Consider the following 53,323-nt stretch of genomic DNA (forward strand, 5'->3'; position numbering starts at 1 on the left):
GGCGCGCGACGCGGCGCTGGCCGAGCTCGGCCGGCGCTATGGCGCGCCGGACGCGGGCGCCGCGGCGGCGCAGGAGACGAGGCGCGCCGAGCTCCGCTCGGTCGAGCGGCTGACGCGCGAGGCCGACGCCCTCGCCGACCGGCGCTCGGGCGAAGCCGAACGCCTCGCCGCCCTGAGCCTCGCCGAACGCGAGCGCGCCGAGACTCGGGCCGTGCTCGGCGAGCATGAGCGCGCGCTCGAGACGCTCGCGGCGCTGGCCGCCGAGAAAGCCGCCGCCTGGGAGACCGTCTGGCCCGACGCCGCGCGCCACGGCGATCTCGCGCGCCTGAGGCGCGTCGTCGGCGCGCGGGCCGAGCTTCTGCGCGACCATGCGGCGTTTCGCGCCGAAGCCGACGCGCTCGCCGCCGAGGAGGCTGCGCTCGAGGCGCGGCTCGAGGCCCTGCGTCTCGCCGAAGCGCGGCTCGGGCTCGACGGCTCCGCCGCGCTTTCCGCCCGCGCCGAGGCCGCGAGCGCGGCGGCGCGTCGTCATGCGTCGGACCATGGCGATTTCCGCGCCGACCAGCGCCAGCTCGACGATCTCGCCCAGACGATCGAGTCCGTGGGCGTGCGTCTGCGGGCGCGTCTCGCCGACGAGGCGCGCTGGCGCCTGCGCTTCGCCCCCGCGCTCGCCGCGCTCGGCGCGCCGCCGGACACGAGCCCGCAGGAGGCCGACGCGCTCGCCAATCTCTGGGCCGAAGCGCGCGAGAGCTTCAAGGCCATCGACCTCACCCGCCGGCGGCTCGACGGCATGGACCGCGACGCCGCCGAACTCGCGGCGGACGTGGCCGACATAGCGGCGCGGGTGTCTTTCGAGCTGCCGGCCGATCCCGTCGCCGCCGCCCGCCTCCTTGAGGGGCGCGCCGCCGCGGCGCGCGAGACGACGGCGGCGCGCAAGAGCCTCGAAGGCGAACGCCCCGAACGGCTCGCCGAGAAGGCGGCGGCGGAGAAGCTCGCGGCCGCCGCACGGGCCGGCGTCGCGGAGCTTTGCGCCCACGCCGGATGCGCCGAGGCCGAGCTTGCGCCGCTCGCGGCGCGCTGCGCCGAACGGCTGGCGCTGACGCGCGGCCGGCGCGACCATGAAGCGCTGCTCGCCAGCGCCGGAGACGGCTTCGCGCCCGCCGAACTGCGCGCCGAGCTTGCGGGACGCTCCGACGAAGAGATCGCCGAAGCCGCGTCGGCGCTCGACGCGGAAAAGGCGCGATGCGCCACGGAGCTCGAGGAGGCGCGCGCGGCGTTGCAGGATTGCGAGCGCGAGCTGCGCGCGCTCGAGGCCGGCGGCGGCGTCAATGACGCGACCGCCGCGCGCGAGGCCGCCGCCGCCGAGATGCATGGCGCGCTGGAGCTGCATCTTGAGGCCGCGCTCGCCGAAGACCTGTTGCGCGAGGCGATGTCGCGGCTGCGCGAGCGGCGCAAGGATCCGATGCTGGCGCGCGCCGGCGAATTGTTCGCGGCGGCGACCCGCGGCGCCTTCTCGGGCGTCGCAAGCGACGTCAATGAGGCGGGGGAGCCGAGCGTCGTCGGACGGCGCGCGGACGGGCGCGTCACGCCGGTCGGACAGATGAGCGACGGCGCGCTCGACCAGCTCTATCTCGCCTTCCGCATCGCCAGCGTCGAGCGCCATGCGGCGGCGGCCGAGCCCATTCCCTTCATCGCCGACGATCTTCTGGTGCATTTCGACGACGCGCGTGGCGCGGCGACGCTCGACCTTCTGGCGCGGCTCGGCGAGACAACGCAGACGCTTCTGTTCACGCACCACAACAGCGTGCGCGAGCGGGCGGCGGCGCTCGAAGCCGAAGGGCGGGCGGCGCTCGTCGAACTGGCCCGTTAGCTTGAAAGCCGACGCATATCGTTGAAGGTATGTTGTCGTTTCGCTGTGGTCCGGGTCGCCTGTCGCAGTCTTCCACAGGCGGGGGCATGGCGAACAGCCCGTTCCGGCGTCCTGCATGTTTTGAGGCCGGGGCGCCGGCGCGACGGTCCCGACGGGCTGTCCGTCAACCCGGGCCAGGTCAAGGCGCTTCGCCCGGCGAGCAGGGCAAAAAAGGGGCGTGCGCCGAATGGCTGGAGACATCCGCTCGCGTCAGCATGGCCGCAAACCCGCCTGGCCGGCGCCCACAGCCGGTCCGCGCGACGACATGGCGCGCCGAGGAACTCCATCACGCCAGCTCGCCTCGCCGGGCCATCTGTCCGATCCTTTCCGCAGTCCGCATCGCGATGGCCGTGATGGTCAACGAAGGGTTCACACCCCCGACGGTTGGAAACACGGAGCCGTCGCACACGAACAGGTTAGGAATGTCCCAGCTTCGACAATCCGCATTCACGACGCTGTCCGCCGGCGCAAATCCCATGCGCGCCGTTCCGGCCAAATGGTTCATGTCGTTTTCCTGACGCCAGACATCTTTGGCGCCGACCAGTTGAAGACTGGCGCTCATCTGCTGGAGCGCGTGCCGGATCAGGGCTTTATCGTTTTCGCCCCATGAATACGAAATCCGCGGGATTCTCAGTCCATACTGATCTGTGTCGTCGGCGAGCGTCACGCAATTGTTCTCGTTGGGGAGTTGCTCGCCCACCATCTTCAACCCGACAAGGTGATTGTAGCGCAGCATTTCTTCGTGCAACGCGGCGCCCCAAAGGCCTTTGGAGCCGGTGATGATCGTCATCGCTTCGATCGGCAAAGGACCTTGGGCCATCCAGCAATAACCGCCGTGGAAATCCTTGCGGTCTTCGTAATTCCAATGTTCCGTGATGGTCGTCGAGGGCGGGCCCTTATAGGCGCGCACCGCCTCGTCCATATAACCCCATGCCGCCTGATTGGCCTGGCTCATCAGATAACGTCCGACGAGGCCGCTGCTATTCGCGAGGCCGTCCGGGAATTGGGCGGTGGCCGAGTTCAGCAAGAGCCTGGGCGTTTCGATGGCGTAACCCGCGACGACGAGGGCGCGCGCCTTCTGAAAACGCCAGCGGCCGTCGCGATGGTAATGCACGCCCGTGACCCGGCCGTGGGGCCCGGTCTCGATCCGTCCCACCATGGCGAGGTCGCGGATTTCCGCGCCGGCGGCCAGGGCGCGAGGAATGAACGTGACGAGCTGGCTCTGTTTGGCGTTGGTGGTGCAGCCGAACCGGCAGAAACCACGATAGACGCAAGGGGAACTGTCGCCGTGGGGCGTCGAGACGGTGGCCAGCGGCGTTTCCGTCCAGGCGTAACCCATCGCCTCGGCGCCGCGCGCGAGCAATTGCGCCGCGCCGTTGATGGGATGGGCCCGAAGGGGATAGCGCGGCCGCTTCGGCCCCCAGGGATAGGTGATCGGCCCGGAGATCGAGAGCGCCTGCTCCGCTCGGCGATACCAATCCCACATCTCCCGCCAGTCCAGCGGCCAGTCCACGCCGTAGCCCAGCTGCGAACGCGACTTGAACCATTCAGGACGGAAACGCAGCGACACCATGGCGAAATGCACAGTCGAGCCGCCCACTGCCTTGCCGCTGTTCTTGCCGCCCATCACCAGCGGATTTGCGCCCTCCGAAATGCGGTCGTCATTCCAGTACAGCTTCTCCTGTTCGCTTTCGTCCGAGGCGAAATCTTCAAGCGGGCGAAAGTAGGGGCCGGCGTCGAAGCCGACGACCGTGAAGCCCTGCGCGGCCAAGCCCGCGATCACGGGGCCGCCGCCCGCGCCGGTGCCGACCACGGCGAAGTCGACTTCCTCCGCATCGGAGAATTGGCGCATCGGAACCCAGGCGCCGCGTCGGAAGACGTTGGGCGCCCGTCCTTCGACGGCGCGCGGCGCCGCGAAGGGATCAGCGGACACGGCTGTTCTCCCGCCGCGCTTTGTCTTCACCGCCCGCTGCGGCTTCGACCGGCTCCCAGGAATCCCGCGCATCGAGATCCAAGCGGACATAGCCGCGCGGCGAAGCGGGGCCTCCCCATCCCATCTCGTTCCAGGCTTCCGGATGGGCGTAGTAGCTGCCGATGACGTCGTGGATGACGTGCGAGGTCCAGAACGTGGCCGCCGGCATCCCTTTCAGCGCCTCCGCGACGAACGAGCCGGTCGCCATCCGATGCAACATCGCATCCTGGTCGCCCTGCGTGAGGTGTGCGAAGGGTCGGCCTTTCTCTCGCGTCGCGACCTCGTCCAGCGCGGCCAGCGCCCGCTTCCAGGCTTCCGCCGGCTGCGGCATATCGGCGAAGCGATAGCCCTTGGTTTTGCCTGCCAGCAACTGACGGTCGACATAAGCCGCCAACGGCGCGCGCGGCCGCCCCTCAGGCTGAGGCATCACCCGGTCGCACAGCGCCACGAGTGTCAGCCATTCCTCGGCGGACAAAAACGCCGGGCGCGACGCGACGTCCAGTCGCGCGTCGATCACCTCCCGCGTCTTGTCGTTCCAGGAGGGGGTATTGCGCTTGGACGTCACGTCGTAGCCGGGATATCGCCCGGTCGTGAGCCGATCAGTCATCGGGATTGTCCTGTAGCAGCCCGAGAGCGGCGAGCCCGGCCAGCGCCAGGCCGAAAAACGCGGGAGGGGCAGGCAGCGGCGGCCCGGCCTGAATGTTCTGTCTCCAGTTGCTCCAGCCCCCCATATTGCGCGCCACCCCGATCGCATGAAATCCGACGCCGGCCACACCCAGAAAAGCCGTGAAGCGCAGCCACCAACGCGTCAGCGGCCGTGGTCGATCCGCCTCGCCGACGGCGGCGGCTCCGAGCAAAGCGGCGGCGACAGGCGGCGCCGTGACCGGCAGGAGCATCGCCGGATTGTGAAAGGCGCCTCGGAAATGCAGCAATCCAGCTTCGGCCGTCGTTCCGATGAGACCCGCCCCGGTCAACGCCGCGACCATGCGTCCCGCGGGCGCCCCGAAGACCGACGGCACAGTCCCCGCCGGGTTATCGCGAACGCGCTCCGCCAGAAACCCCGTTATCCCCGAAAGGGCGATCGCCATCGGCGCGCCGAGCGGCGCGCCGTAGAAGATATTCTGCCAGCGAAAGCCTCCCACCCGCTTGCCCACGTTATAGACGTGGAAGGCGGAGCCGACCGCCCCCGTCAATCCAGCCAGGCCATAGATCGAATCCCGCGCCGGATGCGCGCGGCGCGCACGGTCCCGATGGCCGTGAAACGAAGCGAGGATGGTGAGCGCCGAGACGATCAAAGGCGTGTACATCGCCTTGTTCTCGAAGCGGCCGCGATAATGCTCCATCGCGCTGTCGATCAGCACCGAGGCGGCGATCGTGCCCGCGGCGCGGTTCAGCCTCCGAGCGGCGCGGTCGGCCCCGCGTTTATCGGCGACGGGCGAAGCGGGCAACAGCGACGGTCCCCGCGACGGCGGCGTCGGCAAATCGCGCGAGGGCGGCGGAGAAGCCCTGCTGGCGAGCAGCGCAGCGCCCGTCGCCGTTGCGGCGCCCATCAGCGCCAGCGCAGCGAAAATCCCTCCCGTCGGCTGCGCATTGACCGCGGAAACCCGGCGCCGAAGCTCTATCGACTGTTGCTTCATGTCGCATATCGCTCCGCATCTTGCTGCTTGAATTCGAGACCCAAACCTGGACGGCTGAGATCGGGCCGGATCGTTCCATTGTTCGCTATGGGGGCGCCGTCGAACAGCATCTGCTCGATGCGCACATGGTCGTGAAACCATTCGAGGTGGCGCAACCGCGGCACGGCGCAGGCACAGTGCAAATGCAGCGCCGGCGCACAATGGCCCGACAGATCGATGTGATGAGCGTCGCACAGCACGCCGGCCTGCACGAAGCCGGTGACGCCCACACAGCGGGACGCGTCCGCCTGCTGCACATCCACCGCCTGGCGCGTCAGCATGCGGCGCACGTCGTCGGTGTTATAGGAATATTCGCCGGCGGCGATGTCCATGCAGGACGGCGCCCCGGCCCGCACCTGCGCCAGTCCGTCCAGATCGTCGGACGAGACGGGCTCCTCGAACCAGGCGACGCCGGCCTCGGCCGCAAAAATGTCGGCGAACCGCAGCGCCTTCTTCACAGACAGCGCGCCATTGGCGTCGACAAACAGGGCGGCGTCGCCAATGGCGCTCCTGGCCACCCTCACGCGGCGCGGATCGTCTTCCGGGTCAGCGCCGATCTTCATCTTGACGGCCCGACAACCATCCCGCTCGACCCATCCGGCGAGTTGCCGCGTCAGCTGCGCGTCGTCGTAGGAGGTGAATCCGCCACTGCCGTAGATCGGAACCTCCTCGCGCGCGCGCCCTAGCAGATCGACGAGCGGCAGGCCAAGCAGTTTTGCCTTGAGATCCCAGAGCGCCGCATCGACGGCGGAGATGGCTGTCGCCGCGAGGCCGGAGCGGCCCATGTTCCGCACGGCGTTCAACATCAGGCGATGACAATGGGGAATGTCGAACACGTCCCGTCCATGCAGCGCCGCCGCGAGCGTATCCTTCACCAAACCGACGCTCGCTTCCGCGCTATAGGTGTAGCCAAGACCACGGACGCCGCCCGCCTCGACGGTCACGACGACCAGAGTCGTTTTCCGCCAAGCAAAAGTGCCGTCCGCCTCGGGCGCGTCCGTCGGCAGCGTGTAGGCACGAGCGGTGATGGCTCCGACCGGCGCGTTCGATCTCATGAGCGTCTACCGGTGCGGGAGGATGGTGGAGATCAGCTCCTTTGCCGAGTTCTTCAGCACGCTGCCCAGCTCCGGCTCGCTTGGCATCATCGTCATGAAGTGTTCAGCGTCCTTCAGCGTGATGTGGGGCGGCAGCGGCGGCACATTGGGATCGGTGTAAAACTCGAGGATCACCGGGCGGTCCGAGGCCAGCGCCTCGTCCCAGCTCGCGCCGACCTTATCGGGGTCGTTGCAGAAAATTCCCTTCAGTCCGAGCAGCTCCGCATATTTGGCGTAGGGGAAATCGGGGATCGATTGTGTGCTTTCCGTCTTCCCGTCGCCCAGCTGCACGCGCTCCTCCCAGGTAACCTGGCTGAGATCGCGGTTATTCAGCACCATCAGGATGAAATGCGGGTTTGGCCACGTCTTCCAGTATTTGGAAACCGTGATCATGACGTTCATGCCGTTCATCTGCATCGCTCCGTCGCCGATCGTGCCGATCACGACCCGGTCCGGATAGGCCATCTTCGCGGCCACCGCATAAGGCGTCGCAGCGCCCAACGACGCGAGCGAGCCCGAGAGCGAGCCCTTCATGCCCCGCCGAAACTTCAGGTCGCGCCCATACCAGTTGGCGACCGACCCGCTATCCGCGGTGACGATGCAGTTTTCAGGCAGGCGCGGCGACAGCTCCCAGAACACGCGTTGGGGATTGATCGGGTCGGCCGAATCCATCGCGCGGCTTTCCAGCACCTTCCACCATGCGTCGAGATTCTCCTTGATCTTGCCGCGCCAGGTCGCGTCGGCCTTTTGCTCAAGCATCGGCAGCAGCGCCTTCAGCGTCTCCGCGCTGTCGCCGACAAGGTTGACCTCCATCGGATAGCGAAGGCTGAGCTTGTCGCCCTTGATGTCGATCTGCACGCCGCGGGCCTGTCCGGGCTTGGGCAGGAACTCGCTGTAGGGAAAAGCCGAGCCGACCATCAGCAACGTGTCGCAATCCTGCATCAGATCCCAGGACGGCTTTGTGCCAAGCAGGCCAAGCCCGCCGGTGACGAAGGGAAGATCATCGGGCACCGCCGCCTTGCCCAGCAGCGCCTTCGCCACGCCCGCGCCCAACCTGTCTGCTACGGCGATCACTTCATCGGTAGCTTCAAGGCACCCCGCCCCGACCAGCATGGCGACCTTCTTGCCTGCGTTCAGAACCTCGGCGGCGGCGCGAAGGCCGCTGACATCGGGCGCCCTGCTCTCCGCCGGAAATCCGACCCCCGTGTGCGTCGCGCCATGTGCGAGCGGCGGATCCTCATACGGCATCAATTGCAGATCGTTGGGCAGGATGACGCATGTGACGGACCGCTTGTTCTGCGCGATACGCACGGCGCGGTCCACCATGTGCCGCACCTGGCTCGGCACAGTTCCAATGGCGACATAATCGCTCGCCACATCCTTGAACAACGAGACTAGGTCGACTTCCTGCTGGTAATCCGCGCCGAGCGCGCTGCGAGCCTGTTGTCCGACAATGGCGACCACGGGCTGGTTGTCCATCTTCGCGTCGTAGAGGCCGTTCAGCAGGTGGATCGCGCCCGGACCCGACGTGGCATAGCAGAGGCCTACCCCGCCGGTGAACTTGGCGTGAGCGGAGGCCATGAAGGCGGCCATTTCCTCATGCCTTACCTGGACATATTCCATGTCGGGCAGCGCCTTCTGGAGCGCGACGTCGAGGCCGCCGACGCCGTCGCCCGGATAACCGTAGACGCGCTTCAGGCCCCATTCCCGCAGGCGCTTCCAGACAAACTCGCTGACGTTGATCGACATCATGTTCCTCCATGAAAGCGGAGCGCAACGCAATCTGCTCCCCCTCAGGTCCGGACAAGGGCACGGCGGCTGCGACGGTTAAGGGCCTTGCAGCGTGCAGGGACGAGCCACGCCCCGAACGCCGGGCCGAAGTCGGAACAGCCCGCCCGCATGGGGCTCTCGCGCGAGCTGTTCGGGGGTTAGATTCTGCCGCGCGCTGGTCACCACCATCTCGTCAAGGTCGCGTCCGACGAAGGCGCACATCGTCGGCTGGCTCACCGGCAACGCCACACGCAATATGAGACGCCCGGCGGCGTCGTAACGATGCAGCGCGCCGCCGCCATGAACGGCGCACCAGTAGCAGCCTTCCTCGTCCATCGCCGCGCCGTCAGGGACGCCAGCGTCCGACGAGATGTCGACGAAACGCTCCGGCTCTCCGACCGTGCCTGACCCGAGATCGTATGGAGCGCGAAACACGGCGCCCGCGCGCGAGTGCGACCAGTAGAAAGCGGCGCCGTCTATGCTCCAGGCGAAGCCATTGTGCAGATCGCTCCGGTCCTGACCCGCCGTGAGACCATGCGCGAAAGTAAAGCAATGCATAGCCGCCGCCCGCTTGGCGACGGCCGCGCCGGACGATGGATCGAACATGACGCCGATCCAGAATCGACCGCAACCGTCGCAAATCCCTTCATTGAATCGGAACTCCGCAGGATCAAAGGGAGGCGTGGCGAGCGGGAACGCTTCGCCCGTCGCAAAATCCAGCTGGAACAGGCCATCCCGTAGCGCCACGACCGCAGCCGCTTGATCCTCCAGCAGCGCGAACGCGCCAATATCGGATTGGACATGCCAATGGCTGTGCGCGCCGTCCGCGCTGACGCAATGCAAGGCCGGCTCCTTCACGTCGATCCAGTAGATTGCGTTCGTGGCGCCGAACCAGGTCGGACACTCCCCGATGGAAGCTTGACAATCCAGCCACAGGTCCACGTCCGGCAAGACAGACTCCTCAGTCACACAACCGGAACGACTCAGATGCACGGACATAACGCCCACTCAAAAGCGAGGTTCCGGAACTGAACGCCCAGCGGCGAATAATGATGAGCGCACTGGTTTCGCTTAACGGCCTAACTTGCAAGGCGCTTGGTAATCCCGCGCAGCGCGGCGCCCGCCACCAACGTCAATGTCACGACCACAGCCGCGCGGTGCCGGTTAGTAAACATCTCCCAGCTTACATTGCGCGCCCGCGCGTCAAACCGTCCATGTGCGCCATAAGGTCCCGGCACAGGCTTGAACAGGTTAGCCGGCGCATCTGCGGATTTCTTCTCGTCGGTGAGCTGGCCGGAATACCCGGCCGTGGCGAGGTAGCGATCAAGGAGACCGGGCGCGATCATGTTCGCGAGAATCGCCTTGACAGTCGGCCAGCCAACCCACACGTCACGGCGCTTGTGCGTGGCTGCGAAATAAATAGCGCGCGCCGCGACTTCGGGTTGATAAATCGGCGGCACGGGCTGCGGCCGGCGGTCGGTCTTGTTCATCGCCCAATCGAATTGCGGCGTATTTACCGCGGGCAGGTCCACGATGGTGAGCTGGACATCAAGGTTGTCGTGGATGATCTCGGACCGCAGACTATCCGTGAAACCACGGATCGCCGCCTTCGCGCCGCAATAGATCGCCTGTAGTGGAACAGAACGATAGGCGAGCGCCGAGCCTATATTGACGATGACGCCCCTGTTTCGAGTTCGCATCCGTTTCAACGCGGACATCATGCCATGCGCCTGGCCGAGATATGTGACGCGGGTGCCGCGTTCGACCTCGGCAGCCGAAACTTCGCTCACCGCCCCAAAGACAGTCGCCATGGCGACGTTGACCCAGGTGTGGATCGGCCCCAGCTCACGCTCCACCTCATCTGCCGCAGCCTCTACCGCCGTGGCGTCCGCGACGTCGGTGGGAATGGCGAGGGCACGCACGCCATAGCGCTCGGCGAGTTCAGCCGCAGCCGTCTTCAGCCTGGCGACGTCGCGGCTGAGCAAGGCTACCGACCAGCCGTGGTTGGCGAACTCCTCGGCGACAGCGCGCCCCACCCCCGCGCCCGCGCCCGTAATAACGACGATTTGCGGCATGCGCGCAGCTCCTTTGATGACAATGACGCAGCGCGCCGCGTCGACGCGATGCGCAGACGGCGCGAGGGCCGGGCCGCACCACGACACACATAAGCGGCAAAGATGCCGGAGGGCGCCGCATTTTGATGCAACTACATATTCAACAGGTAGACCGTTCCCCTGTTCCCAACCTGAGAAAGATCGACGGATAACATATTGTTTAACGACTTCTTTAATTGTTCTGGAGCGTCAGCGCGGAACCTGGGCAGTCGGCCGGCGTTCAACGTGGCGTCTCTCCGAATTTCGATCGGTTAGAACGCTTGGCGCTCCCAATGGCTCGTCCCTGCCGCGATGACGCAAAGGATTTCTGCCACATTGCTTGTCGATTGAAATTGAAGGATCGATCTCGTGACATCGCCCATCCAGGACTACGCGATCATTGGCGACGGTCGTACATGCGCGCTGGTGTCCGCGAGTGGATCCATCGATTTTCTGTGTTGGCCCCGTTTCGACAGCGACGCCTGCTTTGCCGCGCTATTAGGCAACGAACGTCACGGCCATTGGCTCCTTTCGCCATCGGATTATGTTCGCGACACGACACGGCGATATCGCGGAGAAACATCAATTCTTGAAACCGACCATCGCGCGGATACGGGCCATGTGCGCGTGACGGAGTTCATGTCATGGGATGAACGCCCTTCGTCAATCATCCGGATCGTGGAAGGCCTCGCGGGCAAAGTGCACATGGCGATGTCGTTGAGGCTGCGGTTCGGCTATGGCCAGATTCCCCCTTGGACGCAGCATCACGAACGTGGCGCCATGTTTGAGATTGGACCCGATCGTGTCGTCCTCGATTCTCCCGTCGAGCTCATAATCAATGAGGATGCAGTCAGCGCCCGCTTCACAGTCGATGAAGGTGTGAAGATCGCTTTCGTCCTAACTTATTCGCCGGCGACGGCGCGACTGCCGGAGCCCTTGACGGTTGACGCCGCGATCGAGACCACCGAGCAGGAGTGGAATGGTTGGATAAGCCGCTTTGGCCAGAGGGGCCGGTGGGATACGGCTATCAAACGCTCGTTGATCACCTTGCGTATGCTGATCGATCGGGAGAGCGGGGGGATGGTCGCCGCCGCCACGCTTGGACTGCCGGAAATTCCAGGCGGATCGGCAAACTGGGATTACCGCTATTGCTGGCTCCGGGACTCGACATTCACGCTGACCGCGTTGCTCAACGCCGGCTTCCATCACGAAGCGACGCGCTGGCGGGACTGGATCCTGCGCGCAGTCGGAGGCCAGCCCGCGGCGATGCAGATCGTCTATCGGATCGATGGCGGACGGAGGCTGCCGGAACGGGACCTGGCGGCGCTGCCTGGCTATCAGGGCGCCACCCCGGTCCGTATCGGAAACGCTGCCGCCGGCCAGACGCAGCTCGACGTGTTTGGCGAACTGATGGACAGTTTCGACGTGCTGGCTAAGGCCGGAATAGAACGCACGCCCCGCGTCGTGCAGGTGGAGACCGCGATCGTCAGCCATCTCGCGAACATCTGGGACCAGCCAGGCGCCGATATCTGGGAACATCGGGCCGACCCGCAATGCTATACCTACTCGCAGGTGATGGCCTGGGTGGGCGTCACTCGCTTCCTCGCAGCGCATGCCGGCGATAATCAAGTCGATCGCGCTTTGTTCGCCCGCCTGGAAGATCTGAGCAGGGTAATCCACCACACCCTGTGCGAACGTGGCTTCAACGCCGACCTTGGGCATTTCGTGCAGCACTATGGCGGAACCAGCCTCGACGCATCGCTCTTGCTGCTACCGCTCGTTGGCTTCCTTCCTGTTGATGATCCGCGTATAGCCGGCACGATCGCGGCGATCGAGCGAGATCTGATGGACGGCGGCCTCGTGCGCCGAAAGCCAAAGACCCCCGAAGGCCGAGACGAAGGCGTCTTCCTCGCCTGTTCGTGCTGGCTTGCAGACTGCTACAAGATGCAAGGACGCGACGACGAGGCGGCGGCATTGCTCGATCGTGTGATCGACGTCGCAAACGATGTCGGTTTGCTCAGCGAAGAATATGACGTTCACAACCGTAGCCTGATCGGCAATATCCCTCAGGCGTTGACGCATCTGGGGCTGGTCAACACCGCGTTGTTCCTTTCAGGACCCGTGATCCAGCGAGCTGGCGGATGATGACATCGCGCGTCTTGCGTGTCTTTTGCCTTATGCCGCTGCTGGTTCTCCTTAGCGGATGCGACGTGCTGGAGCGCGGCGTTATGAACCACGCCGGTCCGATCGCCGCGAGCCAGTGGCGTCTCTGTGTCATCGTGGGAATTGTGCTTGTCTTCGTCGCCGGACCGGTTTTTCTGCTGACGCCGCTGATGGCCTGGCACTATCGGCTGTCCAACAAGCATCACGCATTCCGGCCGAATTGGAATTTTTCCTGGACGCTCGAAGGTTTCATCTGGATACCGCCGACTGGAATCGTCATCGGCCTCGGCATATTGCTGTGGAATTATACCCACATGCTCGATCCGTATAGGCCGATCGAATCAGACCGGCCGGCGCTTCACGTGCAGGCGGTGGCGTTCGACTGGAAATGGCTGTTCATCTACCCCGACGAGGGCGTTGCGACCATTAACCGATTGGCGCTGCCCGTCGACCGGCCGATCCACATCAGCCTGACGAGCGGCACGGTGATGCAGGCGCTGCTGATCCCGCAGCTTGCCGGCCAGATCTATGCGATGGCCGGGATGACGACCCAACTCAATCTTGCTGTTGATCAACCGGGCGCCTATCGCGGGGGGAACACCCAGTTCAACGGCGAGGGCTTTCAGAACCAGAAATTCATCGTGACCGCGCTTTCTCCCGCCGATTTCGACCACTGGGCGGCCAGCGTGCGTGCATCCTCGCATCCGCTCGATCCCAATGCCTATGCCGGGCTGTTCCAAAAATCGTCGCCGTCAGGGCCGGTCGAGTTTTCGTCGGTCCCGCAACATCTATTCCAGACGATCCTCGCCAAATCCACGGAGCCCGGGCGATGACACAAGGCGTCTGGCCCGCGGTGCTGGGCCGCTTTGTGTGGAACGAACTGCCATTCGTGCGCGCGTGGGAACACCCGGCCGCCAGCGAGGTCATCGGCGCAGGCGCGGGGTCGATCGTTATCATCGGAGCCGTCTTCGTCATTGTGCTGATCACGGGCCTCGGCAAATGGCGCTATCTCTGGGCCGAATGGCTCACCAGCGTGGATCACAAGAAAATCGGCGTCATGTACATCCTGCTGGCTTTCGTGATGCTCAGCCGTGCGCTAATCGAGGCGGTGCTGATGCGAATGCAGCAGGCGGCGGCCATCCAGTCTCCCGGCTTCCTGTCGCCTGAACATTTCGCGCAACTGTTCAGCACGCACGGCAGCATCATGATCTTCTTCATGGCGATGCCTTTCCTTGTCGGCCTGATCAATTACGTCATGCCCCTTCAAATAGGCAGCCGTGATGTCGCTTTCCCGTTGCTGAACTCCATCAGCCTGTGGCTGACGGGCGGCGCCGCCGGCTTGATGATGGGGTCGCTCGTCATCGGCGAGTTCTCCACCGGCGGCTGGAGCGGCTATCCACCTTATACCGAGATGGCCTTCAGCCCCGGCGTGGGGACCGACTACTGGATCTGGGCCGTGACGCTGGGCTCGATCGGATCAACGCTCACAGGGATTAATTTCGTCGTCACAATTTACAAGATGCGCTGCCCCGGCATGCGCCTGATGCGGATGCCGCTGTTTGTGTGGACGGCGCTGTGCGCCAGCGTCCTGATGATCTTCGCGATGCCGCCGCTAACCGTCGCAACCGCGCTGCTCGCCCTGGATCGCTATCTGGGATTCCATTTTTTCACGAACGACCTCGGCGGCAACATGATGAACTACGCCAATCTGTTCTGGCTGTTTGGCCACCCGGAGGTCTACATCCTGATCCTGCCCGCGTTTGGCGTCTATTCAGAGGTCGTCTCCACCTTCTCCAGCAAGGAGCTCTATGGCTACACCTCGCTTGTCATTGCGACCGCGGTCATCGCTGTGTTGTCGTTCACGGTGTGGGTCCACCATTTCTTCACCATGGGCCAGAATGCCGACATCAACGCCGCGTTCGGCATCGCGACGATGACGATTGGCGTACCGACGGGCGTCAAGATCTACGATTGGATATGGACGATGTATCGCGGCGAGGTGCGATTCACGGCGCCAATGCTCTACTCGCTCGCTTTCATGATGACCTTCGTGCTGGGCGGCCTCACCGGAATCATGCTCGCCTTTCCGCCCCTCGACTACCTGGTTCACAATACCCTGTTCCTGGTTGCGCATTTCCATAACATGCTGATTCCGGGACTGCTCTACGGAATGCTAGCGGGCTACCACTACTGGTTTCCAAAGGCGTTCGGCTTCCGCCTCAACGAGAAATGGGGGCGCATCTCCTTCGGCTGCTGGGTGGTCGGATTTTACCTTGCGTTCATGCCGCTCTATGTCCTGGGCGCGGCGGGCGTGGCCCGCCGGACAGAAGGGATGTTCGATCCTATATTTCGGCCATGGCTCTATGTCGCTGGCGTCGGCGCGCTGATTCTGTTCGCCGCGCTTGCCGCGCTGGTTGTACAGCTCTGGGTCAGCGTTCGCGAGCGTCACGCCAACGGCGTCTTCGCCGGCGACCCCTGGGACGGTCGCGGGCTCGAATGGTCAACCTCCGCGCCGCCGCCGGAATACAACTTCGCCGTCATTCCGTCAGTCCACAGTCGCGATCCGTTTTTCGATAGCAAGCGGCGGCGCACCGCCTATGCGCCGCCGGCTTCCTACCAAGACATCGAGCTTTCCAGAAACAGCATGACTGGTCCGGTGATCGGGGTCGCCGGCGCTGCAACTGCATTCGGGCTCGTGTGGCACATGTGGTGGCTGGCTGTTATCGGGCTTCTGGCGGTCATCGTCGCAGTCATTGCGCGCAGCGTCGCCCGCGAGACGCGCCGTATCATTCCGGCGAGCGAGATCGAGCGCGCCGAGCAGCGCTGGTTGGGCGCCGTGGCCCGCGCGACGCCAATACCACGCGAGAGAGAGATGGCTTCGGCCAATCAAGGTCTGGCCGAGGTTTCGAGATGAGCTCCAACGAGATCAGGCATGCGGGCCTTAATCTCGGCGCAACCGACGTGCTGACGCACGAGCGAGCGGAAAGAGACGTGTTCGGATTCTGGGTTTTCCTGATGAGCGACGCCGTGCTGTTCGCGCTGCTGTTCGCCACCTACGGCGTTATGTTGCCGGCCACTGCCGGCGGACCGACCCCGTCGAGCGAATACAAGCTTCTTCCCGCCTTTTTCGAAACGCTGGCGTTGCTCACTAGCAGCTTTACGTTCGGGATGGCATCGGTCGCGATGAAGCACTCTGCGTCGCGCCGGCAGCTGCTCGGCTGGATGAGCATAACACTGGCGCTCGGGAGCACCTTTCTTGGCATGGAACTGCACGACTTCGGGACAATGTTCAGTGACGGCGCTTATCCGACCCGCAGCGGATATCTCTCCTCGTTCTTCGCCCTGGCGCCTCTGCATGGGCTTCATGTCTTTTTCGGCGTCGTCTGGATCATCGTGATGATGGTTCAGGTGATGACGTTCGGCCTGGATGCACGCGTCAAGATCAACATCTTGCGGCTCGGCCTGTTCTGGCATTTTCTTGATATTGTGTGGATAGCAATCTTCTCGGTGGTTTATCTCCAAGGACTGATCAGTTGAGCGGCCCGCACAACAGCCGGCGCGATGAGATCCGCTCCTACGTGACCGGCTACTCCCTCGCCCTCGCGCTCACCTGTGCGGCATTTGCAAGCGTGCACTGGAGGGGTTTTACTCCAACGACGACCCTCTGCATCGTATTCGGGCTAGCGCTCCTCCAGATTGTCGTTCACTTTCGCTATTTCCTGCATATCAGTCTCCGTAGATCGGCGCGCGACGATCTGCTGCTGATACTGTTCTCAACGCTGATCGTAATTCTGATGGTTTCGGGAACCCTTGTGGTCCTGTTCAACCTTCGAGAGAGGATGATGTAGCGGTGCGAGATCTTTCATCATGACGGGCGACGATGCTGTGGACGCCGGGACTTTCAACGACTATCGAGAACACACGGTTGGTCCTCGCCGCCGCCACTATCCTTATCTATCCCAGACCTGCCTTTCTCTACGCCTCGTCACTCCCCCTCTAATATTTTTCCCGCCCTAGGGTCCAGACTCATAACCAGTAGCTGACAGTCGCAGCGATGTGGACGGCGGCGAGGAAATTCGCGGCGCTTCTGTCGTACCGCGTTGCGACGCGCCGAAAGTCCTTCAACCGGCAGAACATCCGCTCGATGGCGTTCCGGTTTCGGTAAAGGACTGGCGAAAAGCAGTTTTTCCATTTCCGGTTGGCCTTGGGTGGGATGTTCGGCATCGCGCCGCGATCCTCGACCTGGCGGCGGATGGCGTTGGCGTCATAACCTTTGTCGGCGTGGAGAATGTCGCAGACGGGAAGCTGTGTGAGCAACGCCGCGCCAGCGGTGCAATCGGCGACATGCCCGCCGCTCAGTATGAACGCCAGCGGGCGACACAGGGCATCGGTCAGCGCGTGGATTTTCGTCGTTCGCCCACCCGCGAGCGACCAACCGCCTGATTTTCTCCCCCTTTACCGCCTGCGGCCGAGCTGATGCGCCTTGACCGCCGAACTGTCGATCAGAACCTCGGCCGGTGGCCCGCCCGCTTGCGCAAGAGCTTGAAACAAGGCCGTCCACACGCCTTTTTCCGCCCATCGGACGAAGCGGATTGTAGAGCGTCTTCCTCGGTCCATATTCTGCGGCGTCGATCCATCGACCGCCAGATTTCAGAACTTGAACGATCCGCTGATCACGCGGCGATCATCCACCCGCCGCTTGCCGCGCGTGTTTGTCGGCAGATGCGGCTCGATCTTTGAAAATTGTTCGTCCGTCAGCCAGAACTGATCCCGATTCATCGGCGCTTCCTTTCGGAAGCCGTGAATCACAAACCGCTGATCACGCCAACCATTTTATGGGTCCAGACCCTAAGCCAGTTTTTCGTGCCAAGCATCCAGACGTTACCCAACGCAAGTCCCGGCCTGTCAAAGGGCGGGATCGAGCGCTACAAGGGGCATAGCCGGCGGCAGGACTGTAGGCGTGTACTTGCGGCCCTCTGCCCATGCATCCACCACATCGGCCCATTCCTGCATCATATGACGACGCTGGACCTCGTATTCGGCCTTATTGTAGACCCCTCGCGATGAGCGGCCGTCTTCGTGTGCCAGGCACTTCTCGATCCAGTCGCGGTTAAAGCCCATCTCGTTGAGCAGCGTCGATCCTGTGCGGCGAAGGTCGTGAACGGTAAACGGCTCCAGCGGGAGACCTTGCTTCTTCGCCTGTTCGACGACCGCGTAGGTGACGCGGTTGAAGGTTGCACGCGACATCGGCGCATCCGCATCGTAGCGTGACGGAAGCAGATACCTTGAGTTTCTGGCGCAGGTCTTGAGCGCGATCATGATGTCGAGTGTTTGTCGGCACAGGTAGACATTGTGCGGCTTCGATCGCTTCATGCGCTCCTTCGGAATCGTCCAGACCGCATTCTCGAAATCGACCTCGTCCCAGACGGCGTCCTGCAACTCGCTCTTTCGGACCATGGTCAACAGGTAGAGCTTCATGCCGAGGCGGATCGTTGGCAAGGTCGCCACGTTTTCGAGCTGCTTGAGCATGATGCGGATTTCAGTCGGCGTGAGTGCGCGATCCTTGGGAGCGAAGGTGGCGATCGAAGCGGGGCCAACGTCAGCGGCCGGATTTGCGATCTTCTCGCCGTGGAGAATGGCGTAGCCGTAAATTTGCTTCAAAATGTCTCTGACGTGGATTGCCGTCGCCGGAGCGCCTCGCTCAACAATCTTGGCGCAAAGAGCACGCACATCAGGAGTGATCTCGCTCAGCAAGCGGTTGCGCCAGACGGGCCTCAGCTCCCGCTCGAAGATCGAGCGGCGCATGGCCCGCGTGCTGTCAGCCATCGCGGATGCCGTCAGCCATTTTTCGCCAAATTCACCGAAGCTCTTGGCCTCCTTAATGCGGCGCTTCTCGCGCTGCTTTTCGATCGCGGGGGAACGCCCTTCAGCGATCGCCCGGCGCGCATCGATGCAGAGCTCACGGGCCCGGGCGAGCGAAATCCCATCTCGGGCGTACTTGCCAAGATGGACGGTCTCTCGCCTGCCGTTCAGCCGGCAGTCGAGCCGGAACGAGATACCGCCCGACGGCGCGACGCGGACATACATGCCGTCACGATCTGTTACCTTGTACATTTTGGCTTTTGGTTTCAGTCACTTGAGTGCCGCATCGGTCAACATTTGGGGCCTCCTCGCGGAAAAGTACCGTCAGGCGTTTTTGGGAGGCTTTTGGCGGAAATAATCTTTTATTTTCAGCGCAATATGTCGAAAAAAGTACCGTCATCAGCCTCATTCGCTGTGACGGTACTTTCGTTTTTGCGGATGATCAATGGGGGCCAGGCCCGTCGATGAGGACGGCAAACGCGATCCTTGCCCACCGATAGACACCGATAGGTTCTGGACATATTATTTATTTTTTCAGTGCGTTAGATCGCGCTCTAGCGTATTTTCGGATACGCTCGGAGGGGCAAAAATTATTCCCACTCGATCGTGCCTGGCGGCTTCGAGGTCACGTCGTAGACGACGCGGTTGACGCCTTTCACTTCATTGACGATGCGCGTCGCGGCCTTGCCGAGGAAGCCCATGCCGAAGGGGTAGAAATCGGCCGTCATGCCGTCGACCGAGGTCACCGCGCGCAGGGCGCAGACGAATTCATATGTTCGCCCGTCGCCCATCACGCCGACCGTCTGCACCGGAAGCAACACCGCGAACGCCTGCCAGATCTCGTCGTAGAGCCCGGCCTTGCGGATCTCGTCGAGATAGATCGCGTCGGCCTGGCGCAGGATCTCGAGCTTCTCGGGCGTCACGCCGCCGGGCAGCCGGATGGCGAGCCCTGGGCCCGGGAAGGGATGACGGCCGACGAACGCCTCCGGCAGGCCGAGTTCGCGCCCCAGCGCGCGCACTTCGTCCTTGAACAGTTCGCGCAAGGGTTCGACGAGCTTCATGTTCATGCGCTCGGGCAGGCCGCCGACATTGTGGTGCGACTTGATGGTGACCGACGGCCCGCCCGAAAAGGACACGCTCTCGATCACGTCCGGGTAGAGCGTGCCCTGCGCCAGAAACTCCGGCGCGCCGCGGCCGTCGTCGGCGATCTTCCTCGCCTCCGCCTCGAAGCACGAGATGAACAGGCGGCCGATGATCTTGCGCTTTTCTTCGGGGTCCTTGATTCCGGTCAGGGCGCCGAGGAACAGGTCGGCCGCCTCCACATGATGCAGCGGGATGTTGTAGTGTCCGCGAAACAGCTCCACCACCTCCTTCGCCTCGCCCTGACGCAACAGGCCGTGGTCGACGAAGACGCAGGTCAGGCGGTCGCCGATCGCCTCGAAGATCAACACCGCCGCAACAGCCGAATCGACGCCGCCGGAGAGACCGCACAACACCCGGCCGTCGCCGACCTGCGCGCGAATCGCGGCGATCGCCTCCCCGCGGAAGGCGCCCATGGTCCAGTCCGCCTTCAGCCCCGCGACCTTGCGCACGAAATTCGAGATGATCTTCGCGCCGTCGGGCGTGTGCGCGACCTCGAGATGGAACTGCACGCCGTAAAACCTGCGCGCCTCGTCGGCGATCGCCGCGAAGGGCGCGTTCGGCGAAGCGGCGATCACCGCGAAATCGGCCGGCAGCACGCTCACCGCGTCGCCGTGGCTCATCCACACGGGGTAGGTTTTGCCCTGCTCCCACACGCCGTCGAACAGCGGGCTGTCCGCGACGATCTCGACCTCGGCGCGGCCGAATTCGCGGCTGTGGCTTGACCCCGCCACCACCTCGCCGCCGAGCTGGCGCGCCATGGTCTGCTCGCCATAGCAGATGCCAAGCACCGGCACGCCCGCCGCAAACAGCGCCTGCGGCGCGCGCGGCGAGCCTTCGTCGAGCACCGAGTTCGGGCCGCCCGAGAGAATGACCGCCCTCGGCGCAAGCTCGGCGAAGGCCTTCTCGGCCGACTGGAACGGCGCGATTTCGCAATAGACGCCGGCCTCGCGCACGCGGCGGGCGATGAGCTGCGTGACCTGCGAGCCGAAATCGACGATCAGCACCTTGTCATGGCGCCGGACGATGGTTTCGTGGAGCTGATCTTCGACCATGGACGCGCGCCTTCTTTTCAAAAATTTCGCTTATTGCATCGACTGCGCAGGCGCAAGCGCGCGCCGGCGAACCCGCGCGGCGCGCGTCCGTTAAAGCGTCGCCAAATCGTGAAGGACCCGCCCATGGCCGCGCCAGCCGATCAAGACGTCTCGCTTCTCTGGCTGCGCGAGGACCTGCGCCTTTCCGACAATCCCGCGCTCGCCGCGGCGCTGGAGCGCGGCGGCCGCCTGCTCTGCGCCTATGTGCTGGAGGACGCGAAGCCGCCGCTTCGCCCGCAAGGCGGCGCCGCGCGCTGGTGGCTGCACGGGTCGCTTGAGGCGCTGGCAAAGGACATGGCGCGGCGCGGCGGACGACTCGATCTCTATCGCGGCGAGGCCGAAGCGGTCATCCCCGCGCTGGCCGCGGCCGCGGGCGCAAACGGCGTCTACTGGTCGCGCCGCTACGGCCTCGCCGAACGGGAGATCGACGCGCGGATCAAGGCGGCGCTGCGCGCGAAGGGCGTCGTCGCGGAAAGCTTCAACGCCCGCCTCGCGCATGAGCCCTGGGAGATCGGCAAAGCCGACGGCTCGCCTTTTTCGGTCTATTCGGCGTTCCAGCGCGCCGCGCTCGCGGCGCAGGCGCCGGGCGCGCCGCTCATTGCGCCAACGCGCCTGCCGGCCGCGCCCGCGCCAAAGGACGGCCCCGCGCCCGTGACGCTCGAGGCGCTGCGGCTCAGGCCCGCAAGGCCCGACTGGGCGGGCGGGCTGCGCTCGGCCTGGCGCCCCGGCGAGGCCGGCGCGCGCAAACGGCTCGACAGCTTTCTGGCGCATGGCCTCGCGCGCTACGCCCTCGCGCGCGACCCGCCGGCGGACGAAGACGCCGTCTCGCGCCTCTCGCCGCATCTCGCCTTCGGCGAGATCGGGCCGCGCCAGATCCTTCATGCGCTTTGTGGGCAGGCCGGCGCGGGCGCGGCGAAATTCAGGGGCGAGCTCGGCTGGCGCGAGTTCGACTATCATCTGCTGTTCAATCATCCGCACGCCGCCCAGGAAAATCTCCAGCGGCGTTTCGACGCCATGGGCTGGCGCGACGCGGACGCCGACTTCAGGGCCTGGACGCAGGGGCTCACCGGCTATCCGCTGGTCGACGCGGCCATGCGCGAACTCTGGACGACAGGCTACATGCACAATCGCGCCCGGCTCGTCGCGGCGTCCTTTCTCGTCAAGCACCTGCTGATCGACTGGCGGCGCGGCGAGGCCTGGTTCTGGGACACGCTGTGCGACGCCGACCCCGCGAACAATCCCATGAACTGGCAATGGGTCGCGGGCTGCGGGGCCGACGCCGCGCCCTATTTCCGCATTTTCAACCCCGTGCTGCAGGGCGAAAAATTCGATCCGCAGGGCGATTATGTGCGCCGCCACGTTGTGGAGCTCGAAAAGCTCTCCGCCAGATGGATCCACCGGCCATGGCGCGCGCCCGAGGCGGCGCTGCGCGAGGCCGGCGTGGCGCTGGGGACGACCTATCCGCGTCCGATCGTCGATCATGACGCGGCGCGCGCGCGGGCGCTCGCGGCCTTCGAGCGCGTCAAGACCGCCTCACCCTGAGCGGTCGGCCCGGCGCGCCGCGCGCCGCATCGCCGCGAAATAGAGCGGATAGGGCAGAAGCCGCGCCGCCCGGAACAGAAGCGCGAGGCGACGCGGAAAGACGATCTCGAAGCGCTCCGTCCCAAAGCCGTCGCAGATGATTTCAGCGGCCTCCGCCGCGCTCATCAGGAAGGGCATGTCGAAATCGGCGTGCTCGGTCATCGCCGTGGTCACAAAGCCCGGATGCACGACCTGGACCTCGATATGGTCGCGCGCGCAGCTCATGCGCAGAACCTCGGCCATATAGGTCAGCGCCGCCTTGCTCGCGCCATAGGCCATGGAGCCCGGCACCCCGCCGAGCGCCGCGAGCGAGGAGGTGATCGCGATTCGCCCATTCTGGCGCGCGCGCATGGCCGCAAGCAGCGGGCCGAGGCAGTTGAGCACGCCGCCGACGTTGATTTCAAAGGTGCGCCAGGCGACGTCGACGTCGAAGTCTTCGCGCTCGGCCGGAAAATAGACGCCGTGATTCAGAAAGGCGAGCGTGATCGGGCCAAGCTCCGCCTCGATCTTTGCGACGGCCGCGGCGACGCCGGCGCGGTCGCAGGCGTCGCCCGGAAAGGCGGTCACGCCCGGCGCCTCGGCCGCCAGGGCCGCGAGCGCCTCGGCCCGGCGCGCCAGCGCCGCGACGCGCCAGCCGCGCCGCGCCAGCGCCAGCGCGACCGCCCGTCCGATCCCGGAGCTCGCCCCGGTGACGAAGGCGACGCCCTTGGCGGCAGCGCCGGCGGGCTTCATGCGCGCCTCAGGACCGCGAGGCCGAAAGCGCAGCCTCTGGCCGCGGCGGCGCCATGCGCGCGAGCCGCGCTCCGGCGTGCCGCATGAGCTCGGCGAAGGCGGGCGACAGAATAAAGCTCAGCTCGCGCTCGCGCGTCACGGTGACGGGGTCGGCGAGCACGAGCTCCTCGTCGCAATAGCCCGGATGACACATGATGAGATGGCGCGGTCCGGGCGCGCGCAGATAGCGCGCGAAATCGGCGGCGTAGTCGCCGCAGGGGTCAAAGCGCGAGAAGCCCGAAAAGCCCTGATTGGTCGAAAAGCCGCGCCGCGTCGCCTCGCGCGCGAACCCCGCCGCCAGAAAGGCGATGCCGAAGGCCTTCTTCAGCTCGCCGCCGCGGCGCAGGATGCGCTGGGCCTGATCGGCGCTGTCGCGCAGCCAGATCCGGCCATTGAGGCTGCGCCGGTCGAGCTCGTCGAGCAGCCAGCCGCGCACCTGCGGCAGGATCTGCACATGCTGATGGCCGTCGACGAAATCGGGCGGCGCGTCGAACGCGTCGACGAAGGCGTCGAGCTGGCGGGCGATCTCGCGGCGGATCTCGCGCTCGGGCAATTCGCGCCGGCGCGCCGCGCCGAGCACGCGCGACACCTCGGGCATGACGCCCGAGGGCGCGAAGCCCGGCATCGGCGACAGCGGCGCCCCGAGCGTCAGGTTGAGATGCAGCCCGACGTCGGCGCGCGCCCTGTAGCGGCGAAGCTCGCCCGCGCCGCGCCGCCAGCCGGGGCGCGTCGTCAACGCGCTGGTCGCGCTGAGGCGGCCGGCGTCGAGCGCCTCGAGCACGCCGCGGTTGACGCCGTCCGACAGGCCGAAATCATCGGCGCAGAGGCTCACCGCCACGCGCGGCCTCAGCGTGCGTGGCGGCGTGCGTCCCGGCGTCCGTCCGCTGCGCCTGTCCATGGCCTGCCTCCCGCCCCTTGCACGCCGATTTTAGTCCGAGCCTTGCGCAATTCAACGTCAAAGCCTAGAGCAACCTCCGCGTCGACGACCCTTGCGGCGCCGCGCGCGAAGGATCGGCCGATGCAGCCAGACGTCAAACCCGGGCCCGAGCTCAGCGTCGTCGTGCCGATCTTCAACGAGGCGCAGAACCTGCGCCCGCTGCTCGACCGGCTCGTCCCGGCGCTCGAGGGCTGCGTCCAGTCCTTCGAGATCGTCTTCGTCAACGACGGCTCGCGCGACGATTCGGTCGAAATCCTGCGCAAGGCCCATGACCGCGACCCGCGCCTGCGGCTTTTGTCCTTCAGCCGCAATTTCGGCAAGGAGATCGCGATCGCGGCCGGCCTCGACCACGCCGACGGCGCGGCCGTCGTGATCATGGACGCCGACCTTCAGCATCCGCCCGAAATGATCCCGGCCTTCGTCGAAAAATGGCGCGAGGGCTATCAAAACGTCTATGGCCAGCGCGTCGACCGCTCGGCCGACACGCCGCTCCGGCGCGCGCTCACGCGGCGCTTCTATCATATTTTCGGCCGCATCGGCGAAACCGACCTGCCCGAGGGCGCGGGCGACTTCCGTCTGCTCGACGCCCAGGCGGTCGCGGCGCTGCGCACGATGCGCGAGCACGCCCGCTTCTCGAAGGGCCTTTACGCCTGGATCGGCTTCAGGTCGGTCGGCGTCCCCTTCGAGGTCGGCGCGCGCGCGGCCGGCCAGTCGAAGTTCAGCTATCGCAAGCTCGTCCATTTCGCGCTCGACGGCATCATGTCGTTCACCACCGCGCCGCTGCGCATCTGGACCTACGCCGGGCTCATCGTCTCGGCCTTCGCGATGGCGATGGCGTCATTTTACCTTTTGCGCACCCTCATTTTCGGCGTGGACGTGCCGGGCTACGCCTCGCTCATGGTGTCGCTCGCCTTCTTCTCGGGCGTGCAGCTCGTCTCGCTCGGCGTGCTCGGCGAATATGTCGGGCGCATCTTCGCCGAGGTGAAGCGCCGGCCGCTCTATCTGATCGAGGAGCGGATCGGGCTCGACGCGCGCGGCGACGCCGTCTCGGTCCGCCGCCCGGCCGACGCCGCCGCGCCGCGCCCGGACGTGGCCTGAGCCGGCGCGCATGTACAAGAACCTGCTCTCGGTCGGCGGCCTGACGCTTCTGTCGCGCGCCGCGGGCTTTCTGCGCGACGTCATGCTCGGCGCGGTGCTGGGCGCGGGCCTCATCGCCGACGCTTTCGTGGTGGCGCAGCGCCTGCCGAACCATTTCCGCGCCGTCTTCGGCGAGGGCGCCTGGAACGCGGCCTTCGTGCCGACCTATTCGCGCGCGCTGCAGGGCGAGGGGCTCGACACGGCGCGGCGGTTCTCGGGACAGATCTTCGTCGGGCTGCTCGTCATTCAGCTGATCCTGCTCGCGCTGGCGCTGCTGTTCACGCCGACGCTGATCGACCTGCTCGCGCCGGGCTTTCGCGACGAGCCCGAAAAATTCGCGCTGACCGAGGCGCTGACGCGCATAACCTTCCCCTATCTGCTGTTCGTCACGCTCGTCACGCTGCAGTCCGGCGCGCTCAACGCGCATGGGCGATTCGTGGCGGCGGCCTTCGCGCCGGTGCTGATGAACCTGTCGATCATCGCCTTCCTGACGGTCGCCTTCCTGTTTCCGAACGCCGGCGCGGCGGCCGCCTGGGGCCTCATGGCGTCGGGCGCGATGCAGCTCGCGCTCACCTCGTTCGCCGCCTGGCGCGCCGGAATTCTGGAGATTTTCGCCTGGCCGCGCTGGAGCGCCGACATGCGGCGCTTCCTCGCCATGCTGGGCCCGGCCGTGATCGGCTCGGCCGGCGTGCAGATCGCGCTGTTCGCCGACACCATCATCGGCTCGATGCTGCCGACGGGCGGCCCCTCCTCGATCTATTACGCCGACCGCATCTATCAGCTTCCGCTCGGGGTCATCGGCATTGCGGCGGGCACGGTGCTGCTGCCGCAGATGAGCCGCCTCGTCGCCGCCGGACGGCCCGAGGCCGCGATCTCGGCCCAGAACCGCACCTTCGCCATCTCGCTGATCCTGACCGCCCCGTTCTTCGTGGCCTTCCTGGCGATCCCCGACCTCATCATGCGCGGCGTGTTCCTGCGCGGCGCCTTCACGCCGGAGGCGGCGCAGGCGTCGGCCGCCGTGCTCGCGGCCTATGGGCTCGGCATTCTCGCGGTGGTGCTCCTGCGCTCGGCGGTGCCGAGCTTCCAGGCCGCGGGCGACACCACGACGCCGATGATCGCCGCCCTCGTCGCGGTCGCGGGCAATGTCGCGCTGAAGGTCGTCTTGTTCACGCCGCTCGGCGCGCCGGGCCTCGCGACGGCGACCTCGGCCGGCGCCTGGATCAATCTCATCCTGATCGCAATCTTCGCCATGCGGCGCGGACTGATGAAGCTCGACGCGCAGTTTATGAAGGTCGCCGCCTGCGTCGCCGCAGGCTCCGCCGTTCTCGTCATCTTTGCGCTCTCCGCGCGCGCGCCCGTCACGCATCTCGCTCAGGGCGCAGGGCGCTTTTCCGGGGAGGCGACTCTGACGCTTATGACGTTTGGCGGCGCCTCCATCTACGGCCTCGCTCTAATTGCATGCCTGCGCCTCGCAGGGGTGCGACTGCGGCCCCTATCGACACGGCAATCCCCCAAAGCTCGCCCGAACGATCCTGCCTAGACTCGTCAACTTATTGCCGGGAGCAGCCTAAAGCGCGTCGATCCAGGCGCTCAAATTATCGAAAAACTTTTTTAAAACAGGCGATTGGCAGCCATATCGCGTGTAGAGCAGCACAGCGTCATCATCGGCGCGCTTAGTGAATTGAGTAGCTTGATTCATCGCTCCAGCGCCCTGATTCCAGCCTTGGGCAAAAAACTCGCCCCATGCCCCGGGACGCGGCGACCGCGTCGTAAGAGAACGATCGCCCAAGACGATGTCGTGCGCGACGCGTTGAGCGGCGATAGCTGAAATTTTGGCGAAGGACGTCCGATTGATGAGTTGACGACATCCGTCCTCATTAAAGAACGCCGACATCAGTTCCTGAGCATAAACCGGTGCCGGAGCGCCTTGAAAATCATGCTCGTAAATCTCTCGCATCAATTCGGGATCTGTATAACCGCTAGTCGTGAAGCTGCTGGCCGGCGCTGGCTGCGACCCTGTCCCGGCTTGTTCTTGAGCAGCGATAAAACGTTGAAGCTCCAGGCGGTCATTATCATTTGTTATGATTTTGAACCGCCGAATCGCTTCAAAATGCGCAACCAGAATATCCCCTGCGGCGATAAGCTGAGCTTTATCGGAAAACAGGGGCCCGACGGCGCCTTCCTCAAATTTGATATTAGCAGACTTCAGTTCGGCCATATTCGCCGTGATCGAAACGATCAATTCTTTTTGAATAATATTTACAATACCATATTCGGTTATAAACCCATAATCCAATTGCGCGATAAACGTATTCATATTTTTCCTGTAAGGATAAAACCTTACGGAACCAGTGTCTTTTAGCAAATAAGTTTTGTTATTCCGAGAAACGTTAAAGGTTTCAACTTTAGATTTACGAACAACAAATTTCCCAGATGTGTCGATTTCCGCCAAGACAAATGCGTCTGGCAAGGGCGTGACTGCATCGACCTCCGTTATGAGCGGCGTTTTTGACGAGATGCATCCGGAAAGCATGACCGAAAGAAGAATCGTCAACAAAATATTCTTTACATAATTTACTTTCATAGCCAAGACCTCGAAGTCATTTAAAATAAATAAATAATAGAAAATAATACTTCATGCTGCGACAATACGCAAGAGTCTCAAGCCCCTTGCCGTGAACGAAGCATGTAGTCCGCACTAGGGTCCAGACTCATAACCAGTAACTGACAGTCGCAGCGATGTGGACGGCGGCGAGGAAATTCGCGGCGCTTCTGTCGTACCGCGTTGCGACGCGCCGAAAGTCCTTCAACCGGCAGAACATCCGCTCGATGGCGTTCCGGTTTCGGTAAAGGACTGGCGAAAAGCAGTTTTTCCATTTCCGGTTGGCCTTGGGTGGGATGTTCGGCATCGCGCCGCGATCCTCGACCTGGCGGCGGATGGCGTTGGCGTCATAACCTTTGTCGGCGTGGAGAATGTCGCAGACGGGAAGCTGTGTGAGCAACGCCGCGCCAGCGGTGCAATCGGCGACATGCCCGCCGCTCAGTATGAACGCCAGCGGGCGACACAGGGCATCGGTCAGCGCGTGGATTTTCGTCGTTCGCCCACCCCGCGAGCGACCAACCGCCTGATTTTTCTCCCCCCTTTACCGCCTGCGGCCGAGCGATGCGCCTTGACCGCCGAACTGTCGATCAGAACCTCGGCCGGTGGCCCGCCCGCTTGCGCAAGAGCTTGAAACAAGGCCGTCCACACGCCCTTTTCCGCCCATCGGACGAAGCGATTGTAGAGCGTCTTCCTCGGTCCATATTCCTGCGGCGCGTCGATCCATCGACCGCCAGATTTCAGAACTTGAACGATCCCGCTGATCACGCGGCGATCATCCACCCGCCGCTTGCCGCGCGTGTTTGTCGGCAGATGCGGCTCGATCTTTGAAAATTGTTCGTCCGTCAGCCAGAACTGATCCCGATTCATCGGCGCTTCCTTTCGGAAGCCGTGAATCACAAACCGCTGATCACGCCAACCATTTTATGGGTCCAGACCCTAAACAGTCGCAATTCGCGCGTGCGGCACAAAACGTGACGCGGCCGTCAAATTATGGGGCGCTGTCCGACCACGCGAAAACACGCGGTCAATCAGAAGCGACCCACGCCGTAGGATCGGCGAGCCCTCAGGCCGCGAGCGCGCTCAGGATGCGGGCCCAGCTGCGCGCGCCCTTCTGAAAGGACGACAGCTCATATTTCTCGTTCGGCGAATGGATGCGGTCGTCGTCGAGCGCGAAGCCGACCATCAGCGTGTCCATCTTGAGGTCGCTCTTGAAGCGCCCGACGATCGGGATCGAGCCGCCGCAGCCCGCCAGCACGGGCGCGACGCCCCATTCGGCCTGCAACGCGCGGCTCGCCCGCGACAAAGACTCCGAATTAAACGACAGGGCGAGCGCCGGCGAGGCGCCATGCGAGATGAACTCAATTCCGCAGTCGGCCGGCAGGGCCGCGCGGGCGTAGGCGCGGAAGCTCTCGGCGACCTTTTGCGGGTCCTGCTGGCCGACGAGGCGGAACGAGAATTTCGCCCGCGCCTCGGCCGGCAGCACGGTCTTCGAGCCTTCGCCCTGATAGCCGCCCGAAATTCCGTTGACGTCGCAGGCCGGGCGCGACCACAGCATTTCGAGCACGCTGCGCCCGCGCTCGCCGGCCGGGACCGACAGGCCGACGGCGCGCAGAAAACCCTCTCCGTCGAAGCCGAGCCCGCGCCATTGCTCGGCGACCTCCTCGGGCAGCTCGGCGACGCCGTCGTAAAAGCCCGGCAGCGTCACCTTGCCGGCCTCGTCATGCAGCCCCGCAATGATCTTCGCCAGCACGTGGATCGGATTGACCGCGGCCGAGCCGAACATGCCGGAATGAAGGTCGCGGTCGGCGCCGCGGATCACGGCCTCCTCGAGCACCAGCCCGCGCAGCATGGTGGTCACGGCGGGCGTGTCGCGATCCCACATCGAGGTGTCGCAGACGAGCGCGAGATCAGCCGACAGCTCCTTCTTGTTCTCGGCGAGGAAGTCCGGCAGCGACGGCGAGCCGCTCTCCTCCTCGCCTTCGAGCAGGATGGTGACGCGGCACGGCAGCTCGCCCGCCTCCTTGAAGGCGCGCGCGGCCTCGATGAAGGTCATCAGCTGGCCCTTGTCGTCGGAAACGCCGCGCCCGACGATCTGCGTTCCCGCTCCGGCCTCGACAAGCCGGGGCTCGAACGGCGGCGTCTCCCACAGCGCCAGCGGGTCGGCGGGCTGCACGTCGTAATGGCCGTAGAACAGGAGATGCGGCACGTCCGGCCGCGCGCCCTTGCCATGGGCGACGACCATGGGATGCCCCCTGGTCGGACGCGTCGACGCCTCGAAGCCGATCGCGTTCAGCTCGGCGGCGAGAAATTCGGCCGCCCGCACGCAGTCGGCGGCGTAGGCCTGGTCGGTCGAGACGGAGGGGATCGAGACCAGCCTGAAGAGGCGGTCGAGCGCCGCGTCGCGATTGGCGTCGATCCTGGCGAGGACGGTGTCGAGCGCGGCCATGAGTCGTCTTTCGTTTGCGCGGCGGGCCGTTGAGGCGCAGGCCCAGCCCCGGCTAGGATTCTGGCGGGATGCAAAGTTGAAACGCCAAGCCTGAAATACATGTCCCCGCGGCGGCGCGCAAAGGCGGCGTTGGGCCGCGCCGCGGCGCTTGTGAACAAGTCACACGCGGCCCAGGGCGCGGCGCGCGGAAAATTCTGGAGGATGAGAATGCGGCTTCGCGCCGATTTCTGGGTGTCGGCCTTTCTGCGCCGCTGCGCGCATGAGGGCGCCGTCGCCGTGCTGCGACGGCGCGGCGCGGCCGAAGCGGGGGCGATCTTCGTCAAGCTCGACCGGCTCGACGGGGCCGCCGCGCTGTTTGGCCCCGCGCCGCAAAGCGAGGCGGACGCCGACGGCCATCGGCTGTTCGTCAGGCTGCATGACGCCCAGTGGATCGACCCCGCCGCGGCCGAGGAGAAGATCGCGCGCCAGATCCGCTATGATTCCGACCTCTGGCTGGTCGAGGTCGAGGACCGGCTTGGCCGCGACTTCCTCGACCTGATCGATTAGGCGGCGCGCGGGCGCCGCATATTGCGCCTTGCGCGCCCTGCGCCCTACCCTATTCTTCGTAGGCCGCTCCGGCTCGACGCCCTCAGAAAGACAGCCGCCAGGACCATGCAGAGGCTCGCACGGGTTTTCGCGCTCGCCGCGTTGTTTTCGGCGCCGGCTGCGGCAGGCGTCGAAGCGCCCCGCCCTCTGGCCGAAGCCGGCCCTCCGGCCGCCGAGGCCCCGCAAAGCGCCGACGGCCCGCTCAACGCCCTTTACCGGACCCTGATCGCGCGCTTTGCGGCCCAGCCCGAAACCAAGGCGGCGCTGGTCGAGGCGCAGCGCGCCTGGCTTGAATATCGCGGCCGGGAATGCGCCTTCGCCGCGCGCGGCTCGGGCGCGGCGACGAGCGAGGCCATGGCCGAGGCGACGCGCCAGTGCCGGCGCGTCCTGACTGACCAGCGTCTCGACCGGCTGAACGCCTATCTGGCCGCGCCTTGAGCGCGGCGTCCGAATCGCCTCATTCCGGAGCCCCCATGCCGCGCCAATCCCATTCGTCCGGAGCCCCCGCCCGATGAGCCAGGGCGACGACGCGCGCGCCTTCGCGCATGAACCTGAAAAGCCGCCGGCGGAGTCGCCCGTCATCCGGGCGATCGCCATGCCGGCCGACACCAATCCCGCGGGAGACATTTTCGGCGGATGGCTGATGGCGCAGATGGACCTCGCCGCCGGCAACGTCGCCTCGCGCCGCGCGCGCGGGCGCTGCGCCACCGTCTCCGTCGAGGGCATGACCTTCCTCAGCCCCGTCTTCGTGGGCGACGAAGTGAGCCTTTACGGGCGCCTCGTCGGCGAAGGCCGCACCTCCATGCGCGTCAAGGTCGAGGCCTGGCGGCGCTATCGCGAGGAAGAAGCCATGAACAAGGTGACGGAGGCGCTGTTCGTCTTCGTCGCGATCGGCAAGGACCGCAGACCGACGCCGCTTCCCCCCGGACATGCGCCGTCCTGAACCCGGCCCGGCCCCGCGGCGGCCCGCGAGGCTGGCGCGAGGCTGTCCGCGCCCCGGCCGCCGTGCGCGATCGCACTTGTCTTCGTCTTGGGTTCTGGCATCCTCGGCGGTCAGAGCGGAGGCCCTTGAGGCAGGTCGGGGCCCGCTCTGTGTCCGTGTTTCAGACGCCCGCTCGATCTGAAAGGCCCGTCGTCTTTCGAGCGGACGCCAGGGGGGGGCTTGGGGTGAGCATGCGCGCCGCACTTATGTTTTTGGGCGCCGTCGTCGGCGTCAGTCTGCTGGGCCCGGTCGGCGCGAACGCGCAAAAGGCGCGCGGCGCCGGACCATTCGACGGCGTCTACGCCGTCGACGTCTATACCCAGAGCGGCGCCTGCGACCGCGTCTTCCGCTGGACCATTCAGGTCGTCGGCGGCCGCGTCAGCACGCATGGGGACGGCTTCGTCCAGGCGAGCGGCCTCGTGACCGACAAGGGCGCGGTCTCGCTCGCTTTCCGGCGCGACAGCCAGGTCGCCAATGTGGCGGGCAGGGTCAGGAGCGGCGCCGGGTCGGGCACATGGTCGTCGCCCACCATGCAATGCGCGGGCTCCTGGCGCGCCGCCCGCGTCAGCTGACGGCCGGCCGGTTTTCGCGCCGCGCGGCCCCGACGCCACGGGCCCGCATGAGGCGCAGGACGCGTCCCGGCCATGACGACGGGCTCCGGCCATGAAATCCGGCCATGAAATGAGCGAAAGATCCGCCTGGGCTCAGGCCCGGGCGAAGAACGGCCCCCTCGGGGCGGCTGCGTCGTCCCGTGCCCCTGCGCCCGGCCCAAAAGCCAGCGCCCCTCCGGCGATCGCCGGAGCGTTCGGGCGAACAGGGCGCGCGCCGCGTGGTCGACGTCGCTCCCGCGTGTTCAAAACAGGCGCGATCGGACGTTCGCCCTACCCTCTGGCCGTCATGCGCGAATTTTCGCGGCGGCCGGGCCGCGTCCTTGCGCAACCGCCGCGCGACCGCGCGGGCCCTTCTTTTCGCGCGTTGTCCGTAGAATCCGGCGCCGTCTCGCGCCTGGACGCCAGGACATCCGGACCAGAACTTGCTTCATTTCGCTCCGCCGTCCTGCGACAAGCTTTGCAAGTCGGCGCGAGTCTATCCGTCATATGTATCATGGGTTGTCGCCGCGGCGATCCAAGATAAGGCGCGCGACAAGCCGGCCTTGAAACCGCTCGAAAGCTGGGTAATGATTGGTTTTGATTGCAGGGTCACAAGCAAAGCCTTGTCACAAGGACGTATAGATTGAGAGCGGCGATTGCGCGCGCCCAAGTCCTCTGTTAGGGTCGAAATAAGTGTAAAACGGTTGCGCGGACGTCAAGCCGCAGCCGACGGGAACGGGGAGGGCCGGCCGGCGAGACATCGCTGGGCGGGTTAATTGTGCATGAGGTCGCGGCGTTCCGCCTTGGGTTCGCGTCGCGCCGCCCGGCCGCTTCAGCGACGCGCGGATTTCCGTCGAGCGGAAGCGCCTGCGGCGAGTTCGGCCTCGGCGCGCCGCCCGTATTTCCGATCGGCCGATTTTCGCCTTTAGAGAGTCTGATTCAATTTGAGTCCGATCCATCCCACAGACCAGGTTGACAGCGAGTTGACGCCCGATGCTGCAAATCAATAAACGAGCTTCCATGGCGAGCCAGGACACGCCCAAGGTCATGGCGCCTCTGCTCGACGCGCTGCAGAACGCCCTGCGCGTGGTGCGGCGCCAGCTCCCGATCGTGATCCTCATCATGGTCTGCAGCCTGGCGCTGGCGATCTTCTACCTCGTCAACACGCCGCCGAAGTTCACCGCCATGGGCTCCATGGTGATGGACACGCGCAAGGTCCAGGTCCTGCAGGAGCAGCAGACCCTGATGGGCGACGCGCAGATCGACGCCGCCCTGGTCCAGACCCAGGTCGAGATGCTCAAGTCGGACACCGTCGCCCTCGCCGTCATCCGCAAGCTGCATCTCATCGACGACAGCGAATTCGTCCCGCCGCCGGGCGGCAAGGGCGGGCTGCTGAGCTTCTTCTTCCCGCCGAAGCCCGAGCCTGAAAAGACCGAGGCGCAGAAGGAGCAGATCGCGCTCGGCAATTTCCTCAGCCAGCTGACGGTCAGCCGCGAAGGCCTGACCTATGTCATCAACGTCGGCTTCACCTCGCTCAATCCCGAGAAATCGGCGCAGGTCGTCAACGCGCTCGTCGAGGCCTTCGTCGCGAGCCAGATGGACGCCAAATACGACGCGACGCGGCGGGCCGGCGTGTGGCTCGCCGAGCGCATCAAGGAGCTGCGCGCGCAGGCCGCCGCCGCCGAGCGGGCGGTCGTGGAATTCAAGCGGATCAACAACATCGTCGACACCGGCCCGGCCGCAGGCGGCGGCAAGCTGCTCAACGACCAGCAGCTTTCCGAGCTGAACAGCCAGCTCATCATCGCCAGCGCCGCCACCGCCGAAGCCAAGGCCCGGCTCGACCGCATCAACACCGTCATGTCCGGCTCGCTCGCCGACGCCTCGATGACCGACGCGCTCAAGAGCGAAGTGATCGTCAAGCTGCGCCAGCAATATCTCGACCTCAGCCAGCGCGAGGCCATCCTGTCGCAGCGCTATGGCGCGAATCACCTCGCCACGGTCAATCTGCGCACCCAGATGACCGAGATCAAGCGCAGCATCCAGGACGAGATGCGCAAGATCGCCGAGAGCTACAAGAGCGATTATGAGATCGCCCGCACGCGCGAGCAGTCGTTGCGGACGAGCCTCGGCGACGTCGCCAATCTCGCGCAGGCCTCGAACCAGGCCATGGTCCAGCTGCGCGAGCTGACCAGCAACGCCGAAACCGCGCGCACGCTCTACGACAACTTCCTGCAGCGCTACATGGAGGCCGTGCAGCAGCAGGACGCCGTGCCGATCAGCGAGACGCGCCTCATCAGCCCGGCCCTGCCGCCGATGCTGAAAAGCTCGCCGCGCACCAGCCTCACCCTGCTTCTGGCCCTTCTCGGCGGCGGCGTCGTGAGCTTCGGCGTGGCCTTCCTGCGCGAGGCCTCGGACGGCGTGTTCCGCACCAGCGACCAGATCGAGGAGACGCTGCGGGTCAGCTGCCTCGCGCTCGCGCCCGTGCTGAAGCCCGGCGCGCGGGGCGAAGGCGAAGACTCCGACAAGCCCGCCACCTCAAGCCGCGCGCTGCTACGTACGGTCGTCGACGCTCCCTTCTCGCGCTACGCCGAGGCGGTGCGTTCGATCAAGATCGCGGCCGACCTCAACGGCGCGCTCAAGTCGCACAAGGTGATCGGCCTCACTTCGACCCTGCCGAACGAAGGCAAGTCGACGCTCGCCTCGAATCTCGCCCATCTCATCTCGGACGCGGGCGGAAGGGTCGTCCTCGTCGACGCCGACCTGCGCAGCCCCTCGCTGTCGCGCTGGCTCGCGCCCGACGCGCCGGGCCTGATCGACGTCGTGATCGGCAACGCCCCGCTCGAGAAGACGCTGATCCCGATTTCGGCGAGCCATCTGCATTTCCTCGCCGCCGGCGCCACCGCGAAGCTGCCGCACACCAACGAGATCCTCGCCTCGGCCGCGATGAAGAACGTCGTCGACCAGCTGCGCGCGTCCTATGACTATATCATCATGGACCTGTCGCCCGTCGCGCCGATCGTCGACGTGCGCACGACCGGCCACATCATCGACGCCTATGTCTATGTCGTCGAATGGGGCCGCACCCGGATCGACGTCGTCGAACGCGGCCTGTCGGAAGCCCAGGGCGTCTATGACCGCCTGCTCGGCGTGGTGCTGAACAAGGTCGATATGACCGCGCAGAACCGCTATGAGCGCTACCACGGCAATCATTATTACAAGAAATATTACTCGAAATACGGCTACGTCGACTGAGCCGTCGTCGATCCGCGAACATGTTCAGGCCGGCTCCGCCGGCCTGACGCATTTTTGGGCGCCCGCCCGCGACGGCGGGCCGGGATTCAGCATGGCCGTCGCCGCGCGCGTGCCGGCGCACGAAAATGCGACGGCGCAAAATCAAACTGGAGCGGAGGACGGCTTCGGCCGGCGAAAGGCGCGAACAGGCGGCGAGGCAAAAGTGGTGGGGGAGGTAGGACTCGAACCTACGAAGGCATAGCCAGCGGATTTACAGTCCGCCCCCTTTGCCGCTCGGGACACTCCCCCTTGAGCCCGTCGCCGAACCCGGTGGACGGCTTATGGTGACGCAAGGGAGCGCTGTCAACCCAAAATCTCCGCCGCCCGCGCCGGCGCGGGGGCTTGCGCGCCCCGTCCGCCTCGACCAAAAATCAACCTGCGGCCGGAGCGCGGCCGCGCCAGGAGCCCGCGACGCCGTGAGCCGCAGAACCTCGAGCTGGAGCGCGTCCCGGCCGATTCGCCAAAAAAGGGCCGGCGCGTGACGCGCGGCGGCCCCAAGCGTCCGCGCGACGGCGCGAAACGTTCCGACTTCGCCGCGCCGCGCCGGGCGACCATGCAGGGCGCGCCGGCGCAGGGCGCGCGCGCCGACCGCGCGCCTCCGCCGAACGCCGGCGCGGAGCCTGCCCCCTTTCGCCGGCCGTCCGCCGATCTCGTCGCGCTTTACGGCCTTCACGCGGTGCGGGAAGCGCTGCGCGCCGGAAAGCGCAAGCTGCTCGACCTCTACGCCGCGCCGGGAGCGGCCGAGAAGCTCGCGCCCGACATCGCCGCCTCGGGCGTGCGGCTCACGCTGGTCGAGCCCGAAGCCCTGTCGCGCCGGCTCGGGCCCGGCGCCGTGCATCAGGGCGCGCTTCTCGAGGCGCGGCCGATCGCGCCGCTCGACGTCTCCGAAATCACGCCGCGCGGCGGCATCGCGCTGGTGCTCGACCAGATCACCGATCCGCACAATGTCGGCGCGATCCTGCGCAGCGCCGCGGCCTTCGACGTCGACGCCGTGCTGATGACGGAGCGCCACGCGCCCGAAATGACCGGCGTTCTGGCCAAGGCCGCCTCCGGGGCGCTCGAACATGTGCCGATCGCGCCGGTGGTCAATCTGGCGCGCGCGCTGCGCGAGCTCAAAGGTCTCGGCTATCTCTGCGTCGGGCTCGATTCGGAGGGCGCCGCCGATTTGCAGGAGGTCGGCTTAAGCGCGCCGGTCGCGCTCGTGCTCGGCGGCGAGGGCAAGGGGCTGCGCCGGCTGACGCGCGAGACCTGCGACGTCGTCGCCCGCCTCGACATGCCGGGGCCGATCAAGAGCCTCAACGTCTCGAACGCCGGCGCGGTGGCGCTCGCCCTCGTCTCCCGGCGCCTGCGCGGCTGAGGCTTCGGGCATGGCTTCTGGCAAAGGACCGCGCCAGCGTCCGTAGCGCCAGGGCCGCCACGCCGCGCCCGCCGGACGCTCGGCAGGGACGGGATCGAAGCCATGTGTGCCCCAGGGCTGGCAGCGGCAGAGCCGCGCCGCGCCCATCCACCCGCCGGCCCAGAGCCCGTGCCGCCCGATCGCCTCGCTCATATAGGCCGAGCAGGTCGGCAGATGGCGGCATTGCGCGCCGACGAGCGACGAAAAAGTGAGCTGATAGGCCCTGATCGCGCCGATCGCCGTCGCGCGCAAAGCCCGGCTTAACCATGTCATGGCAGTCTTGGCTCCGACGGCGCGCGAAGAAGCCGCCGCTGTGTCTCCCATACACTATCTCGCCCCATTGACCCGCCGCATAGTGCGTCGATTCCATGCGGTCAAACGGATCGGCCCTCGTGTCTTCTTTCAAATCAGCTCTTTTCGCCGGCTGCGCCCTCTTCGGCGCGTTGTCGAGCACGGCCTTCGCAGCCGATCCAGCGCCCGCCGCCCCTGTCCAGACGGGATGGATCCTGACCCTCGGCCTCGGCCCGCAGGTGCAGACGAGCTTTCCCGGCGCGCGTTCCGTGACGGTCTGGCCGACGGGCGCCGTCGGCCTGCGCCGCCCCGGCGAGCCCGTGGCCTTTTCGTCGCCGGACGACGGCATGAGCGTCACGCTCCTTGACCTCGGCTGGCTGCGCGCCGGCCCCGCCGCCCGCGTGATCTCGCAGCGCGGCCTCAGCGGCGGCAACGGCGCCTTCTACGGCCTGCCGGACGTCGGGACTTCGGTCGAACTCGGCGCCTTCGTCGAACTCTGGTACGCCGACATGCTGCGCCTGCGCGGCGAGGCGCGGCAGGCGGTGAGCGGCCATGACGGCTTCGACGCCAACATCTCGATCGACGGCGTCTATCGCACCGGCCCCTTCACCTTCGCCCTCGGCCCGCGCCTCCAGTTCGGCAACTCGACCTACATGAACGCCTATTTCTCGGTGACGCCCGAGCAGGCCGCGCTCAACGGCAAGGTCACGCCCTATACGGCCTCGGGCGGCCTCGGCTCGGTCGGCGTCGGCGGCTCCGTCAAATATGACTATGACAAGGACTGGAGCCTGACCGTGTTCGGGGCCTACAACCGGCTCGTGTCCCAGGCCGCGGCGAGCCCGGTGCCCAACAATCTCGGGTCGCTGAACCAGTTCACCGCCGGCGCCATCCTGTCGCGCGCCTTCTACCTTGAAAGCATTCCCTTCCTGAACTGACGCGCCCGTCCAGCTCCAAAAGCCCCGGCGGCGCGGTCGGACCGGCTCAGCCGGTCCGCTTCGCCCCGTCCCCATCTCCGGCCGCAGCGATCTGGTTGACGCAGTCGAGCGTCGCCTCAAATGTCAGCAGGGTGGAGGCGTGCCGCGCCTTATAGTCGCGCACCGGCTCAAGCGTCCCGACCTCGGCCCATTTGCCCTGCGGCGGCGCCCCGTTTTCCTTCAGCATGGCGCGCACTTCGTCGCGCAGGGTCCTGATCTCCTGCGCCGTCGCGCCGATGACATTGCGCGCCATGATCGAGGCCGCGGCCTGGCCGAGCGCGCAGGCCTTCACGTCATGCGCGAAATCCACGATCTTTCCGTCGGCCATGACGAGATCGACGATGATCGTCGAGCCGCAGAGCCTCGAATGGGCCTTGGCGGTCGCGTCCGGCCGCTCAAGGCGCCCGAGCCGCGGGATATTCGCCGCAAGCTCGAGGATTCTGGCGTTGTAGATGTCGTTGATCATGAGCTGGGCGGCCGGGCGAAAGCTTCGGGATGACGGCGAACACATTCTACTATATAGGTGTCGGTCAGCGTAGCGGCGAGAAATCCGCCTTGCTCTCCGCGCCGATCGGCCCCGCCACTTCGGCGCCTCTGCTTTCAGCAGCATCTGCTTCTGACCGCGGACACAACGGCTCTTCCTTTGGGATTAGCCGCCGATCACTGATGTTTTTGGAGGCGCCACTGATGGATGCCGTGGTTAAGTCCTTGATTGAACGCAAAGAGCACCCGCGCGACATATCCGCGCGGGAGCCGAGGCCGACCCGACAGGAAGCGGAGGCCGCAGTGCGCGTGCTGCTGCGCTGGGCCGGCGACGATCCCGACCGCGAAGGCCTCGTCGACACGCCGGCGCGCGTGGTCAAGGCCTATGACGAGCTCTTTTCGGGCTATCACGAGAACGCGACCGACGTGCTTTCGCGCGTCTTCGAGGAAGTCCACGGCTACGACGACCTCGTTCTCGTGCGCGACATCCCGTTCTTCTCGCATTGCGAGCACCATGTGGTGCCCTTTGTCGGCGTCGCCCATATCGCCTACTATCCCTCCGAAGACGGCGTGGTCGGCCTGTCCAAGCTCGCCCGCCTCGTCGACGTGTTCGCGCGGCGGCTGCAGACGCAGGAGGCGCTGACCGCGCAGATCGTCGGCGCGATCGACCTGCATCTTCGCCCGCGCGGCTGCGCCCTGATGATCGAGGCCGAGCATATGTGCATGTCGATGCGCGGCGTGCGCAAGCAGGGCGCGCAGACCGTGACGACGCAGTTCACTGGCGTGTTCCGCGACGACCCCGCCGAGCAGGTGCGCTTCTTCACGCTTCTGCGCCACGGCAAATAGCCCCTCCCCTCCAGCACGACGAGCAGAAACGCGCATGTCCGCGCCAGACTCCGTCTCGCCCGACGCGAAAAAAGAGCTTGAGGAAGGCGAGAGCTTCACGCCCCGCTTTGGCGCGGACGGGCTCATCGCCTGCGTGGCCCGCGCCGCTGAAGACGGCGAGATCCTCATGGTCGCTCACATGAACGAAGAGGCGCTGCGCCTGACGCTCGAAACCGGCGAGGCGCATTACTGGTCGCGCTCGCGCCAGGCGCTGTGGCGCAAGGGCGCGACCTCGGGCCAGCTCCAGACGGTCCGCGACATCCGCGTCGACTGCGACCAGGACGTGCTGCTCATCACCGTCGAGGCCGGCGGCGACGGCGGCGCCTGCCACACCGGCCGGCGCTCCTGCTTCTACCGCCGCCTCATCATGACGGATCGCGGCGCGAAGCTCGTCTTCGACGCCTGACGCGCACGCGCTCCGCCCTTGCGGGCGCTCCGTCCGCGGGCCATGCTTTGGACTCTGTCTTTCAAGGATCGCGCTGCGGCTTCCCGGAGGGCGCCATGCGGAAAGTCCATCTGGCCTATCTTCTGCTCGCCTTGGTCGTCGCGCTGCTCCTTCTCGCGCAGACGGGTTATCTGCCCCTCTGACCGGCGACGCCGCCCGACGCCTTGTCAACAGGAGCGTTTTTCATCAGCCGGGCGGCGGCGTCGGGGCGCACGCCGCCATGAGGCGACGCTTCTTTGTCGCGTCATTGAACCGAGATAGCTCTGAAAGCGTCAATCTTTCAGGCGCAACATCCTGACAGGACGACGCGGGAGGAGCGGCGTGAACGAAGCCTCCAGTAGCTTTCCGCCGCCCCGCCTCGGCCGGAGCCGTCGGGGCCTGCGCATTGGACTTGCGCTCGGCGCAGGCGCGGCGCGCGGCTGGGCGCATATCGGCGTGCTGCTCGAACTCGCCGACCATGGCGTCGCGCCCGACGTCGTGGCCGGCACCTCCATCGGCGCCGTCGTCGGCGGATGTTATGCGGCGGGCAAGCTTGACGAGGTCGAGGCGTTCGCCCGGGGGCTGTCCAAGAAGAGCGTGTTCGGCCTGCTCGACGTGAGTTTCTCGGGCGTCGGCCTGCTCAGCGGCGCGCGCCTGCGGCGCCGGCTCGACCAGTCCATCGCCGGGCGCAGGCTTGAGGAGCTCGACAAGCCCTTCGCCGCCGTCGCGACCGAATGCGGCACCGGGCATGAGATCTGGCTGACGCGCGGCGACGCGGTCGAGGCGATCTGCGCCTCCTACGCCCTGCCCGGCATTTTCGAGCCGATGCAGATCAACGGGCGCTGGCTGTTCGACGGCGCGCTCGTCAATCCCGTGCCGGTCACCGTGTGCCGCGCGCTCGGCGCGGACATTGTGCTCGCGGTCAATCTTGTCGGCGATTACGGATTCCGCGGCACGGTCATCAACGACCAGCTTTCGCTTGAGCCGTCGCTCGACCGGCTGGCGGCGGCGATCGAGGCCGAAACGCCGAAAGGCGGCCTGCTCGGCGCGCTGCGGCGCGAGCAGCGCCGCCATTTCGGCAAGCGCGCGGACGGGGCGCCCGGCATGGGCAGCGCGATGATGGACGCCTTCAACATCGCCCAGAGCCGCATCTCGCGCTCCCGCCTCGCGGGAGATCCGCCGGACGTGCTGATCACGGCGAAGGTCGCGCGCGTCGGCCTGTTCGACTTTCATCGCGCAGGCGAGCTGATCGACGTCGGCCGCGAGGCGGCGCGGCGCGCCATTCCGGAGATCGCGGACTATATCGCGCTCGCGCCGCGCGCCCAGGACGCGCCGCCGGATCCGTCGGCGCCGGACGGCGGGCCGGCCTGAACGCGCCGCGCCAGGCGGCCCCGACGCAGGGTCAGGGCCACGCGCGCGTCTCAGGCGCTGGCGATATATTCCTTCATCGCCTCATGCTGCTGCTGCATCTCCTCAAGCCGCGACTTCACAAGGTCGCCGATCGAGACAAGTCCGGCGAGCTTGCCGTCCTTGACCACGGGAAGATGGCGGAAGCGCTTGCTGGTCATCCGCTCCATGGCCGAACTGACGCATTCCGACTCGTCCGTGGTGACGACCCGCGCCGTCATATATTTCGAGGCGGACTCGCCGAGCGCGCCGGCGCCTTCGCGGCCGATCGCGCGGACGATGTCACGTTCAGACAAAATGCCGACGACCGCGCCGTCCGCGTCGGTCACGACGACGGCGCCGATGTTCTGGGCGGCGAGAAGCTGCAGCACCTCCGCGATCGTGCGCTCAGGCTGCGTCGTGCTCACGTTCCGCCCTTTTTCCGCAAGAATGCGAGCGATGGTCGACATCTATTCCTCTCCTTCGTCGTCTTGTTTGGTCCGCGCTCTGCGGCGCGGCGTCTCGTCGCAGGATGCACGCCTTGGGCGGCCGGCGCAACAAGACTGTCCACGCGTCAAACGGCGCGGCCGCCAAGGGTTCGACGGAGAGGTCCGGCCTGCCTGGGCCGCGAGGCCCCTAGAAGCGCGGCTCCGCCAGCGCGGCGGCGTGCGTCTCGGGCCTGACCGGGGAAAACAGGCCGTCGCGCTCGTCGAGGGCGAGAAGCTTGCCGTCGGAGATCCCGAAATAAGCGCCGTGGAGCGTCAAAATGCCGCGCCGCTCCAGATTCGCCACCGACGGAAAGGTGCGCAGATTGGCGAGCCCCTGAATGATCGAGGCGAAGGCGAGTCGTTCTGAATAGAGCGCGGCCGGCTCCGTCGGCGCTCCGATCCGCTCGGCGGCGGGCGCGATCAGGCTGATCCATTTGCCGATGAAGTCGCCGACCGAGAGCGGCTTCTGATAGGGGTCGAGCTCCGCGTCGACGAAGGCGCGCACGCCGCCGCAGCTCGCATGGCCGAGCACCACGATATGCGCGACGCGCAGCGCCAGCACGGCGTATTCGACGGCGGCCGAGGTGCCGTGCAGATCGTCGTTCGGCCCATAGGGGGGGATCAGATTGGCGACGTTGCGCACGACGAACAGCTCGCCCGGCGCGGCGTCGAAGATGACCTCCGGCGACACGCGCGAATCGCAGCAGCCGATCAGCAGGATGCGCGGATTCTGGCCTTCCGACCCGAGCTTCTGGAACCGTTCCTGCTCGCGCGCGAAATGCCCCCCGAGGAAGGATTCATAGCCGGCGACGAGACGGCCCGGCAAAAGCTCCGCCCGCGTTTCTTCGCCGTCTGATTTCGTCATCGCTCCCGTCTCCTTCGTCGTTCCTCCCCCAAATGGTATAGAATGGCCGGCGCGGCGCCAAGGCGAGCCTTTTCGGTCGCGTCCGCAGCCGGGGCGTGGCATTGGTCATCGCAGCCCGTCCCGAAACCCGCCGACCATGACTTTCGCTCCCGATCCGCGCGAGTCGCGCGCCGAACAGCGCCTGTTGCGCCTCTCGATCCATGTCACCCTCGCGACCGGCCTCGTCGGCGCGGCCATGGGCCTTTGCCTCGGCTCGCGTTCAGTGCTGTTTGACGGCGTCTATTCGCTCGTCGACGTCGCCATGACCGGACTCGCGCTCATCGTCTCGAAACTGCTCGCGACAGAGGGAAGCCGCCGCTTCCAGTTCGGCTACTGGCATTTCGAGCCCATGGTCGCCGCCTTCAACGGGACCATTCTCACCCTGTCCTGCCTTTACGCCCTGCTCGACGCCGTCAGCCTGCTGCTCGACGGCGGCAACCGCATCGAATTCGGCGCAGCCTCGGCCTACGCCGGCGTTTCCGCGCTCGTCTGCCTCGCCATGGCCTGGCGCGTCGCCCGCGGCGCGCGCGAGCTCGACTCCGACCTGCTGCGCGTCGACGCCCGCGCCTTTCTCGTGGGCGGCCTCGTCAGCCTCGCCCTGCTCGCGAGCTTCATGATCGGCCTCGCGCTCGAAAAGGCGGGGCGCGGCGATCTCGCGCCCTATGTCGACCCACTCGTGCTCGCGGCGATCATTCTGGCGGTCGCGCCCCTGCCCGTGCTGACGGTCGTGCGCGGGCTGCGGGAGGTGTTTCTCGTCGCGCCGCGCGCGCTCGACGCGCGGGTGCGCGCGACGATGGAGGCCGCGCGCGCCCGACATGGCTTTCTTGGCTTCACGAGCTATGTCGCCAAGATCGGACGGGCGCGCTTCATCGACGCCTATTTCCTGTTGCCGCCCGACTACCCGCCAGCGACGGTCGGCGCCTTTGACGCGATCCGCGACGAAATCGCGCGCGATCTCGGCGCCGCGGAGACTCAGCTCTGGCTCAATGTCAGCTTCACGGCTGACGCGAAATGGACCTGAGTCTCGAATCTGCGCCAAGCCGATTGAATCGCCCTGACCGGACAGAGTCGACGCGTTGGCTCCAGCGCGATCTTCAGTCGGCCGAACGACCCATTTCGGTCCAAGACCGCGTCTCCCCTCCGCTTCGCGGCGCCCGGCTGAGGTGGCGAAGCGGCCCGCCCCCCGTCGCCGCCGCACCCGCGGAACTCTGCGATCCTGCACGATCCGGGCGGACGTCTTGCGCCCCTGAACCTCTCCCGCCCTCTTACGCCTGTGCGAAATCCCGGGTCTTTTCAGGCGGGCGCTCAACCTTCCAGCGCCTCGCGACGGATTTCAAGCTCGAGCCATTTGTCCTCGGCGTCCGCGAGCTCCGCTTCGGCCTTGGCGAAGGCCTGCGACGCCCTGGCGAATCGCTCGGGATTTTTGGCGTAAAGCTCGGGATCGTCGAGCAGCGCCTTGAGCTTTGAAAGATCTGCGCGCAGCGCCTCCATCCGCGTCGGCAGGGTTTCGAGCGCGTGTTTCTCCTTGAAGCTGAGGCGGACTTTCGCCTGCGTCTTCTCGTTTCGCGCGGCCGCCGGCTTTTCGGCCTTTTCACCGGCCGCGGCCTTTTCCGCCGCGCCCGTGCCCGGCGCGCCCATGCCATGCGCGCCCATGCCTTGCGCGCCCAAAACGGGCGCGCCGACTCCGGCGCCGCGCTGCGCGACCATGTCGCCATAGCCGCCGGCGTATTCCTGCCAGCGCCCGCGCCCCTCGGACATCACGACGGAGGTCGCGACGCGGTCGAGGAAATCGCGGTCGTGGCTGACGACGATCAGCGTGCCCGGATAATCGGCCAGCATCTCCTGCAGGAGATCGAGCGTCTCAAGGTCGAGGTCGTTCGTCGGCTCGTCGAGCACCAGCAGGTTCGACGGCCGCGCGAGGGCGCGCGCGAGCATCAGGCGCCCGCGCTCGCCGCCCGAAAGCCTGCCGATCGGGGTTCGCGCCTGCTCAGGGCCGAACAGGAAGTCTTTCATGTAGCCGACGACATGCTTGCGCTCGCCGTTGATTTCGACGAAATCGCTTCCTCCTCCGGTCAGGGCGTCCTTGAGCAGAGTGTCGGGCTGCAGGCTTGCGCGGCCCTGATCGAGCGTCGCCATGTCGACATTGGCGCCGATGCGGGCGTACCCTGAGTCCGGCTCGACCGATCCGGTCAGCAGGCCGATCAGCGTCGATTTGCCGGCGCCGTTCGGCCCGACCACGCCGAGCCGGTCGCCGCGCAGCACGCGCGTCGAGAAATTGGCCACGATCGGGCGCCCGTCATAGGATTTCGTCAGCGCTTCGGCCTCGACCACGAGCTTGCCCGAGACTTTTCCCTCGGAGGCCATGAGCCTGACCGCGCCGGGGCCGCCCTGACGGCGGCGCTTTTCGAGGCGCAGGCCTTCAAGGTCGGCGAGGCGTTTCTGATTGCGCTTGCGCCGCGCCGTGACGCCGTAGCGCAGCCAGTGCTCTTCGGCGACGATCTTGCGGTCCGCCTTGTGGCGCTGCGTTTCTTCTTCTTCGAGCAGCTGGTCGCGCCAGGCCTCGAAAGCGCCAAACCCCTGCCCCAGCGCGCGCGTGCGGCCGCGGTCGAGCCAGACGACGCCGCGCGAGAGATTTTGCAAAAAACGTCGGTCATGGCTGATGAGCACGAGCGCCGAGCGCAGGCTCTTCAGCTCCGATTCGAGCCACTCGATGGCCGGCAGGTCGAGATGGTTGGTGGGCTCGTCGAGAAGAAGGATGTCGGGCTCGGGGGCGAGCGCTCGCGCCAGCGCCGCGCGCCGCGCCTCGCCGCCCGACAGTTGCGCGGGCGGCTCCCCGCCCGTCAGGCCGAGGTCTTCGAGAAGGCGGCGCGCCCGATGCGGATCGCCGAGCGGGCCGAGCCCCGCCTCGACATAGGCGCCGACCGTCGCGAAGGCTGAAAGGTCGGGCTCCTGCGGCAGATAGCGCACGTCGGCGTCAGGCTGCAGGAAGCGCGTCCCGCCGTCCCTCTCGACAAGGCCGGCGGCGATCTTGAGGAGCGTGGATTTGCCGGAGCCGTTGCGTCCGACGAGGCAGAGCCTGTCGCCGGGGCTGACCGAAAGCTCGGCGCTTTCAAGGAGCGGACGCCCGCCGAAGCTGAGGCTGACGTCCTGGAGCAGAAGAAGAGGTGGAGCCATGAGGCCGATCGCATATCGCGTCGGCCTCATGTCGGAAAGCAAAAACGGCGGCGGGCGAAAGCGGCGGACGGCAGGACCGACGAAAAGCGGCGCCGCGCGGCGCGAGGCGTCAGATCTTGAGCGCGATCTTCAGCTCGACGAGCTGGTCGCGCCGCTCGCTCGCGGCCTGGCGCGCGCTTTCGGCGGTCGCGTCGGCGATGTCGTCCTCGGCGTCCTTGATGTCCTGGTCGAGCTTGGCCGCGTCGAGCTCGTCGAGCGGCACGGCGCGCTCGGCGAGAATGGTCAGGCCCGCCGGCGAGACGTCGGCGAAGCCGCCGCGCACGAAATAACGCTGGCGTCCGGCGGCGCCGGCGCCGATGTCCACGACGCCCGGGCGCAGCGTGGTCATGAAGGGCGCATGATCCTTCAGGACCGTGAACTGGCCCTCGGAGCCCGGGACGACGACGGACTCGACGTCGCCCGCGAAAACGTGCCGCTCCGGCGACACAAGCTCGAAATGGAACTCAGGCATGGCCCGTCCTCAAAATTTTCGCGCAGCCGATCGTCGCAAACGCGCCGCGAGACGCGCGGCGGCGTCATGTGAACAGCCGGCGCGAGACGCGCCGGCCGCGAAACGCGGCGCGGACGAGCCGCGCCGGGGCGTCCCGCTCAGGCCGCTTCGGCGGCGAGGCGCTGCGACTTCTCGACCGCCTCTTCGATGGAGCCGACCATGTAGAAGGCCGCTTCCGGCAGATGGTCGTATTTGCCCTCGACGAGCCCCTTGAAGCCCTTGATCGTGTCGGCGAGCGCGACGAGCTTGCCGGGCGAGCCGGTGAACACCTCGGCGACGTGGAAGGGCTGCGACAGGAAACGCTCGATCTTGCGGGCGCGGGCGACCGTGAGCTTGTCCTCTTCGGACAGTTCGTCCATGCCAAGAATGGCGATGATGTCCTGCAGGCCCTTGTAGCGCTGCAGCGTCTGCTGCACCTGACGGGCGACGGCGTAATGCTCCTCGCCGACGATCATCGGCGACAGCATGCGCGAGGTCGAGTCGAGCGGATCGACCGCCGGATAGATGCCCTTCTCGGCGATCGAGCGCGACAGCACGGTCGTGGCGTCGAGATGGGCGAAGGAGGTGGCCGGCGCCGGGTCGGTCAGATCGTCGGCGGGCACATAAATGGCCTGCACCGAGGTGATCGAGCCCTTGGTGGTGGTGGTGATGCGCTCCTGCAGCGCGCCCATGTCGGTCGCGAGCGTCGGCTGATAGCCCACCGCCGAGGGAATGCGGCCGAGCAGCGCGGACATCTCGGAGCCCGCCTGGGTGAAGCGGAAGATGTTGTCGACGAAGAACAGCACGTCCTGGCCCTGGTCGCGGAAGTTCTCGGCGATGGTGAGGCCGGTCAGCGCGACGCGAGCGCGGGCGCCCGGGGGCTCGGACATCTGGCCGTAGACCAGCGCGCATTTCGAGCCTTCGGCCGAGCCGCCATGCTCGCGCGGGTCCATGTTCACCTTGGACTCGATCATCTCATAGTAGAGATCATTGCCCTCGCGGGTGCGCTCGCCGACGCCGGCGAAGACGGAATAGCCGCCGTGCGCCTTGGCGACGTTGTTGATGAGCTCCATGATGAGCACGGTCTTGCCGACGCCCGCGCCGCCGAACAGGCCGATCTTGCCGCCCTTGGCGTAGGGCGCGAGCAGGTCGACGACCTTGATGCCGGTGACGAGGATCTGCGCCTCGGTCGACTGCTCGGCGTAGGAAGGCGCGAGCTGGTGGATGGCGCGATAGGTGTCGGCCTTGATCGGGCCGGCCTCGTCGACGGCCTCGCCGATGACGTTGATGATGCGTCCGAGCGTGCCTTCCCCGACCGGCACGCTGATCGGCGCGCCGGTGTCGCGCACCGGCTGGCCGCGCGTCAGGCCTTCCGAGACGTCCATGGCGAGGCAACGCACGGAGTTCTCGCCAAGGTGCTGGGCGACCTCGAGGACGAGGCGCTGGCCGCCGTTCTCGGTTTCGAGGGCGTTGAGGATCTCGGGCAGATGACCGTCGAACTTGACGTCGACGACGGCGCCGATGACCTGCGTGATGTAGCCGGTCGACGAATTGGGGGAGGCGTCAGTCATGGTTCGTCCCTTCAAATCTCTGCTCAGAGCGCCTCGGCGCCGGAGATGATCTCGATCAGCTCCTTGGTGATCATGGCCTGGCGCGAGCGGTTGTATTGCATCGTCTGCTTCTTGATCATCTCGCCGGCGTTGCGCGAGGCGCTGTCCATCGCGCTCATGCGCGCGCCCTGTTCGGAGGCGGCGTTTTCGAGAAGCGCGCGGAGCACCTGGATCGACACGTTGCGCGGCAGGAGAGTCGCGAGGATCTGCTCCTCGTCGGGCTCATATTCATAAACCGCCTGCGGCGCCGCTTCGGCGCCGGAGCCGGCGGGGATGCTCATCGGCACGAGCCGCAGCGCGGTGGGGATCTGCTGGATCACGCTGCGGAAGCGCGAATAGAACAGGGTGCAGACGTCATAGTCGCCCGCGTCATACATCGCGAGGATCTTGCGGCCGATGGCGTCGGCGTTCTCGAAGCCGATCTGGCGCACGCCGCGCAGGTCGATGAATTCGATGATCTCTTTCTCGAACTGGCGGCGAAGGATGTCGTAGCCCTTCTTGCCGACGCAGATCATCTTGACGGTCTTGCCCTGCGCGAGCAGCGCCGTGGCGTGATCGCGGGCGAGGCGCGCGATCGAGGAGTTGAAGCCGCCGCACAGGCCGCGCTCGGCCGTGCAGACGATCAGCAGATGAACGGCGTCGGTCCCGCGTCCGGTCAGGAGACCGGGCGCCGTGGAGCTCGGGCCGATCGAGGCGGCGAGCGAGGCGAGCACCTGCTCCATGCGCTCGGCGTAGGGCCGCGCCGCTTCGGCGGCGTTCTGCGCGCGCCGCAGCTTCGCCGCGGCCACCATCTGCATGGCCTTGGTTATCTTCTGCGTCGCCTTCACGGAGGCGATCCGGTTGCGCAGGTCCTTTAACGAGGGCATGGCGTGTCCGCTTGGCTAGATTCGGTTGCTCTCAGACGGCGAAAGCGAAGAGCCTCAAGCGAAGTTCTTGGCGTAGCCCTCGACGATCCCCTTCAGCTGCTGCTGCGAGGCGTCGGAGAGATCCTTCGAGCTGCGGATCGCCTCGAGCAGGTCGGCGTGGCTGGTGCGCAGGAGCGCGAGCAGGCCGTCCTCGAAGGCGCGGACGCGGTTCACCGGAATGGCGTCGAGATAGCCGTTGACGCCGGCGTAGATCACCGCGACCTGCTCCTCCATCTTGAGGGGCGAGAACTGCGGCTGCTTCAGCAGCTCGGTGAGGCGCGAGCCGCGCGCCAGCAGGCGCTGGGTGGTCACGTCGAGATCCGAGCCGAACTGGGCGAAGGCGGCCATCTCGCGATACTGGGCGAGCTCGCCCTTGATCTTGCCGGCGACCTTCTTCATCGCCTTGGTCTGCGCGGCCGAGCCGACGCGCGACACCGAGAGGCCGACGTTCACGGCCGGGCGGATGCCCTGGTAGAACAGGTCGGTCTCAAGGAAGATCTGGCCGTCGGTGATCGAGATGACGTTGGTCGGGATATAGGCCGACACGTCGTTGGCCTGGGTCTCGATGACCGGCAGGGCGGTCAGCGAGCCGGCGCCGTTGGCGTCGCGCAGCTTGGCGGCGCGCTCGAGCAGGCGGGAGTGGAGGTAGAACACATCGCCGGGATAGGCTTCGCGGCCCGGCGGGCGGCGCAGCAGAAGCGACATCTGGCGATAGGCGACGGCCTGCTTGGAGAGATCGTCATAGACGATCAGCGCGTGCATGGCGTTGTCGCGGAAATACTCGCCCATGGCGCAGCCCGCGAAGGGCGCGAGGAACTGCATCGGCGCCGGGTCCGAGGCGGTGGCGGCGACGACGATCGAATATTCGAGCGCGCCGTTCTCCTCGAGCGCCTTCACGAACTGGGCGACGGTGGAGCGCTTCTGGCCGACGGCGACATAGACGCAATAGAGCTTGACGCTCTCGTCATTGCCGGCGTTGAGCGGCTTCTGGTTCAAGATGGCGTCGAGCGCGACCGCCGTCTTGCCGGTCTGGCGGTCGCCGATGATGAGTTCGCGCTGGCCGCGGCCGATCGGGATCAGCGCGTCGATGGCCTTGAGGCCGGTGGCCATCGGCTCATGCACGGACTTGCGCGGGATGATGCCGGGCGCCTTGACGTCGACGCGGGCGCGCTTCTCGTAGACGATCGGGCCCTTGCCGTCGATCGGATTGCCGAGCGCGTCGACGACGCGGCCGAGCAGGCCCTTGCCGACCGGCACGTCGACGATGGCGCCGGTGCGCTTGACGGTCTGGCCTTCCTTGATGTCGCGGTCGGAGCCGAAGATGACGACGCCGACGTTGTCGACCTCGAGGTTCAGCGCCATGCCGCGCACGCCGTTCTCGAACTCGACCATTTCGCCGGCCTCGACCTTGTCGAGGCCGTAGACGCGGGCGATGCCGTCGCCGACCGAAAGGACCTGCCCGACCTCGGTCACCGAGGCTTCGGCGCCGAAGTTGGCGATCTCATTCTTGAGGATCTGCGAAATTTCTGCGGCGCGGATGTCCATCAGCCGACCTCTTTCATGCGTGCGCGGAGCGAATTGAGTTTGGTCTTGAGCGAGCTGTCGACCATGCGGGAGCCGATCTGGACGATCATGCCGCCGATCAGCGAGGGATCGACCTTGACGTCGACCGCGACCCTCGAGCCGCCGGCGATTTCGACCAGGGCGGCCTTCAGGGCCTCGACATGCTCGTCCTTGAGCGATTCGGCGACCGTCACCGCGGCGCGCGAAAGGCCGACGGCGTGGTCGTGAAGAATGTTGAAGTCGCGGATCATGTCGCGCACGGCGAACAGCCGGCGCTTGGCGGCGACGAGCTTCAGGAACTGCGCGGTGGTGGTGCCGGAGAGTCCGGCGCGGCCCAGCAGCGCGTCGAGCGCCTTGACCTGCTGCTCCGCCGAGAAGACCGGGCTGCGGACGAAATTGCGAAGGTCTTCGCTTTCGTCGAGCATCGCCGCGAAGGTCGCGAGATCCGCCGCGACGCCTTCGACGGCGCCCCTTTCTTCGGCGAGGGCGAACAGCGCCTGGGCGTAGCGCCCGGCCATTCCTGAAACGAGAGTTTCCTGCTTCGCCAAGGGGAGGCCCCAATGTTCGATCGCTCCGCCTCCCGCGCGTCTTGCGGGAGCGGGCCCCGGGCGCGACGCGCAGGGCCGGACTGGAGACGTAAGATGGAGACGGAAGGGCGCAGAAGGGAGACGGCCGCGCCCTGACGGCGAAGGGGTTGCTATCATAGGATATTTTATGGCGCAACCCTGGCCGCACAGATGCGTGAAGATGCGCGGCGAAACAACGCAAGATTTCTCTTAATCAATTGAAATAACGTCATATACGGCGACGCCGCGGCGGCCGTCGCGGCGTCCGCGAAAGCTTTTCAAGGCGCCCTGCGAACAGGCAGCGCGTTGATTTCCCCGCCCTTTTCTTGAGCGTGGCCGTAATGCGGGCGACGCAAAAACTTCACCCGCCGTTTTCTGCGCCGGCGGACCCGTCGTCCGCGCCTGGCGCCTCCCCTGCGCGGGGCCCCACAGCGCCCGCCCGGCCCCGGCTCGCGGCGCCCCGCCCGCGCCGCCGCGGCGACGCTCCACAGCGCGCGCAGGCCCGCGGCCTCGGCGAGCCTCGGCTCAAGCCGGGCGCGGCGCACCGCCTCAGCCAGAATCTCCACGGCCCGCGCCAGCCGCTCGGCGCTCCAGGCGTCGAGCTGGCGCTCGCGCTCGCGGGCTCCGCCGAAGCCGCCGCCATGGCCCCCGCCGGCGTCGCGGTCGAGCCTTGCGCGGCGCAGGCCGAGCGCATGGCGCAGCGCCGCGCCAAGAAGCTGGTTGACGTCCCCGCCCTGCGCGAACAGCCGCCGCGCCCCGGCGTCGAGCGCCGCGTAATCGCCGCGGAAGGCGCCGTCGACGGCGTGGTCGAGCAGCAGGCTCGACGCGTCGGCGACGACCGCCTCCACATGCTCGACCCCGATCTCGGGCGCGCCGCGGGCGTAGAGCAGGAGCTTTTCGATCTCGCCGCGCGTCGACAGGCGGTCTTCTCCGAGAAGCGAGCCGAGCAGCGCCCTGGCGTCGGGCGCGATTCTGAAGCCCGCCCGCGCCGCCTCGCGTTCGACCAGGGCCTCGATCTCGGCCGGCCCGTCCTGCGCGCAGGCGACGGCGAGCGCGCGTTTTTCGCGTTCGCACAGCTTGCGCAGCGCCGAATCGGGCTTCAGCGCGCCGGCCGAAATCACCACCGTCGCGGCCTCGGGCGGCGCGGCGAACAGCGGCTCGAGCGCCGGGACGAAGGTCTTGCCCTGCGCCTCGATCCAGACGGCGCGCCGCCCGCCGAACAGGCCGATGGTGTTCGCCTCGTCGGCGAGGCGCAGCGGGTCGGCGGCGAGATCGTCGCCGCCAAGGCGCAGGAGCTGGAACGGGTCTCTCGGGTCGTCGACCGCTTTTTCGACGACGGCGCGGGCGCGCTCGCTGACGAGGCCCGCGTCCTGCCCGTGGAAGAGGTAGAGAAAGACATGCGCCGCCGGCCGCGCGAGCAGCTGGTCGGCCTCATGGCTCCTGACGGCGACCATGCGCTGCGCGTCAGCCCTTGCCGGCGAAGGCTGCGGCGATGTTGGCGCGGATCTGCTGGCCGAGCAGGCGCGCGTTGCGGATCTCGGCGTCGCGCGAGGCGCGCATGTTGGCGTAGCGCTGCGAGAAGCGGTCGTAGCTCGACTGCGCGCGCACCAGCCCCTTGGCCACCGGATCGCCGCCGCCGACCGGAACGAGCGTATATTCGGCGACCGCCGCGAGCGTGCCGGAGCTTGGATAGCCGGTCACCGTGTCGACCAGCGGCGACTGCAGATATTCCTGCAGGCCGATATAAAGCGTGTAGCGCGCCGCCTGCGGCGTCCCCGAGCCGTTGAAGCCGAAGCGCAGCTCGTTTTCGAGGTAATGGCCCTCGCGGCCGGAGATCGGCATGACGTGGATCGCGGCGAGGTCGCCCGCGAGCGCGCCGCCCGCGACCTGCGGGCCATAGAGCGGCTGGAAGCAGCCCGCGAGCGCGAGAGACAGCGCGAGCGCGGCGGCGGCGAAGGGAAGCCTCGGGCTAGGCGACGACATTCACGATCCTTTGCGGAACGATGATGATCTTCTTGACCGGGCGCCCTTCGAGCGCGCGCCGCACCGGCTC

General features: G+C 66.4%; 43 protein-coding genes, 1 tRNA gene and 4 pseudogenes. 20 read left to right on the forward strand and 28 right to left on the reverse strand.

The window, feature by feature from the left end; translation table 11 throughout:
• Nucleotides 1-1,867 (forward strand): annotated as a pseudogene (locus ACILRB_RS10430) (hypothetical protein); the annotation flags it as partial.
• A gap of 325 nt (nucleotides 1,868-2,192) precedes the next feature.
• Here ACILRB_RS10430 and ACILRB_RS10435 read toward each other — a convergent pair.
• The 7 genes from ACILRB_RS10435 to ACILRB_RS10465 form a co-directional block, all read right to left on the reverse strand.
• Complete coding sequence (locus tag ACILRB_RS10435; RefSeq protein WP_395666232.1) at nucleotides 2,193-3,839, reverse strand: GMC family oxidoreductase; 1,647 nt, start codon at nucleotides 3,837-3,839, stop codon at nucleotides 2,193-2,195.
• The gene (locus ACILRB_RS10440) at nucleotides 3,829-4,485 is read right to left on the reverse strand and encodes a gluconate 2-dehydrogenase subunit 3 family protein (protein WP_395666233.1); all 657 of its coding nucleotides are present in this window, start codon (nucleotides 4,483-4,485) and stop codon (nucleotides 3,829-3,831) included. The genes ACILRB_RS10435 and ACILRB_RS10440 overlap by 11 nt, the downstream gene beginning before the upstream one ends.
• A complete protein-coding gene (locus ACILRB_RS10445) occupies nucleotides 4,478-5,515 on the reverse strand; it encodes a hypothetical protein (RefSeq protein ID WP_395666234.1) in 1,038 nt (345 codons plus the stop codon). Before ACILRB_RS10445 ends, ACILRB_RS10440 begins: the two co-directional genes overlap by 8 nt.
• Entirely contained in the window at nucleotides 5,512-6,609 is a 1,098-nt protein-coding gene (locus ACILRB_RS10450; protein ID WP_395666235.1) for an enolase C-terminal domain-like protein, read from the reverse strand. The genes ACILRB_RS10445 and ACILRB_RS10450 overlap by 4 nt, the downstream gene beginning before the upstream one ends.
• A 6-nt stretch (nucleotides 6,610-6,615) precedes the next feature.
• The gene (locus ACILRB_RS10455) at nucleotides 6,616-8,397 is read right to left on the reverse strand and encodes a thiamine pyrophosphate-requiring protein (protein WP_395666271.1); all 1,782 of its coding nucleotides are present in this window, start codon (nucleotides 8,395-8,397) and stop codon (nucleotides 6,616-6,618) included.
• Between the two features lie 78 nt (nucleotides 8,398-8,475).
• Nucleotides 8,476-9,360 carry an SMP-30/gluconolactonase/LRE family protein gene (locus ACILRB_RS10460; protein WP_395666272.1) on the reverse strand — a complete coding sequence of 295 codons (885 nt, stop codon included), beginning with the start codon at nucleotides 9,358-9,360 and terminating at the stop codon, nucleotides 8,476-8,478.
• Nucleotides 9,361-9,497: 137 nt separating this feature from the next.
• Nucleotides 9,498-10,493 (reverse strand): SDR family oxidoreductase, encoded by a 996-nt coding sequence (locus ACILRB_RS10465; protein WP_395666236.1) that lies wholly within the window; start codon nucleotides 10,491-10,493, stop codon nucleotides 9,498-9,500.
• A 387-nt stretch (nucleotides 10,494-10,880) separates the two neighbouring features.
• Between ACILRB_RS10465 and ACILRB_RS10470 the strand changes: the two genes are divergently transcribed.
• The 5 genes from ACILRB_RS10470 to ACILRB_RS10490 are packed head-to-tail and all read left to right on the forward strand — an operon-like array spanning nucleotide 10,881 to nucleotide 16,522.
• A complete protein-coding gene (locus tag ACILRB_RS10470) occupies nucleotides 10,881-12,656 on the forward strand; it encodes a glycoside hydrolase family 15 protein (protein ID WP_395666237.1) in 1,776 nt (591 codons plus the stop codon).
• The gene (locus ACILRB_RS10475) at nucleotides 12,653-13,507 is read left to right on the forward strand and encodes a COX aromatic rich motif-containing protein (protein WP_395666238.1); all 855 of its coding nucleotides are present in this window, start codon (nucleotides 12,653-12,655) and stop codon (nucleotides 13,505-13,507) included. Before ACILRB_RS10470 ends, ACILRB_RS10475 begins: the two co-directional genes overlap by 4 nt.
• On the forward strand, nucleotides 13,504-15,588 hold the full coding sequence (locus tag ACILRB_RS10480; RefSeq protein WP_395666239.1) for a cbb3-type cytochrome c oxidase subunit I: 2,085 nt from the start codon (nucleotides 13,504-13,506) through the stop codon (nucleotides 15,586-15,588). The genes ACILRB_RS10475 and ACILRB_RS10480 overlap by 4 nt, the downstream gene beginning before the upstream one ends.
• On the forward strand, nucleotides 15,585-16,211 hold the full coding sequence (locus ACILRB_RS10485; RefSeq protein ID WP_395666240.1) for a cytochrome c oxidase subunit 3: 627 nt from the start codon (nucleotides 15,585-15,587) through the stop codon (nucleotides 16,209-16,211). Before ACILRB_RS10480 ends, ACILRB_RS10485 begins: the two co-directional genes overlap by 4 nt.
• On the forward strand, nucleotides 16,208-16,522 hold the full coding sequence (locus ACILRB_RS10490) for a cytochrome o ubiquinol/quinol oxidase subunit IV (RefSeq protein WP_395666241.1): 315 nt from the start codon (nucleotides 16,208-16,210) through the stop codon (nucleotides 16,520-16,522). The genes ACILRB_RS10485 and ACILRB_RS10490 overlap by 4 nt, the downstream gene beginning before the upstream one ends.
• A 178-nt stretch (nucleotides 16,523-16,700) precedes the next feature.
• Here ACILRB_RS10490 and ACILRB_RS10495 read toward each other — a convergent pair.
• From ACILRB_RS10495 to guaA, 3 genes and pseudogenes are all read right to left on the reverse strand, one after another.
• A pseudogene (locus ACILRB_RS10495) lies at nucleotides 16,701-17,453 on the reverse strand (IS5 family transposase).
• Between the two features lie 126 nt (nucleotides 17,454-17,579).
• Nucleotides 17,580-18,788, reverse strand: coding sequence for a tyrosine-type recombinase/integrase (locus tag ACILRB_RS10500; RefSeq protein ID WP_395666242.1), 1,209 nt, complete (start codon nucleotides 18,786-18,788; stop codon nucleotides 17,580-17,582).
• Nucleotides 18,789-19,126: 338 nt separating this feature from the next.
• Nucleotides 19,127-20,731, reverse strand: coding sequence for a glutamine-hydrolyzing GMP synthase (guaA, locus tag ACILRB_RS10505; RefSeq protein WP_395666243.1), 1,605 nt, complete (start codon nucleotides 20,729-20,731; stop codon nucleotides 19,127-19,129).
• Between the two features lie 123 nt (nucleotides 20,732-20,854).
• On the opposite strand from guaA, the gene ACILRB_RS10510 reads away from it, so the two are divergent.
• Nucleotides 20,855-22,312: a cryptochrome/photolyase family protein gene (locus ACILRB_RS10510; protein WP_395666244.1), complete on the forward strand. Its 1,458-nt coding sequence runs from the start codon at nucleotides 20,855-20,857 to the stop codon at nucleotides 22,310-22,312.
• On the opposite strand, the gene ACILRB_RS10515 is transcribed toward ACILRB_RS10510, so the two are convergent.
• Together ACILRB_RS10515 and ACILRB_RS10520 are read right to left on the reverse strand one after the other, a co-directional pair.
• Entirely contained in the window at nucleotides 22,304-23,083 is a 780-nt protein-coding gene (locus ACILRB_RS10515; protein WP_395666245.1) for an SDR family NAD(P)-dependent oxidoreductase, read from the reverse strand. The genes ACILRB_RS10510 and ACILRB_RS10515 overlap by 9 nt on opposite strands.
• Nucleotides 23,084-23,090: 7 nt before the next feature.
• Complete coding sequence (locus ACILRB_RS10520; protein ID WP_395666246.1) at nucleotides 23,091-24,020, reverse strand: ChbG/HpnK family deacetylase; 930 nt, start codon at nucleotides 24,018-24,020, stop codon at nucleotides 23,091-23,093.
• Between the two features lie 120 nt (nucleotides 24,021-24,140).
• Between ACILRB_RS10520 and ACILRB_RS10525 the strand changes: the two genes are divergently transcribed.
• Nucleotides 24,141-25,157 (forward strand): glycosyltransferase family 2 protein, encoded by a 1,017-nt coding sequence (locus ACILRB_RS10525; RefSeq protein ID WP_395666247.1) that lies wholly within the window; start codon nucleotides 24,141-24,143, stop codon nucleotides 25,155-25,157.
• Nucleotides 25,158-25,167: 10 nt separating this feature from the next.
• On the forward strand, nucleotides 25,168-26,736 hold the full coding sequence (murJ, locus tag ACILRB_RS10530; RefSeq protein ID WP_395666248.1) for a murein biosynthesis integral membrane protein MurJ: 1,569 nt from the start codon (nucleotides 25,168-25,170) through the stop codon (nucleotides 26,734-26,736).
• Between the two features lie 27 nt (nucleotides 26,737-26,763).
• Here murJ and ACILRB_RS10535 read toward each other — a convergent pair whose 3' ends face one another.
• From ACILRB_RS10535 to ACILRB_RS10545, 3 genes and pseudogenes are all read right to left on the reverse strand, one after another.
• The gene (locus ACILRB_RS10535) at nucleotides 26,764-27,750 is read right to left on the reverse strand and encodes a hypothetical protein (protein WP_395666249.1); all 987 of its coding nucleotides are present in this window, start codon (nucleotides 27,748-27,750) and stop codon (nucleotides 26,764-26,766) included.
• A 157-nt stretch (nucleotides 27,751-27,907) separates the two neighbouring features.
• Nucleotides 27,908-28,665 (reverse strand): annotated as a pseudogene (locus ACILRB_RS10540) (IS5 family transposase).
• A gap of 196 nt (nucleotides 28,666-28,861) precedes the next feature.
• Nucleotides 28,862-30,244: a M20/M25/M40 family metallo-hydrolase gene (locus ACILRB_RS10545; RefSeq protein WP_395666250.1), complete on the reverse strand. Its 1,383-nt coding sequence runs from the start codon at nucleotides 30,242-30,244 to the stop codon at nucleotides 28,862-28,864.
• A gap of 207 nt (nucleotides 30,245-30,451) precedes the next feature.
• Between ACILRB_RS10545 and ACILRB_RS10550 the strand changes: the two genes are divergently transcribed.
• The 5 genes from ACILRB_RS10550 to ACILRB_RS10570 all read left to right on the forward strand — a co-directional run bounded on the left by ACILRB_RS10550 (nucleotide 30,452) and on the right by ACILRB_RS10570 (nucleotide 35,653).
• Nucleotides 30,452-30,790, forward strand: coding sequence for a DUF1491 family protein (locus ACILRB_RS10550; RefSeq protein ID WP_395666251.1), 339 nt, complete (start codon nucleotides 30,452-30,454; stop codon nucleotides 30,788-30,790).
• A 105-nt stretch (nucleotides 30,791-30,895) separates the two neighbouring features.
• On the forward strand, nucleotides 30,896-31,267 hold the full coding sequence (locus ACILRB_RS10555) for a lysozyme inhibitor LprI family protein (RefSeq protein WP_395666252.1): 372 nt from the start codon (nucleotides 30,896-30,898) through the stop codon (nucleotides 31,265-31,267).
• A gap of 157 nt (nucleotides 31,268-31,424) precedes the next feature.
• Nucleotides 31,425-31,772: an acyl-CoA thioesterase gene (locus ACILRB_RS10560; RefSeq protein WP_395666273.1), complete on the forward strand. Its 348-nt coding sequence runs from the start codon at nucleotides 31,425-31,427 to the stop codon at nucleotides 31,770-31,772.
• Nucleotides 31,773-32,002: 230 nt separating this feature from the next.
• Nucleotides 32,003-32,383, forward strand: coding sequence for a hypothetical protein (locus ACILRB_RS10565; protein ID WP_395666253.1), 381 nt, complete (start codon nucleotides 32,003-32,005; stop codon nucleotides 32,381-32,383).
• Nucleotides 32,384-33,421: 1,038 nt separating this feature from the next.
• Nucleotides 33,422-35,653: a polysaccharide biosynthesis tyrosine autokinase gene (locus ACILRB_RS10570; RefSeq protein ID WP_395666254.1), complete on the forward strand. Its 2,232-nt coding sequence runs from the start codon at nucleotides 33,422-33,424 to the stop codon at nucleotides 35,651-35,653.
• A gap of 203 nt (nucleotides 35,654-35,856) precedes the next feature.
• Here ACILRB_RS10570 and ACILRB_RS10575 read toward each other — a convergent pair.
• Nucleotides 35,857-35,941 (reverse strand) — tRNA-Tyr (locus ACILRB_RS10575).
• A gap of 304 nt (nucleotides 35,942-36,245) precedes the next feature.
• On the opposite strand from ACILRB_RS10575, the gene rlmB reads away from it, so the two are divergent.
• Nucleotides 36,246-37,049 carry a 23S rRNA (guanosine(2251)-2'-O)-methyltransferase RlmB gene (gene rlmB, locus ACILRB_RS10580; protein WP_395666274.1) on the forward strand — a complete coding sequence of 268 codons (804 nt, stop codon included), beginning with the start codon at nucleotides 36,246-36,248 and terminating at the stop codon, nucleotides 37,047-37,049.
• Between the two features lie 27 nt (nucleotides 37,050-37,076).
• Here the strand turns inward: rlmB and yidD are convergent.
• Nucleotides 37,077-37,361, reverse strand: a pseudogene (gene yidD / locus ACILRB_RS10585) (membrane protein insertion efficiency factor YidD); the annotation flags it as partial.
• Between the two features lie 119 nt (nucleotides 37,362-37,480).
• Here yidD and ACILRB_RS10590 point away from each other — a divergent pair.
• Nucleotides 37,481-38,314 (forward strand): MipA/OmpV family protein, encoded by an 834-nt coding sequence (locus tag ACILRB_RS10590; protein ID WP_395666255.1) that lies wholly within the window; start codon nucleotides 37,481-37,483, stop codon nucleotides 38,312-38,314.
• A 46-nt stretch (nucleotides 38,315-38,360) separates the two neighbouring features.
• Here ACILRB_RS10590 and ACILRB_RS10595 read toward each other — a convergent pair whose 3' ends face one another.
• Nucleotides 38,361-38,819, reverse strand: coding sequence for an iron-sulfur cluster assembly scaffold protein (locus ACILRB_RS10595; protein ID WP_395666256.1), 459 nt, complete (start codon nucleotides 38,817-38,819; stop codon nucleotides 38,361-38,363).
• A gap of 221 nt (nucleotides 38,820-39,040) precedes the next feature.
• On the opposite strand from ACILRB_RS10595, the gene folE reads away from it, so the two are divergent.
• The 3 genes from folE (at nucleotide 39,041) to ACILRB_RS10610 (ending at nucleotide 41,516) form a co-directional block, all read left to right on the forward strand.
• Nucleotides 39,041-39,682, forward strand: coding sequence for a GTP cyclohydrolase I FolE (gene folE / locus ACILRB_RS10600; protein WP_395666257.1), 642 nt, complete (start codon nucleotides 39,041-39,043; stop codon nucleotides 39,680-39,682).
• A 34-nt stretch (nucleotides 39,683-39,716) separates the two neighbouring features.
• Nucleotides 39,717-40,127, forward strand: coding sequence for a phosphoribosyl-AMP cyclohydrolase (hisI, locus tag ACILRB_RS10605; RefSeq protein WP_395666258.1), 411 nt, complete (start codon nucleotides 39,717-39,719; stop codon nucleotides 40,125-40,127).
• A 360-nt stretch (nucleotides 40,128-40,487) separates the two neighbouring features.
• Entirely contained in the window at nucleotides 40,488-41,516 is a 1,029-nt protein-coding gene (locus tag ACILRB_RS10610; protein ID WP_395666259.1) for a patatin-like phospholipase family protein, read from the forward strand.
• A gap of 50 nt (nucleotides 41,517-41,566) precedes the next feature.
• Here the strand turns inward: ACILRB_RS10610 and ACILRB_RS10615 are convergent, their stop codons facing one another.
• Together ACILRB_RS10615 and ACILRB_RS10620 are read right to left on the reverse strand one after the other, a co-directional pair.
• Complete coding sequence (locus ACILRB_RS10615; RefSeq protein WP_395666260.1) at nucleotides 41,567-42,001, reverse strand: CBS domain-containing protein; 435 nt, start codon at nucleotides 41,999-42,001, stop codon at nucleotides 41,567-41,569.
• A 166-nt stretch (nucleotides 42,002-42,167) separates the two neighbouring features.
• Nucleotides 42,168-42,884, reverse strand: coding sequence for a carbonic anhydrase (locus tag ACILRB_RS10620; protein ID WP_395666261.1), 717 nt, complete (start codon nucleotides 42,882-42,884; stop codon nucleotides 42,168-42,170).
• Nucleotides 42,885-43,020: 136 nt separating this feature from the next.
• Between ACILRB_RS10620 and ACILRB_RS10625 the strand changes: the two genes are divergently transcribed.
• Nucleotides 43,021-43,944 (forward strand): cation diffusion facilitator family transporter, encoded by a 924-nt coding sequence (locus ACILRB_RS10625; RefSeq protein WP_395666262.1) that lies wholly within the window; start codon nucleotides 43,021-43,023, stop codon nucleotides 43,942-43,944.
• A 284-nt stretch (nucleotides 43,945-44,228) separates the two neighbouring features.
• Here the strand turns inward: ACILRB_RS10625 and ACILRB_RS10630 are convergent, their stop codons facing one another.
• The 8 genes from ACILRB_RS10630 to ACILRB_RS10665 all read right to left on the reverse strand — a co-directional run bounded on the left by ACILRB_RS10630 (nucleotide 44,229) and on the right by ACILRB_RS10665 (nucleotide 53,253).
• Nucleotides 44,229-46,097 carry an ABC-F family ATP-binding cassette domain-containing protein gene (locus ACILRB_RS10630; protein ID WP_395666263.1) on the reverse strand — a complete coding sequence of 623 codons (1,869 nt, stop codon included), beginning with the start codon at nucleotides 46,095-46,097 and terminating at the stop codon, nucleotides 44,229-44,231.
• Between the two features lie 109 nt (nucleotides 46,098-46,206).
• Nucleotides 46,207-46,608, reverse strand: a complete 402-nt coding sequence (locus ACILRB_RS10635; protein ID WP_395666264.1) for a F0F1 ATP synthase subunit epsilon — start codon at nucleotides 46,606-46,608, stop codon at nucleotides 46,207-46,209.
• A gap of 137 nt (nucleotides 46,609-46,745) precedes the next feature.
• The gene (gene atpD / locus ACILRB_RS10640) at nucleotides 46,746-48,197 is read right to left on the reverse strand and encodes a F0F1 ATP synthase subunit beta (protein WP_395666265.1); all 1,452 of its coding nucleotides are present in this window, start codon (nucleotides 48,195-48,197) and stop codon (nucleotides 46,746-46,748) included.
• A gap of 23 nt (nucleotides 48,198-48,220) precedes the next feature.
• Entirely contained in the window at nucleotides 48,221-49,102 is an 882-nt protein-coding gene (locus ACILRB_RS10645; protein WP_395666266.1) for a F0F1 ATP synthase subunit gamma, read from the reverse strand.
• Between the two features lie 54 nt (nucleotides 49,103-49,156).
• A complete protein-coding gene (gene atpA / locus ACILRB_RS10650; protein WP_395666267.1) occupies nucleotides 49,157-50,686 on the reverse strand; it encodes a F0F1 ATP synthase subunit alpha in 1,530 nt (509 codons plus the stop codon).
• A complete protein-coding gene (locus tag ACILRB_RS10655) occupies nucleotides 50,686-51,252 on the reverse strand; it encodes a F0F1 ATP synthase subunit delta (protein ID WP_395666268.1) in 567 nt (188 codons plus the stop codon). Before ACILRB_RS10655 ends, atpA begins: the two co-directional genes overlap by 1 nt.
• A 296-nt stretch (nucleotides 51,253-51,548) precedes the next feature.
• Nucleotides 51,549-52,724, reverse strand: coding sequence for a DNA polymerase III subunit delta (holA, locus tag ACILRB_RS10660; RefSeq protein ID WP_395666269.1), 1,176 nt, complete (start codon nucleotides 52,722-52,724; stop codon nucleotides 51,549-51,551).
• A 10-nt stretch (nucleotides 52,725-52,734) separates the two neighbouring features.
• Nucleotides 52,735-53,253: a hypothetical protein gene (locus tag ACILRB_RS10665; RefSeq protein ID WP_395666270.1), complete on the reverse strand. Its 519-nt coding sequence runs from the start codon at nucleotides 53,251-53,253 to the stop codon at nucleotides 52,735-52,737.
• Nucleotides 53,254-53,323 lie beyond the last annotated feature (70 nt).

Origin of the sequence: Methylocella sp., from assembly GCF_044226135.1 — a bacterium.
Taxonomy (GTDB): Bacteria; Pseudomonadota; Alphaproteobacteria; order Rhizobiales; family Beijerinckiaceae; genus Methylocapsa.

What these genes read in the sequence shown, in the direction of transcription:
- ACILRB_RS10440 (WP_395666233.1), bottom strand. Translation starts at nt 4,485, where the DNA reads ATGACTGATCGGCTCACGACCGGGCGATATCCCGGCTACGACGTGACG.
- ACILRB_RS10445 (WP_395666234.1), bottom strand. Translation starts at nt 5,515, where the DNA reads ATGAAGCAACAGTCGATAGAGCTTCGGCGCCGGGTTTCCGCGGTCAAT.
- ACILRB_RS10450 (WP_395666235.1), bottom strand. Translation starts at nt 6,609, where the DNA reads ATGAGATCGAACGCGCCGGTCGGAGCCATCACCGCTCGTGCCTACACG.
- ACILRB_RS10455 (WP_395666271.1), bottom strand. Translation starts at nt 8,397, where the DNA reads ATGTCGATCAACGTCAGCGAGTTTGTCTGGAAGCGCCTGCGGGAATGG.
- ACILRB_RS10465 (WP_395666236.1), bottom strand. Translation starts at nt 10,493, where the DNA reads ATGCCGCAAATCGTCGTTATTACGGGCGCGGGCGCGGGGGTGGGGCGC.
- ACILRB_RS10475 (WP_395666238.1), top strand. Translation starts at nt 12,653, where the DNA reads ATGATGACATCGCGCGTCTTGCGTGTCTTTTGCCTTATGCCGCTGCTG.
- ACILRB_RS10480 (WP_395666239.1), top strand. Translation starts at nt 13,504, where the DNA reads ATGACACAAGGCGTCTGGCCCGCGGTGCTGGGCCGCTTTGTGTGGAAC.
- ACILRB_RS10485 (WP_395666240.1), top strand. Translation starts at nt 15,585, where the DNA reads ATGAGCTCCAACGAGATCAGGCATGCGGGCCTTAATCTCGGCGCAACC.
- ACILRB_RS10500 (WP_395666242.1), bottom strand. Translation starts at nt 18,788, where the DNA reads ATGTACAAGGTAACAGATCGTGACGGCATGTATGTCCGCGTCGCGCCG.
- guaA (WP_395666243.1), bottom strand. Translation starts at nt 20,731, where the DNA reads ATGGTCGAAGATCAGCTCCACGAAACCATCGTCCGGCGCCATGACAAG.
- ACILRB_RS10510 (WP_395666244.1), top strand. Translation starts at nt 20,855, where the DNA reads ATGGCCGCGCCAGCCGATCAAGACGTCTCGCTTCTCTGGCTGCGCGAG.
- ACILRB_RS10515 (WP_395666245.1), bottom strand. Translation starts at nt 23,083, where the DNA reads ATGAAGCCCGCCGGCGCTGCCGCCAAGGGCGTCGCCTTCGTCACCGGG.
- ACILRB_RS10520 (WP_395666246.1), bottom strand. Translation starts at nt 24,020, where the DNA reads ATGGACAGGCGCAGCGGACGGACGCCGGGACGCACGCCGCCACGCACG.
- ACILRB_RS10525 (WP_395666247.1), top strand. Translation starts at nt 24,141, where the DNA reads ATGCAGCCAGACGTCAAACCCGGGCCCGAGCTCAGCGTCGTCGTGCCG.
- murJ (WP_395666248.1), top strand. Translation starts at nt 25,168, where the DNA reads ATGTACAAGAACCTGCTCTCGGTCGGCGGCCTGACGCTTCTGTCGCGC.
- ACILRB_RS10545 (WP_395666250.1), bottom strand. Translation starts at nt 30,244, where the DNA reads ATGGCCGCGCTCGACACCGTCCTCGCCAGGATCGACGCCAATCGCGAC.
- ACILRB_RS10550 (WP_395666251.1), top strand. Translation starts at nt 30,452, where the DNA reads ATGCGGCTTCGCGCCGATTTCTGGGTGTCGGCCTTTCTGCGCCGCTGC.
- ACILRB_RS10555 (WP_395666252.1), top strand. Translation starts at nt 30,896, where the DNA reads ATGCAGAGGCTCGCACGGGTTTTCGCGCTCGCCGCGTTGTTTTCGGCG.
- ACILRB_RS10560 (WP_395666273.1), top strand. Translation starts at nt 31,425, where the DNA reads ATGCCGGCCGACACCAATCCCGCGGGAGACATTTTCGGCGGATGGCTG.
- ACILRB_RS10565 (WP_395666253.1), top strand. Translation starts at nt 32,003, where the DNA reads ATGCGCGCCGCACTTATGTTTTTGGGCGCCGTCGTCGGCGTCAGTCTG.
- ACILRB_RS10570 (WP_395666254.1), top strand. Translation starts at nt 33,422, where the DNA reads ATGGCGAGCCAGGACACGCCCAAGGTCATGGCGCCTCTGCTCGACGCG.
- rlmB (WP_395666274.1), top strand. Translation starts at nt 36,246, where the DNA reads ATGCAGGGCGCGCCGGCGCAGGGCGCGCGCGCCGACCGCGCGCCTCCG.
- ACILRB_RS10595 (WP_395666256.1), bottom strand. Translation starts at nt 38,819, where the DNA reads ATGATCAACGACATCTACAACGCCAGAATCCTCGAGCTTGCGGCGAAT.
- folE (WP_395666257.1), top strand. Translation starts at nt 39,041, where the DNA reads ATGGATGCCGTGGTTAAGTCCTTGATTGAACGCAAAGAGCACCCGCGC.
- hisI (WP_395666258.1), top strand. Translation starts at nt 39,717, where the DNA reads ATGTCCGCGCCAGACTCCGTCTCGCCCGACGCGAAAAAAGAGCTTGAG.
- ACILRB_RS10615 (WP_395666260.1), bottom strand. Translation starts at nt 42,001, where the DNA reads ATGTCGACCATCGCTCGCATTCTTGCGGAAAAAGGGCGGAACGTGAGC.
- ACILRB_RS10620 (WP_395666261.1), bottom strand. Translation starts at nt 42,884, where the DNA reads ATGACGAAATCAGACGGCGAAGAAACGCGGGCGGAGCTTTTGCCGGGC.
- ACILRB_RS10625 (WP_395666262.1), top strand. Translation starts at nt 43,021, where the DNA reads ATGACTTTCGCTCCCGATCCGCGCGAGTCGCGCGCCGAACAGCGCCTG.
- ACILRB_RS10630 (WP_395666263.1), bottom strand. Translation starts at nt 46,097, where the DNA reads ATGGCTCCACCTCTTCTTCTGCTCCAGGACGTCAGCCTCAGCTTCGGC.
- ACILRB_RS10635 (WP_395666264.1), bottom strand. Translation starts at nt 46,608, where the DNA reads ATGCCTGAGTTCCATTTCGAGCTTGTGTCGCCGGAGCGGCACGTTTTC.
- atpD (WP_395666265.1), bottom strand. Translation starts at nt 48,197, where the DNA reads ATGACTGACGCCTCCCCCAATTCGTCGACCGGCTACATCACGCAGGTC.
- ACILRB_RS10645 (WP_395666266.1), bottom strand. Translation starts at nt 49,102, where the DNA reads ATGCCCTCGTTAAAGGACCTGCGCAACCGGATCGCCTCCGTGAAGGCG.
- atpA (WP_395666267.1), bottom strand. Translation starts at nt 50,686, where the DNA reads ATGGACATCCGCGCCGCAGAAATTTCGCAGATCCTCAAGAATGAGATC.
- holA (WP_395666269.1), bottom strand. Translation starts at nt 52,724, where the DNA reads ATGGTCGCCGTCAGGAGCCATGAGGCCGACCAGCTGCTCGCGCGGCCG.
- ACILRB_RS10665 (WP_395666270.1), bottom strand. Translation starts at nt 53,253, where the DNA reads ATGTCGTCGCCTAGCCCGAGGCTTCCCTTCGCCGCCGCCGCGCTCGCG.